This window comes from Streptomyces poriferorum, from assembly GCF_019399235.1.
GTDB classification, from domain to species: domain Bacteria; phylum Actinomycetota; class Actinomycetes; order Streptomycetales; family Streptomycetaceae; genus Streptomyces; species Streptomyces poriferorum.
On record NZ_JAELVH010000014.1, the window covers coordinates 1 to 57671 of the forward strand.

Annotated in this window: 47 protein-coding genes and 3 pseudogenes (1 of these 50 running past the window's edge); 22 read left to right on the forward strand and 28 right to left on the reverse strand. The window is 70.3% G+C overall.

Annotation, left to right across the window (positions count from 1 at the left end):
• Positions 1 to 51: 51 nt before the first annotated feature.
• Positions 52 to 1269, forward strand: a complete 1218-nt coding sequence (locus tag JGS39_RS04320; RefSeq protein WP_306106310.1) for an IS701 family transposase — start codon at positions 52 to 54, stop codon at positions 1267 to 1269.
• A 257-nt stretch (positions 1270 to 1526) separates the two neighbouring features.
• The gene (locus JGS39_RS04325) at positions 1527 to 1991 is read left to right on the forward strand and encodes a GNAT family N-acetyltransferase (RefSeq protein WP_219567367.1); all 465 of its coding nucleotides are present in this window, start codon (positions 1527 to 1529) and stop codon (positions 1989 to 1991) included.
• Between the two features lie 9 nt (positions 1992 to 2000).
• On the opposite strand, the pseudogene JGS39_RS42075 reads toward JGS39_RS04325, so the two are convergent.
• From JGS39_RS42075 to JGS39_RS04370, 9 genes and pseudogenes are all read right to left on the reverse strand, one after another.
• Positions 2001 to 2523, reverse strand: a pseudogene (locus JGS39_RS42075) (IS5 family transposase); the annotation flags it as partial.
• A gap of 54 nt (positions 2524 to 2577) precedes the next feature.
• A pseudogene (locus JGS39_RS42080) lies at positions 2578 to 2751 on the reverse strand (transposase domain-containing protein); the annotation flags it as partial.
• Between the two features lie 905 nt (positions 2752 to 3656).
• Entirely contained in the window at positions 3657 to 5204 is a 1548-nt protein-coding gene (locus JGS39_RS04340) for a hypothetical protein (RefSeq protein ID WP_219567368.1), read from the reverse strand.
• Positions 5201 to 5833, reverse strand: coding sequence for an ABC transporter ATP-binding protein (locus tag JGS39_RS04345; RefSeq protein WP_219567369.1), 633 nt, complete (start codon positions 5831 to 5833; stop codon positions 5201 to 5203). The genes JGS39_RS04340 and JGS39_RS04345 overlap by 4 nt, the downstream gene beginning before the upstream one ends.
• Entirely contained in the window at positions 5830 to 6567 is a 738-nt protein-coding gene (locus JGS39_RS04350; RefSeq protein WP_219567370.1) for a class I SAM-dependent methyltransferase, read from the reverse strand. Before JGS39_RS04350 ends, JGS39_RS04345 begins: the two co-directional genes overlap by 4 nt.
• Positions 6560 to 7132, reverse strand: a complete 573-nt coding sequence (locus tag JGS39_RS04355; RefSeq protein ID WP_219567371.1) for a CypD family RiPP peptide-cysteine decarboxylase — start codon at positions 7130 to 7132, stop codon at positions 6560 to 6562. The genes JGS39_RS04350 and JGS39_RS04355 overlap by 8 nt, the downstream gene beginning before the upstream one ends.
• Positions 7129 to 7695, reverse strand: coding sequence for a hypothetical protein (locus tag JGS39_RS04360; protein WP_219567372.1), 567 nt, complete (start codon positions 7693 to 7695; stop codon positions 7129 to 7131). The genes JGS39_RS04355 and JGS39_RS04360 overlap by 4 nt, the downstream gene beginning before the upstream one ends.
• The gene (locus JGS39_RS04365; protein ID WP_306072025.1) at positions 7685 to 9283 is read right to left on the reverse strand and encodes an alpha/beta fold hydrolase; all 1599 of its coding nucleotides are present in this window, start codon (positions 9281 to 9283) and stop codon (positions 7685 to 7687) included. The genes JGS39_RS04360 and JGS39_RS04365 overlap by 11 nt, the downstream gene beginning before the upstream one ends.
• A 272-nt stretch (positions 9284 to 9555) precedes the next feature.
• Positions 9556 to 9753 (reverse strand): cypemycin family RiPP, encoded by a 198-nt coding sequence (locus JGS39_RS04370; RefSeq protein ID WP_219567374.1) that lies wholly within the window; start codon positions 9751 to 9753, stop codon positions 9556 to 9558.
• A 2113-nt stretch (positions 9754 to 11866) separates the two neighbouring features.
• Between JGS39_RS04370 and JGS39_RS04375 the strand changes: the two genes are divergently transcribed.
• From JGS39_RS04375 to JGS39_RS04395, 5 genes and pseudogenes are all read left to right on the forward strand, one after another.
• Entirely contained in the window at positions 11867 to 12202 is a 336-nt protein-coding gene (locus tag JGS39_RS04375; RefSeq protein ID WP_219567375.1) for a MerR family transcriptional regulator, read from the forward strand.
• A gap of 320 nt (positions 12203 to 12522) precedes the next feature.
• Positions 12523 to 12726 carry a cold-shock protein gene (locus JGS39_RS04380; RefSeq protein WP_219567376.1) on the forward strand — a complete coding sequence of 68 codons (204 nt, stop codon included), beginning with the start codon at positions 12523 to 12525 and terminating at the stop codon, positions 12724 to 12726.
• Positions 12727 to 13156: 430 nt separating this feature from the next.
• Positions 13157 to 13955, forward strand: a pseudogene (locus JGS39_RS04385) (alpha/beta fold hydrolase).
• Positions 13955 to 15244: a PP2C family protein-serine/threonine phosphatase gene (locus JGS39_RS04390; protein WP_219567408.1), complete on the forward strand. Its 1290-nt coding sequence runs from the start codon at positions 13955 to 13957 to the stop codon at positions 15242 to 15244. Before JGS39_RS04385 ends, JGS39_RS04390 begins: the two are co-directional and overlap by 1 nt.
• Positions 15241 to 15621, forward strand: coding sequence for an STAS domain-containing protein (locus tag JGS39_RS04395; protein WP_219567377.1), 381 nt, complete (start codon positions 15241 to 15243; stop codon positions 15619 to 15621). Before JGS39_RS04390 ends, JGS39_RS04395 begins: the two co-directional genes overlap by 4 nt.
• A 119-nt stretch (positions 15622 to 15740) precedes the next feature.
• Here JGS39_RS04395 and JGS39_RS04400 read toward each other — a convergent pair whose 3' ends face one another.
• A complete protein-coding gene (locus JGS39_RS04400; protein WP_219567378.1) occupies positions 15741 to 16100 on the reverse strand; it encodes a GvpU-like protein in 360 nt (119 codons plus the stop codon).
• A gap of 530 nt (positions 16101 to 16630) precedes the next feature.
• Here JGS39_RS04400 and JGS39_RS04405 point away from each other — a divergent pair.
• Positions 16631 to 17404: a GTP pyrophosphokinase gene (locus JGS39_RS04405; protein ID WP_306072028.1), complete on the forward strand. Its 774-nt coding sequence runs from the start codon at positions 16631 to 16633 to the stop codon at positions 17402 to 17404.
• A 73-nt stretch (positions 17405 to 17477) separates the two neighbouring features.
• On the opposite strand, the gene JGS39_RS04410 is transcribed toward JGS39_RS04405, so the two are convergent.
• Positions 17478 to 19631, reverse strand: coding sequence for a DUF6351 family protein (locus tag JGS39_RS04410; protein ID WP_236062890.1), 2154 nt, complete (start codon positions 19629 to 19631; stop codon positions 17478 to 17480).
• A 61-nt stretch (positions 19632 to 19692) separates the two neighbouring features.
• Positions 19693 to 20835: a mandelate racemase/muconate lactonizing enzyme family protein gene (locus JGS39_RS04415; RefSeq protein ID WP_219567379.1), complete on the reverse strand. Its 1143-nt coding sequence runs from the start codon at positions 20833 to 20835 to the stop codon at positions 19693 to 19695.
• 204 nt (positions 20836 to 21039) lie between these two features.
• On the opposite strand from JGS39_RS04415, the gene JGS39_RS04420 reads away from it, so the two are divergent.
• From JGS39_RS04420 to JGS39_RS04455, 8 genes are all read left to right on the forward strand, one after another.
• Positions 21040 to 22041 (forward strand): LacI family DNA-binding transcriptional regulator, encoded by a 1002-nt coding sequence (locus JGS39_RS04420; protein ID WP_306072031.1) that lies wholly within the window; start codon positions 21040 to 21042, stop codon positions 22039 to 22041.
• Positions 22042 to 22095: 54 nt separating this feature from the next.
• Positions 22096 to 23475, forward strand: coding sequence for an ABC transporter substrate-binding protein (locus JGS39_RS04425; RefSeq protein WP_219567381.1), 1380 nt, complete (start codon positions 22096 to 22098; stop codon positions 23473 to 23475).
• A 7-nt stretch (positions 23476 to 23482) separates the two neighbouring features.
• The gene (locus JGS39_RS04430) at positions 23483 to 24436 is read left to right on the forward strand and encodes a carbohydrate ABC transporter permease (protein WP_219567382.1); all 954 of its coding nucleotides are present in this window, start codon (positions 23483 to 23485) and stop codon (positions 24434 to 24436) included.
• Complete coding sequence (locus JGS39_RS04435) at positions 24433 to 25314, forward strand: carbohydrate ABC transporter permease (RefSeq protein ID WP_219567383.1); 882 nt, start codon at positions 24433 to 24435, stop codon at positions 25312 to 25314. The genes JGS39_RS04430 and JGS39_RS04435 overlap by 4 nt, the downstream gene beginning before the upstream one ends.
• Before the next feature lie 36 nt (positions 25315 to 25350).
• Positions 25351 to 27663, forward strand: coding sequence for a hypothetical protein (locus tag JGS39_RS04440; RefSeq protein ID WP_219567384.1), 2313 nt, complete (start codon positions 25351 to 25353; stop codon positions 27661 to 27663).
• On the forward strand, positions 27660 to 29891 hold the full coding sequence (locus JGS39_RS04445) for an FAD-dependent oxidoreductase (protein WP_219567385.1): 2232 nt from the start codon (positions 27660 to 27662) through the stop codon (positions 29889 to 29891). Before JGS39_RS04440 ends, JGS39_RS04445 begins: the two co-directional genes overlap by 4 nt.
• 4 nt (positions 29892 to 29895) lie before the next feature.
• Positions 29896 to 30762: an NAD-dependent epimerase/dehydratase family protein gene (locus JGS39_RS04450; RefSeq protein WP_236062889.1), complete on the forward strand. Its 867-nt coding sequence runs from the start codon at positions 29896 to 29898 to the stop codon at positions 30760 to 30762.
• A gap of 228 nt (positions 30763 to 30990) precedes the next feature.
• On the forward strand, positions 30991 to 31752 hold the full coding sequence (locus tag JGS39_RS04455; RefSeq protein WP_219567386.1) for a maleylpyruvate isomerase family mycothiol-dependent enzyme: 762 nt from the start codon (positions 30991 to 30993) through the stop codon (positions 31750 to 31752).
• 216 nt (positions 31753 to 31968) lie between these two features.
• Here JGS39_RS04455 and JGS39_RS04460 read toward each other — a convergent pair whose 3' ends face one another.
• The 8 genes from JGS39_RS04460 to xynA all read right to left on the reverse strand — a co-directional run bounded on the left by JGS39_RS04460 (position 31969) and on the right by xynA (position 42229).
• Positions 31969 to 33684 (reverse strand): PP2C family protein-serine/threonine phosphatase, encoded by a 1716-nt coding sequence (locus tag JGS39_RS04460; protein WP_236062888.1) that lies wholly within the window; start codon positions 33682 to 33684, stop codon positions 31969 to 31971.
• Positions 33685 to 33783: 99 nt separating this feature from the next.
• Complete coding sequence (locus JGS39_RS41380; protein ID WP_264302718.1) at positions 33784 to 33909, reverse strand: hypothetical protein; 126 nt, start codon at positions 33907 to 33909, stop codon at positions 33784 to 33786.
• Between the two features lie 83 nt (positions 33910 to 33992).
• Positions 33993 to 34145, reverse strand: coding sequence for a hypothetical protein (locus JGS39_RS40565; protein ID WP_236062887.1), 153 nt, complete (start codon positions 34143 to 34145; stop codon positions 33993 to 33995).
• 389 nt (positions 34146 to 34534) lie between these two features.
• Positions 34535 to 35719: an MFS transporter gene (locus tag JGS39_RS04470; protein ID WP_219567388.1), complete on the reverse strand. Its 1185-nt coding sequence runs from the start codon at positions 35717 to 35719 to the stop codon at positions 34535 to 34537.
• A gap of 208 nt (positions 35720 to 35927) precedes the next feature.
• On the reverse strand, positions 35928 to 38564 hold the full coding sequence (locus JGS39_RS04475) for a DUF7824 domain-containing protein (RefSeq protein ID WP_219567389.1): 2637 nt from the start codon (positions 38562 to 38564) through the stop codon (positions 35928 to 35930).
• Positions 38561 to 39970, reverse strand: coding sequence for an SWIM zinc finger family protein (locus JGS39_RS04480; RefSeq protein ID WP_236062886.1), 1410 nt, complete (start codon positions 39968 to 39970; stop codon positions 38561 to 38563). Before JGS39_RS04480 ends, JGS39_RS04475 begins: the two co-directional genes overlap by 4 nt.
• A gap of 130 nt (positions 39971 to 40100) precedes the next feature.
• Positions 40101 to 41093 (reverse strand): polysaccharide deacetylase family protein, encoded by a 993-nt coding sequence (locus tag JGS39_RS04485; RefSeq protein WP_219567390.1) that lies wholly within the window; start codon positions 41091 to 41093, stop codon positions 40101 to 40103.
• Between the two features lie 89 nt (positions 41094 to 41182).
• On the reverse strand, positions 41183 to 42229 hold the full coding sequence (gene xynA / locus JGS39_RS04490) for an endo-1,4-beta-xylanase XynA (RefSeq protein WP_219567391.1): 1047 nt from the start codon (positions 42227 to 42229) through the stop codon (positions 41183 to 41185).
• A gap of 424 nt (positions 42230 to 42653) precedes the next feature.
• On the opposite strand from xynA, the gene JGS39_RS04495 reads away from it, so the two are divergent.
• From JGS39_RS04495 to JGS39_RS04505, 3 genes are all read left to right on the forward strand, one after another.
• Complete coding sequence (locus JGS39_RS04495; protein WP_219567392.1) at positions 42654 to 43238, forward strand: TetR/AcrR family transcriptional regulator; 585 nt, start codon at positions 42654 to 42656, stop codon at positions 43236 to 43238.
• 101 nt (positions 43239 to 43339) lie between these two features.
• Entirely contained in the window at positions 43340 to 44686 is a 1347-nt protein-coding gene (locus tag JGS39_RS04500) for an MFS transporter (protein ID WP_219567393.1), read from the forward strand.
• Between the two features lie 24 nt (positions 44687 to 44710).
• Positions 44711 to 45469 (forward strand): SDR family NAD(P)-dependent oxidoreductase, encoded by a 759-nt coding sequence (locus JGS39_RS04505; protein ID WP_219567394.1) that lies wholly within the window; start codon positions 44711 to 44713, stop codon positions 45467 to 45469.
• Between the two features lie 489 nt (positions 45470 to 45958).
• Here the strand turns inward: JGS39_RS04505 and JGS39_RS04510 are convergent, their stop codons facing one another.
• Both JGS39_RS04510 and JGS39_RS04515 read right to left on the reverse strand, forming a co-directional pair.
• A complete protein-coding gene (locus JGS39_RS04510; RefSeq protein WP_219567395.1) occupies positions 45959 to 46567 on the reverse strand; it encodes a hypothetical protein in 609 nt (202 codons plus the stop codon).
• A gap of 158 nt (positions 46568 to 46725) precedes the next feature.
• Positions 46726 to 48120 (reverse strand): hypothetical protein, encoded by a 1395-nt coding sequence (locus JGS39_RS04515; RefSeq protein ID WP_219567396.1) that lies wholly within the window; start codon positions 48118 to 48120, stop codon positions 46726 to 46728.
• A gap of 186 nt (positions 48121 to 48306) precedes the next feature.
• On the opposite strand from JGS39_RS04515, the gene JGS39_RS04520 reads away from it, so the two are divergent.
• Positions 48307 to 49617, forward strand: a complete 1311-nt coding sequence (locus JGS39_RS04520; protein WP_236062885.1) for a molybdopterin-dependent oxidoreductase — start codon at positions 48307 to 48309, stop codon at positions 49615 to 49617.
• A gap of 325 nt (positions 49618 to 49942) precedes the next feature.
• Here JGS39_RS04520 and JGS39_RS04525 read toward each other — a convergent pair whose 3' ends face one another.
• Genes JGS39_RS04525 through JGS39_RS04535 form a run of 3 tightly spaced genes read right to left on the reverse strand, consistent with a single transcriptional unit; the run spans position 49943 to position 52142 of the window.
• The gene (locus JGS39_RS04525) at positions 49943 to 50767 is read right to left on the reverse strand and encodes a class I SAM-dependent methyltransferase (RefSeq protein ID WP_219567397.1); all 825 of its coding nucleotides are present in this window, start codon (positions 50765 to 50767) and stop codon (positions 49943 to 49945) included.
• The gene (locus JGS39_RS04530) at positions 50764 to 51441 is read right to left on the reverse strand and encodes a TIGR04282 family arsenosugar biosynthesis glycosyltransferase (RefSeq protein WP_219567398.1); all 678 of its coding nucleotides are present in this window, start codon (positions 51439 to 51441) and stop codon (positions 50764 to 50766) included. The genes JGS39_RS04525 and JGS39_RS04530 overlap by 4 nt, the downstream gene beginning before the upstream one ends.
• Positions 51438 to 52142: a glycosyltransferase family 2 protein gene (locus tag JGS39_RS04535; RefSeq protein ID WP_219567399.1), complete on the reverse strand. Its 705-nt coding sequence runs from the start codon at positions 52140 to 52142 to the stop codon at positions 51438 to 51440. The genes JGS39_RS04530 and JGS39_RS04535 overlap by 4 nt, the downstream gene beginning before the upstream one ends.
• Positions 52143 to 52265: 123 nt before the next feature.
• Here JGS39_RS04535 and JGS39_RS04540 point away from each other — a divergent pair, with 123 nt between their 5' ends.
• Entirely contained in the window at positions 52266 to 53078 is an 813-nt protein-coding gene (locus tag JGS39_RS04540) for a response regulator transcription factor (RefSeq protein WP_219567400.1), read from the forward strand.
• Positions 53075 to 54181: a sensor histidine kinase gene (locus JGS39_RS04545; RefSeq protein WP_219567401.1), complete on the forward strand. Its 1107-nt coding sequence runs from the start codon at positions 53075 to 53077 to the stop codon at positions 54179 to 54181. Before JGS39_RS04540 ends, JGS39_RS04545 begins: the two co-directional genes overlap by 4 nt.
• A gap of 3 nt (positions 54182 to 54184) precedes the next feature.
• Here JGS39_RS04545 and JGS39_RS04550 read toward each other — a convergent pair whose 3' ends face one another.
• From JGS39_RS04550 to JGS39_RS04560, 3 genes are all read right to left on the reverse strand, one after another.
• On the reverse strand, positions 54185 to 55261 hold the full coding sequence (locus JGS39_RS04550; RefSeq protein WP_219567402.1) for an NAD-dependent epimerase/dehydratase family protein: 1077 nt from the start codon (positions 55259 to 55261) through the stop codon (positions 54185 to 54187).
• A 175-nt stretch (positions 55262 to 55436) separates the two neighbouring features.
• A complete protein-coding gene (locus JGS39_RS04555) occupies positions 55437 to 57095 on the reverse strand; it encodes an acyl-CoA dehydrogenase family protein (RefSeq protein ID WP_219567403.1) in 1659 nt (552 codons plus the stop codon).
• A gap of 33 nt (positions 57096 to 57128) precedes the next feature.
• On the reverse strand, positions 57129 to 57671 hold the 3' portion of the coding sequence (locus JGS39_RS04560) for a TetR/AcrR family transcriptional regulator (RefSeq protein ID WP_219567404.1). The gene runs 75 nt beyond the window's last position; only the last 543 of its 618 coding nucleotides appear in the window; the start codon falls outside the window, past its right edge — the gene reads right to left on this strand; it ends in the stop codon at positions 57129 to 57131.

The window sequence follows — 57671 nt, forward strand, 5'->3', positions numbered from 1 at the left end:
CGCCGCATGTAGTGGCAGTGGATCGAGCAGTCCGCAGGTGTGATCAATGATGTGCCCACGAGCGCCTGGGGCCATGAGCTCGAGAACCTGTTCCTCCGGGCCGGAGCCTGCTTCGCCAGGGTTGAACCCCGGCGCCGGATGCGCGACTACGTACGAGGACTGCTGGGTCCGGTAGGTCGCAAGAACGGCTGGCAACTCGCCGAGTATGCCGGCCATGCCACCCCGGACGGGCTGCAGCACCTCCTGTCTCGCAGTCGCTGGGACGCCGACCGCCTCCGCGACGACCTGCAGTCTTATGCGGCAGAACAACTCGGTTCATCAGAAGGCGTGTTGATCATCGACGACACCGGCTTCATCAAGAAAGGCACCACCTCAGCCGGGGTGCAACGGCAATACTCCGGAACGGCAGGCCGCACCGAAAACTGCCAGATCGGTGTCTTCGCCGCCTACGCCACCAACCGCGGTCACGCCCTGGTCGACCGCGAGCTCTACCTGCCCAAGTCCTGGACCGAGGACCGCGAACGCTGCCGAGCGGCCCAGGTCCCCGACCAGCGCGGCTTCGCCACCAAGAACGACCTCGCCCGCTCCATGATCCTGCGAGCCATGCGCTCCCCGCTGGTCTTTTCCTGGGTCACCGCGGACTCTGCTTACGGCCAGGACTCCCGCTTCCGCCGTTTCCTGGAGGACGCCGGCCTGTCCTACGTCATGGCGGTGCCCAAGTCGCAGCAGGTCCACGGCCCGCGCATCGACTACCTCATCGGCCATGCCCCGCCCGAAGCATGGCAACGCCTGTCCTGCGGAGACGGCGCCAAAGGACCGCGGCTTTACGACTGGGCGGCAGCCCGGCTGCCAGCCGTCTGGGAATTCGACGGCGACGAGCCCACGCGGCAACGCTGGATGCTCGCCCGCCGCAGCATCACCCGCCCCGAAGAGATCGCCTACTACCTGGCCAGTGCCCCGTTGGACGCCACCGTTGCCGACCTGGCCCGCATCGCGGGCTGCCGCTGGAAGATCGAAGAATGCTTTCAGAGCGCGAAGAACGAGTGCGGCCTGGACCAGTACGAAGTCCGCCGCTACGTCGGCTGGTACCGGCACATCACTCTCGTCATGCTTGCGCACACCTTCCTCGCGGCGATGGCCGTCCAGGCACACGAAAAGGGGGTGACAAGACCGACACACCCGACCTCGTGGACCTCACCCCGGCCGAAATCCGCCGTCTGCTGGCAGTTGAACCCCACCGCCGTCCTGCACAACGCGATCACGCAGTGAAGTGGTCGCACTGGAGACGCCGCCACCAAGCACGCGCCCGACACTGCCACTACATGCGGCGCGGTCACACGTTCGCGGGACGGTCCGCCAAGACCGCCCCGCACCCCAACCCACCCCGCTACAATCCCCACACCCAAGCCGCTGACCAGCGCTAATGGAGAACTACGGCTGGAGTACTAGGGCGTGTATCGAAAGTGGATCAAGGACGTGCGGATATCGGTGGCCTGGTCTCGGTCGGCCTGCCATACTCGCGCAGCGTGACCACTGACCAGATAGCTCGCCTGACCTTGACCACCGCAGAGCATGACCCTGAGCTGAACAACCGACTGACCGAGGAACTGATCGCCTTCAACGCGGCTCCCACTGGTGCAGCCGATCGTGGCTCTTTTTCGGTCAAGGTCACCGATGAGGCCGGCGAACTGGCTGGCGGCCTGGCTGCTTGGACCTGGGGCGGTCTGTGCGGCATCGATATGCTCTGGGTGCGTGAGGACAGCCGCAAGGATGGTTGGGGCAGCAAGATACTGCTGGCGGCAGAGGCCGAGGCTGAACAACGCGGCTGCGACCGTGTGGCCGTCTCCTCCTTCACCTTCCAGGCCGCTGGTTTCTATCAGCGGCATGGCTACGTCGAGACGGGCCGGACTCTGGGCATTCCCGGCGACCACGCGGACGTGCACATGTACAAGTCGCTTGCATCAGGGTGCACGCCCTCGGAGCAGTCGTGAACCCCTGGCTCACAGCCACTCGTTGATGGCGGCGATCGGGACGGTGGCCTCGTAGCGGACAGCGAGCTTGTCGTACCTCGTCGCCACGGACCGATGCCGTTTGAGGCGATTGATCCCACATTCAACCGCGTGGCGTTCACGGTAGTCGGCTGGGTCGAAGTGCGGCGGGCGGCCACCGCGGGAGCCAAGCTTCCTGCGGTTGCGTGCCTGATCGGCTCTGTGCGGGATGGTGCAGCGGATACCTCGTCTACGCAGGTAGGCGCGGTTCTTGCGGGAGGCGTACGCCTTGTCGGCGCGCACCCGATCCGGGCGGCTGCGCGGTCGGCCCGCACCGACGCGGGGCTCGAACTTTACCCAGCACCGCCTCGAACTGCGGTGCGTCACCACGCTGCCCGGCTGTCACCACGATCGACAGCGGCTTCTGGCCCTGCTCGACAGCCAAGTGCAACTTGGTGGTGAACCCGCCGCGCGAGCGCCCCAGTCCATGGTCACGGGGCTCCGCGAAGACACCATCAGGTGGTTCCTTTTGCAGGCATAGCCGGGCGACCTCCTCGTAGCTCTGTCCCGAGAACAGGCACATCGCCATCACGAAGTAGACCACCAGCCGGGCAGGCAGCAGCCGATTCCGCTGCTGTACCCGGCCCGTCTCCGTCAGTACCTCGTCCACAAGCTCCGCAGGAAACGCCTGCGTCAGCACCCCGACCGCGACCCGGTCTGACAGACGCTCACCAGATGACTTCAGCTGACCCGCTCTTGGCATACCACCAACAACGAACAGAATGCACCTAAGTTACCGGTATTGAGGCTAGGCGGCGCCCGTTGCGCGGCCAGCTCCTCCATGGCAGTCCACGCGACACCCCGTCGCCCGGATGGTCTCGAGCAAGTCGACGCTGGCGCTATTAGGGGGAGACACCCCACAGCGTGTTCGTGTCCAGGATGATCAAAATGGGCGGCTCTGTCCCGGGCTGCGCGCAACAGGCGGGACGAGCCTACCAGGCCCGGAGCGGCCCCGTCAGCGAATTCCGTTCACACTGCCTCTTCGACGACGGACCTCGTACGCACTCGGCCGCCAACGGCGTGAGGCTCCTAACCGTGGAGTCGCTGCGTACTACGGGGAGCCATGATGTGCCAGAGTTCCGGTGCCGAACCGACGTAGGGCCGTGACGCTCATTTGACGCTCCGGGCGCCTGGCGGCTCTCATTCGGGCCCCCAAGACCATCTCTGACCTGCTGTTTTCCTGCCTGCGTCCAGGCTGACATCTTTCCGATGACGCATCACGTGGAGTGCGTGGCGATTCTGGAGCCCGCCGCAAAGGGGCTCTGACCTGGCTGGCGCGAGCCACCCGGCCGCCCGGCGCCGCCACCGGTCACCATGCACCGCGTCCGAGGAATTGCCGACGGGGAAGCGAGCGCTGGATGCCGACGGGGCACCACTCGTTCCACGAGGTGATAGGTGGCGCCCCGTTGGCGCTCGGTGGCGTTCCCGGTCACGACCCCGCACTGGACTACCAGGGCAACTGGCCGGTACCGGCACGTCCCTCCCCGCTACCGAGCACGAGCTGCGTGACCACGTCGCCCGGGACGGGCTCTTCTCCGACGAGTACGCCCGGGCCCCGCTCGACACCCGATGACAGGGCCGGCGGACCCGCCTTGGAGCCCCTGCCTGCTACTGCACCCGGCTGAGGCGGGAGAAGAGCCCCCTGTGCGCCCAGCCCGTGCGGCGTAGTCCTGTCCAGACGCAGCCGGCCGCCATACAGACAGCGAGTGCCGTCGCACCGACCGCGGACGGTAGCGCGGCCATCAGGGCGACGCCCACCAACACGACGACGAACCCGTCGAACTGCCAGGCAACGAAACGCAGTCCGGAGAGGTCGCCGAACGGCGTGATGACGGGAAGGAGCAGTTCCAGCGGAAGATCCAGTTTCATCTCACGCAGGAACCTGGCGCCCAGCGCCATGACCACCGACCCGGTGACAAGAATGGCCGTGTCCCGCAGATGCCCGCTGTGGTGGTCCCACCGGACGACGACGGAGAAGCCGCCCCCCAGGAAAGCACCGATCGTCACCGCGACGACGGGCCAGGCCAACGTGCGGGCAAGGGTTCCACCCCACCGTTCGCCGTACAGCGGAGCCAGGGTCAGCTCATCTCGCAGTCCGCGCCACGTCTCGCCCACCCACCCCGATCCCAGGTACACACACAGCGCTCCCAGCGCCCACAGCCACGACGCCGGCCCGTCCCCCCGTCCGCCTGCCCCGTGCGTCAGCACGGAGGAGCCGATCAGAAGGAGTGCCGCGCCCGCGCCCGCGCGCCCGGGTGTCCGCAGTGCTCGGACCGCACCCTGCGGCAGATATCCGCGAAGACGCCCGTCCGGACGGATCAGGGCCGAGGTGAGACCGGACGGCTCCGGCCGGTACAGATCCAGCGCGTGATGGAGTGTCCCGGTCCAGGCGTATGTCTGGGCCTGGGAGGCGCGGGCCGACTCGCGGGCGAGCCGGGCGAGGTCGACGGTGCGGATCGCCCGGAGGGCCGCCCGCCCCAGGACCGCCGCGGTGGCCGCCAGCACTCCGGCGAGGAGCCACAGCCCCGTCCCGCTGTCCGGAGCCACTCGGCTCACCCCGCCGACCACAACCGCCGTGCCGCCGAGGGCGGAAGCCAGCAGGAGATTGTCGCGCAACGGCCGTACCTGGCCCCAGAGCCACGCGAACGCCGCGAGGGCGCTGAGCCCCACCCCGGACGTGAGGACCTGTACCGCGGAATCGAGGTGATCGAAGAGGTCGGTCGCGAGGTACGCCGCCACGCAGGCCGAGAGCAGTCCGGTCGCACCGACGTACGTCAGTCTGCGCCGGGCGATCGTGCCGAGGTAGCGCGTCGGGGAGATGTCCGTGGACATGAACACGTGCAGCAGGAACGGCTGGACCACCACCGGCCCCCAGAACCGCCCGGCGATCTGGGCCGTCCAGCACACAGCCACCGCGAGCGCGCAGACCCAGGGCGCCGCCTCCGTGAGAGACCCTACGGAGACCGATGCGGGCGAGGTGCTCCGGGCGTGGAACACCGGCACCAGGTAGAACGCGGCGAACAGGGCGACGAGGTAGAGGGTGTACGCGTGCCCACGCACCGTGCCGCGGTCACCGCGTCGGGCGTAACGCTGCCGCACGGCCCGGACGCGGGCCGCGGGGGCGGACTCGGGTGCCGCGAGAGTGTCCACCGTCATCCGAGCTCCACGCGGCCGTCACGCACCTCCACCAGGGCGGGCTCATGAGTGGCGACCAGAAAGGCCGTGCCCTCCTCGGCCCGCTCCGTGAGCAAGGCCGCCACCAGTTCGACGCGGTCGCTGTCGAGGTGTCGCTCGGGCTCGTCGAGCAGCACCACGTCAGCGGGGCGCACCAACGTCATCGCGATGCCGAAGAGTTGCAACTGGCCCGAAGAGACCTGATGGGGAAACCGCTCGCCCAGCGGGGACAGTCCCAGTCGCTCGATGATTTCTTCGGCGGCTTCGGCGGTTGTCGCGCTGTTGCCGTACCAGGAGGCGGCCACCAGGGTCACCTGCTCGCGCAGTGTCATGTCACGGGCGAACGGGATCGCGTCGACCAAGGAAGCCACGAGGCGCCGGTGCTGCGGCTTGGCCATGTCGGCGGGTTCGCCCCGCACCGAGCACGAACCGGCCGTGAGACTCCGGCTGCCCAGGAAGGCCCGCAGGAGCGTCGTCTTCCCCGACCCGTTGCCGCCGGTGAGGCACCAGACCTCGCCCGGCAGCACCGCGAACGAGGTCGGCTCCAGCAGGGTGACGTCGCCCATGGTGACCGTGGCACCCTCGGCAGCGAGGATGGGAACAGCGGTCACTTCGCCTCCAGAACCACAAGCATCTCCCGTGAGCGTGCAGTGTATGGGTCACCCGCGTACGATCCGTCGACGGCCGTCACCTCCAAGCCGGCGATCCGTGCCAGGAGCCGGATCTCCGGCAGTGACGCCCAGGTGGCCATCTCGTGGAACGAGGTGAGGGTCGAGGCGCCCTGGACCATGAAGATGCTCATGATGGCCTGGGTTGCCCGGTCGGCGTTCTGAGTGATCGTCACCATCCGGTCACGGCCCAGGGGGTAGGTGACGGTGTGGGCGGTCCCGTCCGCACGGAGGTACTCGACGGGGTCGGTGCAGTCGAGGAAGGCGGCACCTCCCGGCTTGAGGTGCCGCCCGATGGCACGGAGCAGCTCGATCTTCTCGTCGTGGCTCTGTGCCAGGAAGAACGTGTTCTTGGACATGGTGACGACGTCGAAAGCGGAATCGAGCTGAAGGTCCCGGAAATCCGCTTCGACCGTGTCGACCTTGCGCTCGCCACGCCTGCTCTCCAGCAGGTCCAGCGAGGGACGTGAGGCGTCGACGGCCACGACCTGCGCACCGGCGTCGGCGAGCGCGAAGGACGAGACACCGGTTCCGGCGCCCAGGTCCAGAACGGTCCGCCCGGCCAACGGGCGGTGCGACGACACCCATGCCGCGAGTCCGGCTCCCGGGGAGAGCATCGACGAGATCAGGTTGTAGGCGTCAATGGCCGCCGCGTCGTAAACGGTCGGTTCACTCATGGAAAGAGCCTTTCTTCACCATCTCATTGGCAACGACGATGGCGCCGGGCAGATTGAATCCCACCTCGGCAGCCGCGCGATTGCTGGCGCGCACACCGGTCACCCGTGGTGCGAATTCGACATTCGGACGGAGCCGCAGAGTCCTCAGGTTGCTCTCCACGATCTCGTTGGATCCGGGGATCGTGTCGGCGATCACGATGGGGCGGTCCGTCACCTGCAGCATCATCAGAGCGGGCGAATCCGCCCGTCCCTGGGCCAGGCGCATAAGAGTGTCCAGGGTCGCCGGGAACACGATGAAGCACTCGGCGGCGCCACTCTGCCCGGAATTGACCTCGGGCGGCAGGCTCGGATCGTCCCATGAATCCGCCCACACCTGGCCGTTGGCCAGATGCCGCAATGCCCGGACCGTCACGAACTGCGTGGCGGACCGGGATACGGAGACATTCACGACCACGTCGGGATTCATCTGACGCAGCCAGTGAATCCACCAGGGCACCAGTGCGGCACTGATGGATCCCGTCACATGAAGATGCAACTCGGCACCCTCGAACTGCTCGACGTTCATCCAGCGGTTTCCTTGTGTTCGGACGCGGAGTCGAGCGGGATCCACTCGGATGTGAGAATGGGTTTCATGCGACTTTCCGGCGGTGCGCTGGGGAAGACGTTCATGAGGAGGAACTGCAGAGCCTGCGCATCGTCCGCCGCCGATGCCCGGCTGGCCGAGAACACCAACTGGTACGGCACGCTCTGCGTGGCCCACGAGAAGCCTGCTTGGTTCATGCTCATCACGGAGAGCTGCTGCATGGCGTCGAACAGGGCCTTGGGGCCCCGGCTCGCGGGATTCCAGATGACCTGCGTCCACCCGTGCGGGACCTTCGGGGTCACGTCGCGCCAAGGGCTCGGCTGAGCGTCGCCCGCCCTGGCGTCGCGCACCAGCAGGTGGACGTTCTGCACACCCGGGTTCGGGGCGAAGAATCGCCAACCCGGGATGGGCCAGCCCCCGGTGAACTGGCGTAGATCCTGGTTGTAGGAGTCGGGGGTGTTCTGCAGAACGGTCGAGACCAGGTGCGCTGCGACCGCCCCTGCGGCCAGCACGCCCGCCGCACCACGAATCCGGTTACTCAGCATGTATGAACCTTCGGATGGCGCCTTCGACCTTCGCGGCGTGATTTCTGTAGCCGATGATCGACCTGTGTGCGGATCCTGGGACGACCTCGATGCCGGCCCCGATCTTCTTGGCGAACGTCTGCTGCTGCTCGGCGTTCTCGCCCGACGAGACCACCAGGACCGCCGGCACCGCACCCAGGCTGTCCAGGGCGCCCTCGGTGCTCACCTTCGCGTACTCGCTGATCGAGTTGACGATGTTCCGCGGCGCGAACACGAACTGCACGTGGCAGTACTGGGTGTCGGGCGTGTAGCCCGCCTGGCGCTCCACCCCGTTCGGCGCCCACACGTAGATGCCGGTCACGGCGGCGAAGAGCGAGTGAACCTGGACCTGGATGAACTTGCCGAACCTCCGCCGATCGGAGCGGTCCGCGTCGAGCAGCTCCGGGTCGGTGCCGTCGACGACGACGAGCTTGCCGATCCGGTGGGCGAAACGGGGATCCTGGACGTAGGAGGCGGCGCTCAGGGAGCCGATCGAGTGGGTCACCACCACGATCTCGCCCTTCGCCCCGACTTCTCCGAGGATGGCGTCGAGGATGTCGCCGCTGGAGGCGCGGGACTTCGTGAGGCCGTAACCAGCCCGGTGGTAACGGACGACCGTGTGGTCCTGGGCCAGGCTCTCCGCCACCCACTCCCACGATTCGAGGGACTGGCCGAGCCCGCACTCCATCACTACGACGGGCTTGTTCTGGTCCGGCCCTTCCGGTGGATGGTTCACGACGTACTCGATGGCACCGATCTCGCCGTCGAGCCGCGTGACGCCCTTGGGACCGAGCCGGCGCTGTTTGGCGACCTTCCGCTTCTCGCGGGCTATCAGCGCACTGGCGAGGGCCACGCCGCCGGCTGTCCCCAGCACGGCCTTCTCGAACGTTCGCGACTGGCCCCGGGTGTCCAGCACATGACCGACCGCTCCGTGGGAACCGAAGAATCCCCAGACGAACCGCGGCAGCTCCATGGTGGCCGCGACACCGATGTGGAACGCCTTGACCGCGGAGAGCGCGTAGGAAGCCTGCCTGCGCGGCAACAGGTAGATCAGCGGGAACGACACCTCCCACACGATCGTGCCGACGGTCATCGCTCTGCAGAACCTCGGATAGCGTCGCAGGATCTGCGCGGCCGGCCCGCGGCCGTAGGCCTCGGTCTCCAAGACCTCGGGCAGCGCGTAACCCTGGACCCAACTGCTGCCGAAAGCCTTGGAGATTCCCGAGACCGCGTAGCTGAGCGCCGCCTGGAAGTTCACCGCGCGCAGGAAGAAGTCGTCGGACACCTCCTGGTCGGGTATCAGCGCGGTGAGCGCGCGGTACTGCGTGATGACCGCCGTCATCTGGTCGGCGCCGTCCCGACCGTACGGAGTGCGGACCTCGCTCAGCCGGTTGCACGCGCCGATGACCGCTGACGCCACGATCTGGACCTTGCGGTTGCCGCGCCCCAACGCCAGCCCGGTCGACGCCGCGAGCGTCAGCCCGGCGAGCACCTTGGGCGTACGTGGGTGGTCGAGCGCGCTGCCGAGGCGGTGCCGCAGGCTACCAGGAGGATAGTTCTGAGCCGACACGCCTCGGAGATATCCGTCGTCGTCGAAAACGTGCTTGAGGCTCAGGGTCTCCGCGGAAGCGAGAATTTGCCCGATCGCGATCGGCAATAAGACGCGATCGGCAGCCCTTTGGGCAGCGGTCGCGCTCGCAGCGCGCCGCATCCCCCGTCGAAATCTCACGAAGCTCTTCAACTTTCCGTTGCGAACTCGAACGTTCCTGCGCGCAAGTTGGACGCGCGTGCCGGAGGAGCGGCCACAGGGCCGGCTCCTCCGACACACGAGTCAGCCCACTATCAGCAAATGAGGCAGATGGTGCTTCCCTGGATGACGAACTGGGCCACGACGGGGGTGGCCATCGCGGGGGTCTCGGGGTCCGAGTGGAAACCCGGAACCGCACCGACGAGAGCACTGTTGGCGAAGTCCTGGGTCGCCATCGACTCCGGCAGTGCCGCTGCGGCCTTCTCCTGCGTTGCAATCGAATCGAGTCGCATTTCGCTGTCCTTCCTCGAAACCTATGCTGAGCGAACAGGACGTGGCGATCCCAACTTGCCCATCCCCCGTCGCCAGCTCTGATTTGAACGCGCTATGCACAACGTTGGCCACCTGATTTATGCAATCCCGCAAGCTGGTGATCAACATTGCGCACCCAGCGTAAAAGGGCGGTCAAGGAACCGTCAACACCGCACCTGTCCCACGCGTATCAGGGTTACAAGCCGCAAGTCATCCCCAAAGAAGACAAGTTGCCGTCCGGATTCTCTGCGGACGGGCTCGCTGAACGACGCACCGACGACCTGCGCACCGCCGCAACCGGAACGGGAAGCGGAACCATAAGCGGAACCGGCACCGGGCACCCCCTCCCGCGCCGACACTGCCAAGGGAAGCGCTCACTTCTTTTCGGCAACTCCATCGGCGTGAGGCTCCGTACCGGTGGGGGACGTACCCCCGGGGAGCCATGACGTGCGAGAGTTTCAATGCCGAACCGACGTAGGGCCGTGACGCCCTGGGCACCCGGCGGCACTCATCCTGCACCTCAAAGCGCCTCTGAGCTGCTGCTTTCCTGCCTGCGTCCAGGCGCACATCTTTCCGATGGCGCACCATGCGGAGTGCGTGGCTATTCTTGAGCCTGCCACAAAGGGCCTCTGACCTGCTGTTTTTCTGATTCCCCAGGCTGCGGGCGGGACATTCCGACATTTTTCCGCAGGTCCATCTGGTGAAGCAGGGCGCACGCTCCCGCTGCCTGTCCGACCTGTGACTTCGTATAACGGAATGCAGGTTGACTCGACATCTGCGGGCCGGGCACGGAAACGTCTTGACGCTCGTTCAACGCTGGTTCTGACGGCGCGTTATGCATCGTCCCGGGTCAGACGGCGCGGCTCAATCGGTGTGTCGGGCAGCAGCGCGCTTCCAGCGATGCACACCGTGCGGGCGGCGGCCGCTCAAGTGCGGCGGGATCGTGCACGCCAAGCTGTGCCGGCACCAGGAGCATCCGAGGGGCGGTCCTGGGAACGCGGCATCCCTGCCAAGTTCTCCATCAGGTGCAGCACAGGCGTCCCTTCCGGACTGCGGGCGGCGACGGCCGCCCCGGCGTCGCCGCCCGCAATCTGTCACCTGCCCGTTCCGCTCCTGAGGCCACCGCCGCTCCCTGTACCAATGGCGACGGCGAAGCGCTGCGACTCCGGCTGCGGAGCACCGGAGTCCTGATCGGGACTTTGCAGGCGGCCGCACCCGGCTGGATGCCCGCCGGCGCGGTGACAGCACATGCTCTTCGGCAGGTTCGCGGTGCCGGCGTCGGCAAAGCGTGGCAGCCCGGCCTGGGGCGGCGGGGGGCGTGTGCCCTCATCGGCGGTAGAGGTCGACTATCTCGCTGGCCGGTGCAGGAAAATCTATGATGTCCGGAGTAGACATTGGGTTGCGGCGTGGCTATGGTTTCTCTCGTAGCCGAGATCGAGCAAGGCCCGGCAGAGATGAACTGCCAGGCAGTAGGACCGCAGTTGCAGTGCGTAGGACGGTGCGGTGGTGGAGTTCCGAAGCCAGGGTTGTTGCAGGACGGCGACGGGGCTGACGGCCGGACCGGGTGGCCCGCAGTGGTCAGGGGCTGCCATGAGCTGGACCGCTGTAGCAGTTCGGAAGATGCAGTTCGCAGTACCCAGCAGTGCGGTATCGGTAGTTCCTCGGTAAAGGCGTCGACTGCGGACGCGCGTATCGGGAGGTTCGGTAGTGGGGTTCCAAGCCGGCGCAGATGCAGGACGGGCGACGGGGCTGGCTGCCGGAGCGTGGTGCTGTTTCGAGGCCACGAGCAGTTCGTAGGACCAGGAGCACGTAGTTCCTGCTCGGCAAGCAGTTGATCAAGAGGGAAGAACGGAGGAGTGCGCCATCGGGATCGCCCGGGTGGAATGACTGGGCCCGGGTACCGCAGGACATCGATAGTGAGGTGGTCTCCGGTCGAGCAACCGCGATCCCCGCACCCCGACTGCATCACGTCGGGACATGCGGAAATATGAGCCGGCGCAGCACTCCAGGCCGGCAGATGGTGTAGCAGTTCCTTCGGGGCCCTGGTGCCATGTGGCACCAGGGCCCCTCCACGCGTTCCACAGAGAGGTGCAAATGACAGCAGACGACTCGTTCGGCCGTCTCGATGACGACGACTACCCCGCTTACACCATGGGCCGGGCCGCTGAAATGCTCGGCACTACGCAGGGCTTCCTCCGCGCCATCGGCGAAGCTCGCCTGATCACCCCGCTCCGCTCCGCGGGCGGACATCGCCGCTACTCCCGCTATCAACTGCGTATCGCCGCGCGCGCCCGGGAACTCGTCGACCAGGGCACCCCCATCGAGGCCGCCTGCCGCATCGTCATCCTCGAGGACCAGCTCGAAGAGGCCCAGCGCATCAACGCCGAATACCGCCGGGCCGCCGGCCCGTCCGGTCTGCCCGAGTCCTGAGGCAGTGCGACCGCTCCTGCTGAAACATTGTGCTCCGGGTGGATTGATAACTACGGCCGCGAAGTGAGGGTTTGACGCATCGCGCCCCCAGTGTTTTTACGTCAATGAGCCGAATTGAATTGCGACTAACGCCGGTTACTAAGGCATGGTACTGTCGGCCTCCGTTGCAGTCTTGGTTCCCGAGCTTCAGGCGCCTCCAACGACCATTTTGGGCGTTGGAAGCGCTTCTGTATTTCCGGTCATTCCGGGAGGGGCATCATCTCGGCGACCCGGCATCCGTGCATTGCGGGTCCTGCGTACTGCCTCAGAGGAGATATGACATGGCGTCCGGCACTGTGAAGTGGTTCAACGCGGCAAAGGGATTCGGGTTCATCGAACAGGATGGTGGCGGTGCGGACGTGTTCGCCCACTTCTCGAACATCGCTGCCGAGGGATTCCGCGAGTTGCTCGAAGGTCAGAAGGTCACCTTCGACATCGCGCCGAGTCAGAAGGGCCCGACGGCCGAGAACATCGTTCCCGTCTGACTTCGGCGCGCGTTCCGCAGCGCCGGGACTCCAAGGGTGTCCGGACTCGCCTTGTGGGGTGTTCCCGTAGTGGATTCACGCGTGAGGAATCATCGCCGACAGGAATTGTCAAGCGGTGTTGGCTCTCCCGAGTGGCGTCTGGATCGAGCTATTTCTATTTCACGCTTTCATTCGTACCAGATTCACTGCGAGTCGGACATGCTCATGCATTTCATTCGACTCGTTCATGCGATCCCGGCACGACTCTTGCGCGATGGAATTGCTGAACGTGCCATATCGAGGAAGGTTCTGGATGAACCCCCTGCCCATGGATGATCACTCCTCCAGCAGTCGGCCCGACGGCCCCGCTTTCGGCTCGGGCGCCGATTCGGGGCGGGGTAGCGGCTTCGGCACGCTCGCCCCGAGGAGCGGGAATCCAGCAGGCACGGATATCCGCCGCAGGAACAACGTCACCGTCACCGGCCGAGAGGACGGGCCAGTACTCCTGCTGGTGCACGGGTTCGGCTGTGACCAGAACATGTGGCGTCTGGTGGCCCCCATGCTGGCTGAGAACTTCCGGGTGGTGCTCTTCGATTACGTGGGATCCGGCCGCTCGGACCTCTCCGCCTGGAGTGAGCAGCGCTACAGCTCACTGGACGGCTACGCCTTGGACGTGCTGGAGGTCTGCGAGGAGCTCGACCTGCGGGAAGTGACCTTCGTGGGGCATTCGGTCAGTGCCGTGGTCGGGGTTCTCGCAGCGGCCCGGGCGCCCCAGCGGTTCTCCCGGTTGGTGATGGTGGCCCCGTCGCCCCGCTACATTGACGAGGACGGGTACCGGGGCGGGTTCAGCGCGGACGACATCGACGAACTGCTGGAGTCGCTGGAGTCGAATTACCTGGGCTGGTCGGCGGCGATGGCCCCAGTGATCATGGGGAACGAGGACCGGCCGGAACTCGGCCAGGAGCTGGCTGCATCCTTCTGCGCGACCGACCCCGACATGGCCCGGGTCTTCGCCCGTACGACCTTCTTGTCGGACAGTCGTGAAGACCTGAAGACGGTGGCGGTGCCGACGCTGGTGCTGGAATGCACGCAGGACGTGATCGCCCCCCCGCGAGGTGGGTGCCTACGTCCACGCCGCGATTCCCGGCAGCCGGCTGGTCACGCTGGAGGCGACAGGGCACTGTCCCCAACTGAGTGCTCCGCAGGCCACAGCCGGGGCGATCACCGACTTCATAGAACCGACCCGATGATGTGCCGCACCGACCAGGACCAGGACCCGGAACGGGAGCAGGACAAGGGCACGGAGGCCACGGGGGTGGCCTTCACCGATCTGCTGGAGGACAGCGCGGAGGAGCTGTACGAGCAGGCTCCGTGCGGTTACCTGTCGACTCTGATGGACGGCACCATCGCGAAGATCAACACCACTCTGCTGGAGTGGCTGGGCCTGACCCGGCGCGAGGTGGCAGGCCGGATGCGGTTCACCGATCTGCTCACCGTGGGCGGCAGGCTTTACCACGAGACGCACTTCGCGCCGTTGTTGCAGATGAACGGCGAGGTCGGCGGCATCGCCCTGGATATCAAGACCGCCGACGGGCAACGGATGCCGGTGCTCGTCACCTCGAAGGTGAAGACCAGTCACGACGGCGAACCGATGCTCGTCCGCACCACGGTCTTCGACGCCCGCGACCGCCGCGCCTACGAGACCGAGCTGCTGCGCGCACGGCAGGCAGCCGAGGAAGCCCGCCGGCAGGCGGAGGCCGACCGAGAGCGGCTCCAGGAAGCTCTCGCGGTCCTCCAGCAGAGCCTGCTTCCCGCCGAACTGCCCACAGTGGCGGGCCTAGAGGCCGACGCCTACTACCACACCGCCTCTCCGGATCTACTCGGCGGGGACTTCTACGACCTGTTCCCCCTCGGCGCGAACCGATGGGCGTTCTTCCTCGGAGACGTGTGCGGCAAAGGGCCCCAGGCCGCCGCGGTCACTTCCCTGACCCGCTACACGCTCCGGGCGGCCGCTCTGCACGACCCGGACCCCGTGGCCGTGCTGACCACCCTGAACACCGTGCTGCACGAGCGGTACCGGAGCGGCGACACCCGTTACTGCACCGCCGTCTTCGGCGTCCTCCACCCAGGCACCGGCCACGTCAGCGTCCATCTGGCGTCCGGTGGCCATCCCTCCGCGCTGGTTCAACGCGCCGACAACACCGCGCACTACCTGCCCACCCCCGGCGGCATGCTCATCGGCGTCCTGCCCCAGGCGGAGTTCACACCCACCCACACCCGACTGTTCCCCGGCGACACCCTGTTGCTCTACACCGACGGCCTGACCGAAGCCCGTACCGGACCCGAGCGTGAGCTCTACGGTGACGAAGCCCTCCGCGCCTTCACCACCGCACAGCCGGCTGCGGGACCGAAGGCCCTGATCAGCGCCCTCTCCGGCCTGCTCGCCGGCTTCGGTGAGGGACTCGACGACGACACGGCGTTGCTCGCCCTCGGCGTACCCGCCCCGCGTAGCACTCCCGTGAGTCAAGACCTGACATGAGCCGACTGACGATCACTGCCCGAGACTCAGCAACCGGTCCCGTGCTGGAGATCGTTGGTGACCTCGACCACGCGACGGCACCCGAACTCCGCCGAGTCGTGGACAGTCTCCCCGGGATACGGGGCCGATTGCTGGTCCTGGAGCTGGCCGGCCTGGAATTCTGCGACTCCAGCGGTATCACCGCGCTGCTGGCTGCACGCAACCTGGCTACGGAAAAGAGCGGCGACATAGCGCTGGCCGCCGTCCCTGCGAACACCGCCCGGATCCTGCGCATCATCGGCCTGGACCGGGTCTTCACCCTCCACCCCGACCTGTCGACAGCCACCGCCCCGACTCCACAGGGCGCTGATCACCGGAATCGCGTCACCAGGGACTGAATCCTGCCTGGAAGGAGGGGGATCCTCTCCGCTCGGCTCGTCCAGCGCGGCGGGACCCGGCGCCTGCGGATCCCTTGCCTCGGAGTCGTCCTGCGACGGGTCCCCGCCGCGGTGGCTGCTCAGTGGTCGGAATAGCTGAAGTCGCCCACGGTCCAGGCGCTGACGTCCTCGATCGCGACACGGTACATCCCGCCCGTCTCCGGGATCCCCACCGTGCCCTGCAGGATCCGGGCGACATGGAAGTGCAGATGTGTAGGCGCCCCGTCGTTCTTCGCGGGGGTCTTGAAGGCGGCGGAGAAATCGCTCAAGCGGTCCGAATCCTTGAGCACCTCCGACACCCTCAGTCTCCACACGGCTTCGGGAGCCAGCCGACCGGTGATGACAGCACCACCGGTGACCACGGTCAGGGACATCTGATTGCTCTGCCCGGATTCCACCAGGGCGGCGAGATCTACGAGCAACTCGTCAGGCTTCGACATGCCACAGATCATATTCACTGGCAGTCCAACCGCGTGAGCGGCCGGCACCGTCGGGGAAGACGGGCGCTCGCGGTCCCCGGGTTTCGGCGGCCTCGATGACGAGGCCGCCGCAACCCTCGTGGCCTCGCTGGACGGCGAGCGCGGCCCGTAGTCGTCTGCACGCCACGTGCCGGATGCGTCGGCCTCGGGCGGAGGAGCCGAGCGCATCACGTCAAGTGCGTGGCGATCCTGGAGCCGGTGAAGAAGGACGCCTGACCTGCGGGTTCGCGAGGCTGGTCGGTCGCTCGACCTGTTTCGCCAAGTGGAACGGGTCGAGCGGTGAGTCTGTCCCTCGGCCCCGGGGCGCTCCGGCAGCCGGCCGGCCGGGGAAGGCCTGATCGCGCGCCCCGGGCGTGCGCGGTTCTCCCGCAGGTCGCCGGGCCCTGTCGCCGGTGCGAGCATGGGACCGGGCGTCCGTGATCACTTGCGCGCCCGGCGGCGCCGGTTCACGCCTCCTGACCGGCCCCCTGACCGGGAGAGGAGCAGCCCCCGTGGCCGACCATCCGACGCAGAGGCCGGGCGGGGGGCCGGGCACGTCCGAGGACGTGGCGTTCGCGCGCCGGATGCGCAAGGACTTCCAGCGCATCGAGATGGAGTACGAGTTCGCCGTCGACGAGGTGCTGACCAAGGTGTCGATCCTGCGCAGGGAATTCCTCCACCTGCACCGGTACAACCCGATCGAGCACGTCGGCTCCCGGGTCAAGTCCACCGGGAGCATCCTGCGGAAAGTGGCACGCCTCAACATCGCCCCCACGCCTGAGGCGATCCGGGCCGGCATCCAGGACATCGCCGGAGTGCGCATCACGTGCAGCTTCATCGCCGACACCTACCAGGTCCTGGAGGCGCTCATCTCGCAGGACGATGTGCGCGTACTCCAGGTGAAGGACTACATCGCCGCCCCGAAGCCCAACGGGTACAAGAGTCTGCACGCGCTCATCGAGATTCCGGTGTTCCTCAGCACGGGCCCGGTCCCGGTGACCGTGGAGGTTCAGATCCGGACGATCGCCATGGACTTCTGGGCCAGCCTGGAGCACAAGATCTATTACAAGTACGAGGGCCAGGTGCCGCCCGGCCTCGTCGCCAGCCTGACCGAGGCCGCGCACCTCGCGGAGCAGCTCGACCACCGTATGGAGGAACTGCACACGGAGGTGCGCGGGGGCGAGCGCACGGAGGACGCCGCGCCGGACATGGAGGAGCAGTTGCTGATGCGGCTGTGGGACAGCGCCCGCTCGGGCGACGCGCCCGAGGGGCCGCAGGCGGGCTGACATCCGCCGGCGCGAAGTGTGCCTGACATCCGTTCCGTGCATGCCCCCCGGACGACTGCCCCGTCGGTTCCGGTCAGCCCGGGCCGAAGGAGAGCCAGGTCCCCATAAGCCCCTGCTGCCCCGCCCCGGGGACGGACCAGTCGCAGACGCCGTACGGGAAGATCACCTTCAGCGCGCTCAACTGCGCTTCGGTCACCGGCACTTCGTAGTCCTCGGGGGTCACGGGCCGCTTGCGGCACTTCACGATGTCGTTGGCCACATCGGCCCCGGCGACCATCCGGGGCGAGGTCCACACCGGGTAGAGCGTGTTGCACGCCGTATTGCCGATGCCCTCGACCTGCGGCTCCTCGATCTTCTGCGCGCCGATGCCACGCGTCCAGCAGGCGTCCGTGAGCCCTGTCGGCCGATTCCGGGCGATCTTGTCGATGGGGGCACCGGCCCCCGCGTCCCCCTTGATGGCGGTCAGCCACCGGTCCATGTCGGACACCATCCCGGCGAGCGTGAACCCGTGGCCGCTGGAGCGGGTCAGCATGACCTGGTTGGCGTGGGTGCCGTTGGCCTTGTCCAGCCGCGCCCGGGTGGAGAACGAGTGGAAACGCATGTGCATGTCACCGGTCGCCGCGTCGTCCACGTAGTCGCGGTAGTCGATGATCGGCACGTTCGCGAGTCCGCCACCGCCGTTGAGCAGCCGGCCCGTGCGATAGGCGAGCCGCGTCGCCACGAGATCGGCGGCGGTGCGCGAAGCGACGGGCTGGGCGTCGGCGTCGAGTCCGCCGATACGCCTGTTCAGGTCGACGAACCGGTCCATGTCGATGGTTCCGTCGTTCAGGGCCTGGAGCCCGTACTGGATCCCCGTGTTGTCCAGGGGCCGGCGAGCCTTCCCGGTCTCCGGGTCCGTGCCGTACACGTTCACGGTGTGGCTGTAGACGTCGCAGCGCGCACCGCCCGGGTTGGTCGCGGGGTCGTAACGCCGGTCCGCGGGCAGCTGGGCCGGGCAGTACACCGTCGGGTCGATCCGTCCGGCCGCCCTGGCCAGGCTGCCGATGCTCTCCCACTTCCCGAACCCGGAGACCGCCCGCTGCTGCTCCTGGGTGAAGGCGCCGGGCGCGACCTGAGTGAAGTAGTGGTTCAGGAGCTGTGCGTCGCTGAGCGTCTGGATCGTTCCGAAGCCCACGTCGGGGAAGCTGCAGCCGGAGAGGATGCCGTCGAGCAGCCCCGGGTAGTTGTCGGCGATCTGATGGGTCTGGTACGAGCCGCCGGAGCAGCCGTTGCCGATGGTGAAGGCCGGTTCGCCGTACGTCTCCACGAAGTGTTCCTTGACCATGCTCATGGTCTCGGCGGCCAGGACGTCGTTGCAGTTGTTGCCGAACACGTTGAGGGAGGACGAGGCGACGCCGTACCCCTTGCTCAGATACGCGTCGTTCATGATGCCGACGGTGTTGCGGCCCTGGACGTACCAGCCGCCCGCACAGCCCCCGCCGAAGCCGTACACCAGGCGCCCGTTCCAGCCCGGACCGCGCTGCAGCGGGTCGGGGCCGGGGGACTGCGGATCGTGCAGTACGGCCGTCTCGTAGATGGCGCGGTTGATGGTGCCGGTCTCGACGCGGACGATGTACGGGACCTTCTCGCCGGTACTCGTCGTGGCGGTCGCGAGGTCGGCGGGGCGTACGGCCGGGTCGGGCAGGGGGACGTACTTGCCGGCCGTGGTGCGGTACATGTAGTCGACGCGGGTCCCGACCGAGCAGTCCTGGTCGAGCGGCGGCCCGAGGGTCACGCCGGTGATCGTCTTGAACTCGGCGGTGTCACAGACGAACGGCTGCTCGTGCGGTCCGGAGAAGACCGGGCCGGTGACCGGGTGGTTCTTCAGGGTCAGCTGCCCGGATTCGGTGCCCGGGGCGCTCGCCGTGAGGAGGTTGTCGCCCTGGGACAGGTCCTTGACCAGGCCGGTCAGGGCGTTGTCGCCCGAGGGCCGGAAGGCCGAGGTCACATCGCGGCCGCCCGCCTCGACCCGTACCGTGCCGGCCGGTGTCGACGCGGGTACCTCGACGCGTATCAGGGCGTCGTCGCCCGTCACCGTGCCGGGCCGTGACGACAGGGCCGTCACCTGGAGCTGTCCGCCTTCCAGGCTGCTGGCCGGCGTCGCTGTCGCGCCGACCAGTACGCCCATGATCGCCAGACCGGCAAGGCCCAGCCGGGCCGGTCTCCTCGTGGCTGCGGTGAACGACATGATGGAATTCGCCCTCACTTCCTGGAGTGGGATTGCGTACTCGCTGTCCGGACACGGCTGGTCACCAGTTGGTGAACGCCCCGTCCGCCGCGCGCAGATGAGGACGCTCGGCCGCAGTCGCCTGGTAGCGGCGTGCGGCCTCCCGGTCGATGTCGACGCCGATACCCGGGAGTTCGTTCATCTCCACCCGACCCGGAACGATCGTCGGCCGTGCGATGAACAGCGCGGCGATCTCCGGATCCGGATCGGTCTGATGCTCCTGGATCGCCACGTTCGGGCACGCCAGATTGAGCTGGAGCGACGAGGCGGCGGTCACCGGCCCGAGCGGGTTGTGGGTGGCCAGCTTGATGTGATGGGCCTCCGCCATCGCCGCGATCTTCTTCGCCTCGGTCAGGCCCGCGGCCACCCCGATGTCCACCCGCGCGTAGTCGATCAGGTCGTCCTCGATCAGCGTCCTGAACTCCCATTTGGAGCCGTACTGTTCGCCTGCCGCCAGCGGAACGCCGGTGCGCGCCCGCAGCATCCGATAGCTGTCCGGGTTCTCGCAGCGCAACGGGTCCTCGACGAAGTACGGGCGTGCCGCCTCGATCTCCCGGCACAGCGTCAGCGCCTCCGGCGGATCCAGACGCGTGTGGACATCGAGGATCAGCTCCACCTCGTGGCCGACCGTGTCCCGCACCTGGTGGAAGAGTTCCACCGAGTCCCGCAGGCAACGGCGGGCATCGAGGGTGTCGTCCGCGTCGTGCGGCGCGGCGAACCGCAGATGGCGCCAGCCCTCGGCGGTCAACTCGCGGCAGCGGTCCAGGAACCACTCGCGGTCGTGGTAGCCGTCACCGACATGCACGTAGGCCGGTACGTGATCGCGTACCCGGCCGCCGAGAAGCTCATGGACCGGTACGCCGAGCGCCTTGCCGCGGATGTCCCACAGGGCTACGTCGACCGCCGCGATGGCCGCACCGAGGAAGCGGTCGGCGGGAAAGAAGCCCCGCCGGAACATCACCTGCCACAGATGCTCGATCCGCCGCGGATCCTCGCCGACGATCAGCTCCGCGAGATGCTCCAGGCCTCCCGCGACCGCCCGCTGCCGCGATCTGATGCCGACCTCGCCCAGACCGTGGATGCCCTCGTCGGTGTCGACCACCACCAGCATCATGCTGTCGCCGTGGTCGGGGAGAGTCAGCACTTCCAGGCCGGTGATCTTCATTCCACTCCTCTATGAAAACGTTCCCGCAATGTCAGCATCATTCTCAAGGACGCATCATTGGGGGCAGTCGAGCTCCAGCGCAAGACCCCTGCAGTGAGCGGGATTTCGTCGATGAACAAGTCGTGCCGCACGTCTTGACACTTCCCGGGAACGTTCGCAAACATCAACCACGTTCGCAGGATCCAGATGATGAGGGGGCCGTCCGTGGCAGTCACGATCCGGGAGGTGGCGAGTGCCGCCGGTGTCTCCGTCTCGACGGTGTCCCGTGCGTTCACCGCACCCGACCAGGTGCAGCCGGCGACCCGGCAGCGCATCCTCGACGCCGCGGCCGAACTGGGCTACTCCCCGAATCCGGCGGCGCGTTCACTGCGCGGCGGCTCCACCGGAACCCTCGGCCTGATCGTCCCGGACATCGCCAACCCGTTCTTCCCGCCGATCATCAAGGCGATGCAGGCCCGTGCCCGCCGTCAGGGCTACACGGTCCTGGTCGCCGACAGCGACGAACGCGAGGCGGACGAACTGGCCGTCATCGCGGCCGTGTCCAAGCGGGTCGACGGCCTGATCCTGTGGGCCTCCACCCTCACCGAGGAGCGCCTCCACGAACTCGCGGGCCGGATGCCGCTGGTGGTGGTGAACCGCCACGTCCCGGGCATCCCCGAGGTCCGCATCTCACTCTCCGCCGGGATCGCCCAGGCCGCCGAGCTCCTGAAGGCGTACGGTCACCGGCGCTGCGTCTTCATCAACGCCTCCCGCGCCGAACTGAGCCGCGGCAAGTCCATCCAGGAGTCCTTCGAGGCGCTCGACCTCTCCCTGCACGAACTCGGCCCGTACGAGCCGAGGTTCGAGACGGGGGTGCACGCCGCCACCCTGGTCGCCGCCCACGAGGCCACCGCGGTGATCGCCCACAACGATCTGGTCGCCCTCGGCGTGCTGCACCAGATGGCCAACCTCGGCATGAGCGTGCCCCGCGACGTGAGCGTCATCGGCATCGACGACACCCTGCTCGCCTCCGTCTCCACCCCCGGCCTCACCACGATCAGGATCGACCCCGAGGAGATCGCCACCCGTGCGGGAGATCTCCTGATCGAGACGATCGCCGGCTCGGCGGGACGTGGCACAACGGGACTTGACGCCACGTCCCCCCTCGTCGAGATCGGCTCCCGCCTGATCCCCCGGGCTTCGACGGGCCCCGCGCCCACCCACTGATCCATAGCGAATAAGCACCGCACCGAGCTCACCCCTGCCCTTCTTGGAGCCGTCATGCCCAGAAACTTCCGCTATGCAGCCATATCCGGCTCCATAGCCCTGACCGCGACCCTTGCGGGCTGTTCCTCCCTGACCCCGACCAGCGCCGAAACCTCCGGCGATCTCGTCGTCCGGGTGCAGGGGATGCCCCCGGCCACCGACAAGCCGGGCCTCGCCCTCTTCAAGAAGCAGGTCGCCGACTTCGAGAAGGCCCACCCCGGCATCAAGGTCAAGGGCTCCACCACGGTCTTCGACCCGCTGACCTTCTCCGCCAAGCTCTCCGGCGGCAACGTCGAGGACGTCATCAAGGTGCCGCTGACCGAGCCGCAGCGCCTCATCCGGCAGAAGCAGGTCCAGCCGATCACCGGGCAGCTCAAGGAATGGGAGCACTTCAAGGAGTTCAACCCGCAGGTGCTCCAGCAGCTCACCGACGACGGCGGCGAGGTCTACGGCGTACCGCAGAACCCGTACGCCCAGGGCCTGGTCTACAACCGTGAGCTGTTCGAGCAGGCCGGCCTCGACCCCGACAAGCCGCCGGCCACCTGGGAGGAGGTCCGTTCCGCCGCCCAGCGGATCAGCGAGAAGACCGGCAAGGCCGGCTTCGTCCACGAGTCCAAGGACAACCAGGGCGGCTGGCAGCTGACCATGCTCTCGTACGCCTTCGGCGGCGAGCTGCAGAAGCAGGAGAACGGCAAGTACACGGCCACGCTCACGGGGGAGCCGACGAAGAAGGCGTTGCGGCTGCTGAAGGACATGCGCTGGAAGGACGACTCGCTCGGCAGGACGCTGCTGGTCAACCAGAACGATGTGATCAAGCAGTTCGCGGCCGGACAGGTCGGCATGTTCATGGGCAGCCCGGGGACGTACAGGCTGGCGAAGATGCAGTTCGGCATGGAGAACACCGACGCCTTCGGGGCCGCCCCGATGCCGCAGTCCGGTGGCGACGCGACCCTCACCGGCGGCGACATCTACATGGTCCCGAAGTCCGCCGACAAGAAGCACGCGGCAGCGGCCGTCGAGTGGCTGACCTTCGCCTACGCCAAGCCGCAGTACAGCACGGAGATCGCCGCCGCCCAGGCCAAGGCGCTCTCGGCCGACCCGAAGTCCGCAGTGGGCGTACCGACCCTGCCGGTCTTCGGCCAGAAGCGGCAGACCGAGATCAACGCCGCGATCAAGCCGTACGTGAACGTGAAGCTGGACCACTTCAAGCCGTACATCGGCGGGCTCGCGACGCTGGAGCTGAAGCCGGAGCCGCCGTACCAGGCGCAGAAGCTGTACACCGCGCTCGACCCGGTGGTCCAGGCCGTGCTCACCAAGCGCGACGCCGACATCGACTCCCTCCTCGCCGCAGCCGAGAAGGACGTCAATGCGCAGCTTGCCGCGGACCAGAAGTAGCCGGCCGATGACTCTGCTCACTCCCTCCCGGAGCCCCGCCGCAGTGTCCAAGGGGCCCGTGCCGAAGTCGCCGCCGATGCGGCGAAGGCGAGGCACCGGCGCCCGCAAACAGCTCACGGCCTGGCTGTTCCTCGTCCCCGCACTGCTCGTCTTCGGGCTCTTCGCCTGGTGGCCGATCGTGCGCAGCCTGCTCCTCAGCTTCCAGCGCACCAACCTCGTGGAGCCGGCCGTCTGGGTGGGCCTGGAGAACTTCCGTACGCTCTTCGACGATCCGCTGCTCGCCACCGCCGTCGGCAACACCCTCTTCTTCGTGGCACTCGGCCTGCTGATCGGCTTCCCGGCTCCACTGATCCTCGCCGCCGTCATGTCGACCGTGCGACGCGGCGCCGGCGTCTACCGCTTCCTCGTCTACCTGCCGGTCGTCATCCCGCCGGTCGTGGCGATCCTGCTCTGGAAATGGTTCTACGACCCCGGCAGCGGCCTCTTCAACAGCATCCTCGGCAGGATCGGCCTGGGCCCGTACCCCTGGCTGGAGTCCTCCGACAGCGCCATGCTGTCGCTCGTCCTGGAAGCCACCTGGGCCGGAATGGGCGGCGCCGTCCTCATCTACCTCGCCGCCATGGTCTCCATCCCCGGCGAACTCTACGAGGCCGCGGAGGTCGACGGCGCCGGCATCCGGCGCCGCGTCTGGCACGTCATGCTGCCCCAACTCCGTTCCGTCATCGGCCTCTTGCTTCTGGTGCAGCTGATCGGCACGGTCCAGGTCTTCACCGAGCCGTACGTCTTCACCGGCGGCGGCCCCGACAATGCCACCCTCACGATCCTGCTGTTGATCTTCCGTTACGCCTTCCAGGACGGTGAGTACGGCCAGGCCGCCGCGCTCTCCTTCCTGATGGTGCTCGCCCTCGCCCTGCTCTCCGCGGTGTATCTGCGGGCCACCCGCAGCTGGAGCACGTCATGACCACAGCACTCACCACGTTCGTCTCGACGAACGACCGGCAACGGCCCGGCGTCCGCGCCGCCGTGCGCTCCATCCAGGGGTTCACCCTGATCCTGCTGCTGCTCATCGGCATCGGACCGCTGTACTGGATGCTCAAGGGCGCGGTCTCCCCGCCCACCGAGCTCACCACCCAGCCGCTCGCCCTCTGGCCCGACCGCGCGGCCCTCGGCAACTTCGCCACCGCGTACACCGACCTCAGCGTCGGCCGCTATCTGATGAACACCTTCCTGGTGGTCGGCGGATCGTGGTTCGTGCAGCTCTTCGTCTCGGCCACGGCGGGCTTCGCGCTCTCCGTACTCAGGCCGAAGTTCGGCAAGGTCGTCTACGGGGCGATCCTGGCCACCATGTTCGTGCCGTACACGGTGAACATGGTCAGCCTCTTCATGACGGTGATCGACGTTCCGTTCCTGCACGTCAACCTGGGTGACACGTACTGGGCGATCTGGCTGCCGGCCGGCACGAACGCCTTCACGGTGCTCCTCGCCAAGCAGTTCTTCGACGCCCTGCCCAGCGAGCTGTTCGACGCGGCTCGGGTCGATGGGGCGAGCACCCGGCAGCTGCTCACCAAGATCGTGCTGCCGATGAGCAAGCCGGTCCTCGCCGTGATCAGCCTGCTCGCGGTGATGCATTCCTGGAAGGACTTCATCTGGCCGCTGATCGCCATCACCGACCCCGAGAAGCAGCCGATCAGTGTCGCGCTGGCGCAGCTCGCCACGCAGGCCCCGCAGGACCAGCTGATCGCCGCGATGGTGCTGGCCGTGGCCCCGCCGGTCCTTGTCTTCGTCGTCTGCCAGAAGTACATCGTCGCCGGGCTCGGTTTCACCGGCGTCAAGGGCTGATCCCCACCCACACCGGACCAACAGAAGGGCACCTCCATGTCAGTCGCCCGACGCAGACTCATCCAGGGCACGGCCCTCACCGCAGGCGCCGCGTTGCTGCCGAACGTTCCCGCGTACGCAGCCGCCGACCCGGTCACCGTCGAGGCCGACGGCATCAGACTGGTCGGACGCGCCGACGGCAGCGTCCTCGTCCAGGACGGGGCGGGGACCGACCGCGTCCTCCTCAGTCACTTCATGATCAAGGACACCGCACTCGGCCAGCAGCGCACCTTCGGCGGCAGCCCCGCCCTGATCACACTCCCCGACGGACGCACCGCGATCCAGGTCACGTACACGATGGGGAGCAGCGCGCCCGGAGTCACCGTGCGCGGCACCTTCGACGTCACCGCGCGCAAGGCGCACCTGAAGTGGGAGGTCGCGGGCTCCGGCACGCTCACCCCGTCCGGCTTCCAGTTCTCCCGCACGGTGTACGGGGCGAGCGCACCGGAATCGTACGAAGCGCTGACCATGTGGGAGCGGGATGCCCGGGGCGGCATCCCGTACGAGGTGAACGCCGGCGGTACGTACGTGGAGACGTGGGAGGGGGCGCAGGGGTTCTTCTGCCTTTCCTCCACCAACCCCGCCGGCACGAACGCCACATGGATTCATGCGCCCGGTACTTCGGCCGGCGCGAGCACCGCCGTCACCGAGGCCGATCTCGTCCTCGGCGACCTGCGGCCGCGCGCGGCGGGCACGATCGCCGCCGGGCGGCCGCTCGGTGTGGAGGTGTGGACCGACCAGCCGTTCAACCTCTACAAGGCGGCCGGGCAGACGATGACGCTCCGGACGCAGGTCGTCAACGGGTCGGGAGCGGCCAGGAAGGTGACTCTGACCTGGTGGGCACGGGACTTCGGAGGCAAGAAGGTCGGCGGCGGGACCCTCTGCAAGGACCTCGCGGCGGGCGCCGCCTGGAATGCCTCCTTCCCTCTCACCTCGCCCTCGCAGAACATCGTGTTCACCGGTGTGGAGGCGGTCAGCGGCGCCGACCGGGCAATCGCCCGCACCAATCTGAGCGTGCTCCCGGAGTTCACGTACCGGGCCGGCAAGGAGTCGATGTTCGGCCTCGCCAACTACCCCTGGCTGCTCCAGCCCAGCAAGGAAGCCGTACTCGGCCTGGTCAAGACGCTCGGCATCAAGTGGATCCGGATCGCCTACGCGGGCGCCCCCGGCATCGACATCGCGACGCTGGACGCCAACGGCATCGGCCACAACGTGCAGCTCAGCGGCATCCCCGTAGGCGGCAGCCCCGAGCAGATCGCCGCCTGGGCCGACAGCAACGTCGCCAAGGCCCTCGCCGCCGACGCCGCGTACTTCGAGGTCAGCAACGAGGTCAACCAGCCCTGGATGTCCGGCCGCGGCGCCGACGCCTACGTCCGCGACGGCCTGCGCCAGGTCACCACCCGCCTCGCCGCAGCCGGCTCCGGGATGAAGGTCATGAACGCCGGCCTCGGCGGCATGGACCACGTCTGGACCAAGAACTTCCACGACGCGGGCGGCTGGGACCTCATCGACGTCTTCGCCTTCCACCCCGGCCGCGGCAACTTCACCCCCGACTTCGCGCCGCCGCCACAGGAGTGGACCCAGGGCTCGTCCGGCACGTACTGGAACTTCCTCGGCGCCCTGCGCAAGGCACGGCAGGTCATGGCGGAATACGGCGGCGACAAGGAACTCTGGATCACCGAGGCGTACGCCCCCACCCGTCCCAACGTGTGGTGGAGCGACACCTACCGGCACGCCGCCGAGAACACGTTCCTCTCGCTCGCCCTCGCGAAGTCGGAGAAGGTGCGCGCCGTCAACTGGTACCAGCTGCACGACTCGATCATCCACCACCCGCAGGAGGCCGACCCGGCCAACCCCGAGTACCACTACGGCCTGATGAACCGCGACACCAGCGCCAAGCCGTCGTTGCTCGCCTTCGCGACCGCCGCCCGGGTCCTGGACCAGGCCGAGTTCGTCCGTCATCTCGCCTTCGCGGACCAGGACATCAAGGGCCTGCTCTTCACCACCCCCGACGGCCCGCTGTCGGTCATCTGGAGCCGCAAGGACGGCTACGTCCTCAACTCCGAACACGGTGACGACCCTTGGTACGCATCGCCGGAGCCGTGGGTCGACACCTGGACGGCCAGGACCGAGGTCGTGGCCGCAGCGGCCGCCGGCACCGTGCGCGAGCTCAACTGCATCGGCCAGGAACGCGCCCTGAAAGCCTCCGGCGGCAAGATCACACTCACCGTCGACGGCGCCCCGCGCATCTACTACGGCCTCGCCGCCGATCCCGACCGCAAGCCCGGAAGCAGGGGACGTACCGCATGAGGAACGAAACCGCACGCCACGACATCACCGTCGTCGGCGGCGGCCTGGCCGGGGTCTGCGCGGCCATCGCCGCGGCCCGCCTCGGCCGGACCGTCGCACTGATCAACAACAGACCGGTACTCGGCGGGAACTCGAGCAGCGAGGTCCGCGTCTGGGTGTGCGGCGCGACCGGCCACGGCAGGAACCACCATGCCCGCGAGGGCGGCATCATGGGCGAGTTGCTCGTGGAGAACCAGTACCGCAACCCGGACGGGAACCCGTACTACTGGGACGCCGTCATCCTGGACGCGGTACGCGCCGAGCCCGGCATCACGCTCTACCTCAACACCGATGTGCGCGAGGTCGAGGCCGAGGGCCCGGACGACGAGAGGCGGATCATCTCGGCCACCGGCTGGATGATGGGCTCCGAACGCCGGATCCGTTTCGAGAGCCCCGTCTTCCTCGACTGCACCGGAGACGGCCTGATCGGCCACCTCGCGGGCGCCCACCACCGCATCGGCCGTGAGGCGCGCAGCGAGTTCGAGGAGGCGTGGGCCCCGGAGTCGGCCGACGGCATCACTCTCGGCTCCACGCTGCTCTTCTACACGAAGGACGCCGGACATCCGGTGAAGTTCGTGCCGCCGGACTTCGCCAAGGACATCAGCACCACCTCCATCCCGCAGCGGCGGATCATCAAGGCGGGGGACAACGGGTGTGCGTACTGGTGGATCGAGTTCGGCGGAGAGCTGGACACGGTGCACGACAACGAGCGGATCCGGGACGAGCTGTGGTCGGTGATCTACGGGATCTGGGATCACATCAAGAACTCGGGCGAGTTCGACGCGGCGAACATGACGCTGGAGTGGGTGGGGTCGGTCCCCGGGAAGCGGGAGTATCGGCGGTTTCTCGGTGACTACGTGCTGCACCAGGGGGACATTCTCGGCCAGACGGAGTTCGCCGACCGGGTTGCCTTCGGCGGCTGGTCGATCGATCTGCATCCGCCGCAGGGTGTGTACGCCACGGAGTCGGGGGCCCGGCAGCTCTACGCGGACGGGATCTACCACATCCCGTACCGCAGCCTGTACTCGGTGAACACCGGGAACCTGCTGTTCGCCGGGCGGAACATCTCCGCCAGCCACGTCGCGTTCGGCTCGACCCGGGTCATGGCGACCTGCGCCACGATCGGGCAGGCGGCGGGCACGGCGGCGGCGCTCTGTGCCGCCGGGGAGGTCGCGCCGCGCGAACTCTCCGTACCCGAGCTGCACCGGGTACTGCTGCGTCAGGACGCCTCGCTCATCGGACTGGCGTCGACGGACCCGGAGGACCTGGCGCTGCGGGCGACCGTCGCCGCGTCATCCGCCCTGTCCTGCCCGGCAGTCGAGGACTCCGCCGAGCTGTGGCCGCTCGCGGCGGACGCCGGACTCGTCCTTCCCGTCGACCCGGACCTCACCGGCCTTGAACTCCTGGTCGACGCCGACCGCGAGACCGAGCTCGTGATCGACCTCTACGATCCCGAACTCGGCCAGAACTACGTCCCGCGCCGTCTCGTCACCTCCACCACCCTGCCGGTCGCCGCCGGTCGCCGGCAATGGCTCAAGACGGGCCTGGACTGGTCCCCGGACACCCCGCGCAACGCCTTCCTCGTCATCCGCGCGAATGACGCGATCGCCCTGCACCGCGCCGACCGGGCGACCCCCGGCGTCCTGTGCCTCACGCGTGTCCCGCTGCGGCCGCAGGACGAATCCCCGCAGCTGCTGCGCGAGTGGACGGACGCCGGCCTGCTGCGCCGTACCTTCTGCTTCCGTGCGGGGGAGACGGCGGCGTACGCCCCGGCCAAGGCCGTCGACGGCTACGCCCGCCCGTACGCGGGACCCCACATGTGGGTCTCCGCACCCCTGACGGACGATCCCTCGCCCTGGCTCTCGCTCACCTGGCCCGAACCGGTCACCCTGGGCCGTATCGAGGTCGTCGCCGACGACGACGTCAACGAGGACCTGATCAACCTGCACCACCACCGCACCCCCTTCGACACCCTCCCCACCCTCCTGCGCGACTACCGCGTCGAGGCCCGGGACGCGGACGGCACCTGGCGCGTGATCGCCCGCACGGAGCGGAACCGCCGACGCCGCCAGTCGCACACACCGTCGGAGCCGGTCACCACGTCGGCCGTCCGGATCGTCGTCGAAGCCACCAACGGCACGGACTCGGCGCACCTCGTCGCCGTACGCGCCTACGCGGCGGGGGAGTGACACGATGGCCGCGAGAGTGCTGGTCACCGGGGCCGCCGGACGGATCGGGCGAGCGGTCCTCACCCTGCTCGCAGAGCGCGGGTCGGAAGCGAACGCCCTGGTCCTCGACGACCCCGGTGACCTCCCGGCCCGCCTGGTCGTCACCGGCGACGCGGCCGACGCGAAGGCCGTAGGGGCAGCCCTGGAGGGCGCCGACGCGGTCATCCACCTGGCCGCGATCCCCACTCCCGAACACAACACGGCAGCCGAGGTCTTCACGGCCAACAGCCTGACCACCTTCACCGTGCTGGAGGAGGCTGGACGGGCCGGGATCCGGCACGTGGCCCTGGCGAGCTCGTGGGGCGTCACCGGTCTGCCCTGGACGGCGGCCGAGAATCCGCATCCGCCGTACGTTCCGGTCGACGAGGCGATGGACTCCCAGGTCGCCGATGCCTACGGCCTGTCCAAGCAGGTCGACGAGCTGACCGCGCGGATGATGGCGCGACGGCACGGCATGAGCGTGGTGTGCCTGCGCTATCCGTACGTGGGCGGCTTCGAGGAACGGCTCCTCGCGCACGCCGCCCGCCTCACGGCCGACCCGGCCGCCGGTGCCAGGGACCTGTGGACGTACCTGGAGGTCCACGACGCGGCGAGAGCGGCACTGCTCGCGCTGGACGTGCGTGGCAGCGGCGCGCACGCGGTGCACCTCTGCGCCCCCGAGATCATCGTCCCGTACCCGACGGAGGAACTGCTGCGCCGCTACCACCCCGGCACCGTGCTGCGCGGCCCGCTGCCGGGCCGCACAGCCCCGGTCGACACCTCGGCGGCGCGCAGGCTCCTGGGGTTCACGGCCAGGAACCTCGTCGGCCGCGATGGTGCCACTTCTTGCTGAGGTGACACGTGAGGTCCGACACCTGTGGCGTGTGCCGCGAGGCCGAGCCGTTGTCCGTGACGGGCTTCTTCGTCCGGCGCCATTCACGGAGGTCCGTTCCCCCTCCCCATGACTCGTTCAACGAGGCTGCCAGGAAGGGGATATGGCTGGGACCCGTGCTCGAACCCCCGCAGCTGACGGCTGATTAATGGGGTGCGGTCGGCTGAGCTGGAGTGATAGGCAAGCGATGTGACAGAGAGCCTTGAGTATTCCGTCCTGCTGCGACTGATCGACGAGCGGTCGGCCGCGTTCCGGAGTGCGGTTGCCGCCGCGCCCAGCCTTGACGCACCGGTGCCGTCCTGCCCCGACTGGACGTTGTTCGATCTGGTGCAGCACCTGGGTACGGGCCAGCGCTGGTGGGCCGCGGTCGTTGCCGCGGGCCCGGCCGAGGCTCCGCCGGCCAAGGATGCCGCGGCGGCACCGCGCGAGATCGAGGCGCTGCTCGCCTGGTACGCCGAGTCGAACGAGCTGCTGCTGAGCGCGTTGCGCGAGGCCGGCCCGGAGCGCGAGTGCTGGACGTGGTGGCGCTCGGGCGTGTCGCCGGCGAATGCCTGGGGCGTCGCCCGGCGCCGGGTGCACGAGGTGCTGCTGCACACCTACGACGCCCAGCTCGCCGCAGGCGCCGTGCAGCCGATGCCGGCGAACGTCGCGATCGACGGCGTGGCCGAGTTTCTCGACACCTGCAACTCCACCCCGGTTGCCTGGCCGCACGAGGCCGCCACCATCCACTACCACGCCACCGAGGGCCGCTCCTGGCTCCTCGCGCTGGACGGCACCGGCGCCTGGCCGGCACCCCTGACGGACGACGCCGCGCCCGCCTCCGCTTCGGCCACGGGCACGGCCGAGCAGCTGCTCCTCTTCGTCTGGGGCCGCCTCGCGCTGAGCGACCTGAAGTCCGACGGGGACCAGCAGGTGTTCGAGCGGCTGATTGCCTGGGAGCCGGAGGAGTAGCCACTCAATACCCCGGGCGGACGGGGCCGGTGCGCCTGCGAACCCGCACACACGAGTGGTCGGGCACGGCGGACCACGTGCCCAGGTGTCCGGCCGGCCGCACGGCCCCTTGGTGTGGCCGTGGAGCGGTACGCGGTCCTGCGGGTGGCGTCACCGCGGCGGGCAGCACGAAGTGCCGCAGACAGCGGTCCGGGCCACCCAGTGCGCTGACCCGCGCTACGTGCCGATCCGGCGCAGGGCCAGGAGGGTGGCGTCGTCGGTGCAGTGGGGGCCGTCCAGGCGGGCCACGAGCCGTTCGATGAAGTCCTGCAGCCCGGCGTGGCCGGCGCCGGGGGCGGCTTCCTCGAAGCAGCGTTCCGTCGCTTCGAGGAAGCGGCGCGTGTCCTGGTCCGGGTCGCTCGGCCGGCGTTCGGTGAGTCCGTCCGAGTACATCAGGACGATGTCGCCGACCTCCAGCGGTGTGTCGGCGGCCGTGTAGTCCGTGCCGGGCAGGACACCGAGTGAGAGTCCGGGGCCGTCGTCGGGTGTGGACAGCTGGGTGGCGTGGCCGTCGCGTACCAGGACGGGGCGCGGATGCCCGGCGCAGGTCCAGCGGAGCAGCGCGCGTTCGGGGTGGTAGCGGGCGATGATCGCGGTGGCGGTGGACTCGTTGCCGTCGGCGCAGGCCACCTCGTTGAGCCACCGCGTCAGCCGCTCGACGGGCTCCCCGGTGTAGGCCAGGCCGGCCAGCGCGTACCTCAGTTTGGCCATCAGGGTGACCGCTTCCAGTCCGTGTCCGCGAGCATCGCCCAGCGCGATCAGGAGGCGGCCGTCGGGCAGCTTGCGGGCTTTGTACCAGTCCCCGCCGACGCCGGCCCCGCGGGCGTCGGGGCGGTAGACGGCCGCTGCTTCGAGGCCGTAGGGGTCCAGCTCGTCCTGGAAGTGGGGCAGCACCGCCTCGCGCAGGGCGTCGGCGATTGCCGCCACGGCGTCGGCGCGCTCGTGCTCGCGATGCGCCTCGAGTGCGGAGCGCTGTGCCGCCTCGCGCCGCCGCCGGTCCGTGGAGACGTCGATGAGGACGGCCCGCAGGGCCCACACCAGGCTGCCGGGAGCGACGCGTACGGGCTCGGCGACCATGCGGAACACGCGGTTGCCGCTGCTGCGCAGGCGCAGTTCGCACTCGGCGGTGCGCTTGCGCAGGATGACGTCGTACAGCGTCTGGTAGAGGGTGGACAGGCTGTCCGGCGTTGCCGCGGCGGCCAGGTCGAAGAGGCTGGGCAGAGGGGCGTCGTCGGCCAGACCGAGCATGTGGCGAAAGCCCCGGGAGGGCGCGATGCCGTCGTCGCTGAGATTCCACTCCGCCCAGCACGTGCGGACCAGCTGCTGGGCGGCGGCCGCCATGCGGAGCCGGTTGCCGCGTTCCCAGGTCAGCAGGAAGTGGTCACCGCAGAGGGCGACACGGACCTCGTCGTTGATCCGTACCGGACCTGAATGCGTGCGCACCAGCCACTGCACCGTTTCGGGTCCCTGCGGGGTGCCCAGGCGGAGTGCGTCGGCGAGCATGCGCGGGATCGCCGTACGGACGAGGCCGGGGAAGCGTTCGAACAGCAGGGCCGGCGCGGCCCATGGGGGCACGGAGTCCTGGGGGAACCGGGAGGCCGCGTCGGCGCGGGCCAAGGGGTTGTGGCTCAGGTAGCGGGCGTCCTCGAGTGTGCCGTCCTCGCCGAGGACGGGGCTCAGCAACAGGGCCGGTACGGGGAGCGCGTCGAGTACTTCCTGGGAGGAGGGCGGGAGCGAGACGGGCGAGGCGGGCAGGTGTGTGACGCTGGGCGACCCGGTCCGGTGGAGGTCGGCATAGGCCGTGACCCGGCGCCGCTGGGACTCCAACAGCTCCTGGATCGCTTGTAGTTCCAGGCGGGAGCGCAGGCTGCCCGCCGGAATGGGGTCGTCCATCCGCAAAGGGGCCCTTCTCGGAACGGGGATACCGACGGTGCCGGGAACAGCATCGAGCCCGCCGGCGGGGTCCGCCAGCCGGCGTGGGCCGGGTGGCGGTCACGCCCGGGCCGCGGTGCCGGGCAGCCGGTCGCCGACGTGGGTCCGGGAGAGCAGCACGGCGAGCGGGGCGCCGGGGGTGCCCGGGCCGGCGTCCTTCTGTCGCCGTCCGGTTCCCCGACGCATCAGCTGAACCGTGGCTCCAGCACCGCCTCGCCGGCCAGGATCCGCCAAGCCGGAAACCGGACCGTCCCGGCCACCGGTCCGGCCTACGCTCCGGAACCGCCGGACGGGAGTCCGGTCAGCAGGTCGGCCCGTGCGTGCGTCAGCCGCAGATGCCGGGCCCGATCCTGGTCGTGGAGGGGCCCAGGATCGATGAGTACCGCGGTGTTCCTGCCGTCCGCCGTGAACAGCAGGTCCACGGTGTGCCCACCGACGACAGCCGCACGCCTTTGTTGCCGCCGGATACGTGCTGAGCCCCGCCGACTGCCCACGGGGCGTCGAGACGGAACCGGTAACGGCGCTCTCGTTCGACGACCTGGCTGACGAGCGCCCCTTCTGTGTCCGGAGTCCGGACGGGAGGAGCATCGTTGGTGCGGCTGGTCGAGACCGTTCCGGATGAGGGATCCGTCACCGTAGTCGTCAGCCGCCACCGCAGGAGCGGCTGACGCAGGCCCGCTCGGCGACCGGCACACGTCTGCTTCGGTGGCGTGAGGTGCTTGTTCCCTACGCCGGTGAAGAAGGACGCCGGGCCTGCGGGGTTCGGCGCAGGTGCGGGCGACACCCCTGCCTGCCCGGTTCCGGGAAGGGATCAGGGTTTCCCGTTCGAGTGTCTGCCGAACGCCCGCATGGCGAGGGCTCCCGCCAGCGGGCCCGGGGCCAGGAGCAGGAAGGCGTGGCGCCAGCCGACGGCCTCGGCCAGCAGCGGCGTGAGCTGGATGGTGATGACCGTCAGAGCGAAGCCGATTGCGGTCTGGGCGGTGAGGGCCGTTCCGATGTAGCGGTGGTCGGCGACCTCGCTCAGCGAGGTCGAGAACACCCCCGAGTCCGCGATCACGGCCGCGCCCCACAGCAGGCAGAAGGCGAACAGAAGCAGCGAGGAGGAGGGGAAGAGGAAGGGGGAGAGCAGGCAGCACAGACCACTGAGGAGAAGAGCTGCCATGGCGGCGGGCGGGCGGCCGAAGCGGTCCGCGCCCCAGCCGCCGAGCAGGCAGCCGGCGACCCCGCCGAGGCCCATGGTGAGGAACACGGTGATCTCCACCGAACCCGGGAGGTTCTTCGCGGCAGGCGTCGCCAGCAGGAAGGACGGGATCCACGTCCACAGCGCGTAGAGCTCCCACATGTGCCCGAAGTAGCCGAGGTTGGCCAGCCGTGGCCCGCGCTCGGTGAACATGGTCAGCGCGTACCTGGGATTGCGGGCAGGAGCGGACTTCGCCGCGTAGGGACCGGGCCGGACAAGGAGCAGCGCGATGACGGAACCCGCGAACCCGGCCGCTGCGGCGGCGAGCAGAACGTCGCGCCAGCGCAGTGATCCCACCCCGGCGATCAGATGAGGAAGCGCGGAGCCAAGGGTGAGGGCGCCGATGAGGATGCCCATCGTCCTGCCCCGTCCGGAGCTTCCGGACCAGGAGACCATCAGCTTCATTCCGGTGGGGTAGACCCCGGCCAGGAACATTCCCGTCATGAAACGCAGCGGGATGGCGACGGCCAAGCTGTCGGCGACGAGGGCCAGCACCACGGTGCACACGGCGGCCGCCGCAGCGCCGGCCGCGAGCAGACGCTGCGACGGGATGCGGTCGGCCAGGTTCAGAGTGGCCGAGGCCACCGCCCCGACGACGAAACCGATCTGTACCGAGGCCGTCAGCCATACCGCGCCCCCCGCCGTGAGTCCCCAGTCGGTCCGGAGGCTGGGAACCACCGCCGACATGGAGAACCACACGGCGAGGCCGAGCACCTGCACCGCGGCGATCGCACCGCGTTGCACGATGATGTTCACGAATACCTCTCCTGGGCCGAGCCCTTGCTCCGCCGGACCTGCGCGCGGTGGCCGAAGTCCGACCCTAATGGGCCCCGGCCGCGTGCGGACTCCGGCGCAGCCCGGCGCGCGGCAACGCGATGCCCCATCCAGGCACCCGTGGCCGCCGCGTGCGGGACGGAGCCTGCGCTGCGCCGCGAGGGTGCCTTCCGTGAGGGGGCGTTCAGCTTCAGGCAGCCGACTCCGACTTCTTCTCATTCCGGCGGAGGGCGTCGCGCAGCCGCGCTGCCTGGATCACCAGGCGGGACTTGCCGCCGCGGCTCGCTGTCGCGGCGAGCCCGGCCGGTTCCGGTGAATCGGCTCCGCACTGCTCCACGCACTCGGCAGCCGTCGCCAGGAGATCTCCGGCGCCGCGCGGATCGACCGTGCCCGTGAGGAGTGCCGGCAGCACGGCTGCGAGCACGGCCCAGGTCGTCGCGCAGGCGCCCGTCGCCGCAGCGGTGCGCAGCGAGTCGGCGAGCCGGCCGGGCTTGACCGTGCCCAGGCCGATCAGCTCGGCCAGGTCGCCGCCGAGGCGCAGGGCGTTCAGGTCGTCCCGGGCGGCCAGGGTGAGAAGCGCGTCCACGGCCCGCAGCCGGTCCTCGGGGTACCGGGCACCGAGTCCGGTGGCGACCGCGAGGTGCAGGGCCGGGCCGGCGGGTCCACCGGCCGCTGCCAGCAGAGGGAGCGCGGTGGCCCCCTCGCGCGCTTGGTGGACGGCGGCGGCCGTGACGTGCGGCAGCCACCAGGCGGCCAGGGTTTCGCGGTCCCCGGGCAGGACCGCGATCAGCGAGGCGTCCTCGCCTCCGTCCCAGCAGAGGCCCGCCGACTCGCGGGCGCCCGCCAGTTCGCGGAACGCGTGCGGGAAACCGCGCAGTACAGCGGTGCGTTCGCCGGTGTCCATCACGAGCCGCGCGGGGGCCCCGCCACCGTAGGCGTACCGCTCGGCTCCAGCCGTACGCCGGGTGACGGGCACCGGCTGCCCGGCGGCGCCGAGCCAGGAGGCCAACCGGTCACCTGCGGGCGTACCGAGGGCAGCAGCCAGGGGAAGGACGGCGGCGTCGCGCCGGACCCGGAGCAGAGCCTGGGCGAAGTCCGCCGGGGCCGGGTCCTCGCCCAGGCGGTCGTACTCGACCAGGCGTGCGATCAGCACGCGGGGGTCCAGAGCGCCGCATTCCGTGGTGGGCGTGGCGAGCAGGAACGGCAGCGGACGGGAGGTGATGCGCAGCGCGGCCTCCTTCACACGCGCGTGGGTGACGGCGTGCAGTGCGGTGTGGGAGCAGTCGGAGCGCCACGTCACCAGGGCCGGTGGCGGTTCGGCGCTCGGCGGCATGTCCAGCACGGCAGCGGCGACGTGTTCCAGGCCGGGCAGCTCATGGGTGTAGTGGTGGGCTTGCGCAGGATCGAGCCACCAGCGGCCCGCGAGAGCGGGCCGCAGTGCCTCGGCGAGGGCGGCACGGTCCTGGTGGGCGTGCCGGACCAGCCCGTCCAGGGCGCGTTCGAACTCCTCGACGGTGGAGGTGCGGGCGTGGACGACTGCCGCGACGAGCTCGACGGCCTCCGCGACCGTTTCCGGAGCCGGGGCGAGCAGGACCGGGACCGGGGGCGGCGGGAGGACCTCCCGGTAGGGGCCGGTCTCCTCGTCGGGAGCGGCGTCGGGCCCGAAGACCTCCACCGCCCGGGCCCGGTGGGCCGGGCTGAGCAGCCTGGCGCGGTCTGCGAGTCCGGCGCGCAGCGCGGGATCGTCGGTGAGGTGCGCGGCAGCCAGCTTCAGCGCCCGCTCCTGGATATCGGTGTCGGCGTGCCCGAAGGCCTCGGCGAGCTCCGGCAGTATCTCGGGGGCGGCGGCGGGACGTCGGGCGAGTTCCTTGCCGAGCAGGACGAGCTGCGCGCGGACCAGCTTCTTCTCGGGGCGGAAGAGGACGGCGCCCGACATCTCGGCGAGCATGCGGGGGGTCAGGAGGCCCGATGCCGCAAGCCGGGCAAGGATTTGCTGGGCGCTCCCGGCCACGGCGGACGGGGCGTCGGCGGCCAGCGCGATCCAGTCGGCGGCCCGCTCCCGCTCTTCCTCACCGGTCGGGCGAAGCGCCTCCAGGATCGCCTGATACGGCCGCAGTTGAGCAGCCCGGCCGCCCCGCAGCAGCCTGGCGACGCACCCGTCCAACAGCGTGGTGCGCGCTACGTGCCCCTCGTCGGCCAGGGTGGCCAGCGCGGTCGGCCAGTGGTGGGAGTGCCCCGGCTCCAGGGTCCAGGAGGTGAAGGAACGGACGGGTTCGGCGGTCGTGAAGAGACACGGGACGAGCGTGGCGACGTGCGGGTCCTCGCGCAGGGCGAACACGAGCGGGGCACGGGCCGAAGCCATGGCCATCGACCAGCCCTCGACGCAGCCGTCGGTGGTGGGCATCGGGCAGCCTGCGAGCCGCACCAGTTCACGGATCAGCGGGTAGTCCTCCTCGGCGGTGGCGGATCGGGCGGCCAGCCGGTGAGCGAGGTCGCCCAGCCACTTCGGGTCCCGGCCGGCCAGTACGTCGAGCAGCGTCGCGGCCGGCGGCAGCTGCGTCCAGCGGCGCAGATCAGTGGCTCCGATCCAGGCCGCCGCCGCTGCGGCGCCGGAGTTGCACCCGGCTCCGGCTACCACCAGGGCCGGGTTCATCAGGTTCCGGTCCTGCCACTGCTCCGAGCGGGAGGAACGCAGCGTGCGGCGAAGTTCCTTCAGGCCGGTGAGCAGGACCCGGCGCTGCGCGGGGTCCAGTGGTTCCAGGAGTCCGGGCAGTTGGGCGGTGCGGCCCGCCCGTACGGCTTCGAGGACGTCGTCGACGGCGTTCAACGTGTGGCTCCGGAGGTGGTGGTGGCAGTGCTGGTGGACGTGCCGGCTGCTCTGGTGGCCATCCGGGTGGCGAGCGCGTGCTTGCAGGGGCCGCGGCGGCCCCGGTAGTCCGCCCACCACTGGCAGGTGCAGCTCAGCGCGCCGCCTGATCCGCGTACCTGGTAGCGGCGTTCACCGGAGACGACGACGGCGGTGCCGGGGTGCTCCAGGGTGACCGCGCCCGCCTCCAGCAGGGTGCGGGCGGCGACCAGCCGGGGGTTGTGCCGCTCCGCCTGCCGGGCGTCGTAGGGGAGTTCACGGTGGAAGTAGGCGGCCTCGGCGATGTCGTAGCCGACTCGGCCGGCCGTACCGAGGCGGACGAGAGCGGCCCGTACACGGTCCACGGTGAGCCCGGACTGCTCGGCGAGGTCGGCGGGATCGATGCGTGGCTCCCAGGCGAGCAGGACGGAGACCAGATCGGCGTCCTGGGCCGTCTCGTCGCCGGCGAGGGCCTCCAGCACACCGCCTTCACCGGAGAACCCGCGGTCGGGCTCCGGGGAGAGGGTGAGCGTGAGCCGCATTCCCGGCAGCCCGACCTCCCACGCGGAGGCGGTGGGGTGGGCGCCGTCCGGCGCGGGGCCGTACACGCGCAGGCCGGTGGCGTGCCGCAGCACCCGCTGGAGTGCGGCGAGACGTTCGGGGCCGGGCAGACAGACCGCGCCGGGTACCGGGCGGGTGGTGGGGCGCAGCGTGCGACCTGCGGCAACCACCCACAGGGGGCCGGTCACGGCGCCGGCACCCGTCGCGGTGCGCGGGAGGGAACGGAGGAAGCGCGCCGTCTCGGCGGCGGTCAGCTCACCCCGCAGATCGAAGCCGGCGGTGACGGCCTGGGACTCGGCGAAACCGCGCAGCCAGCGCTCCGGCAGCGGCACCTTCTTCTCGACGACCGGCCCGTCGAGGGTGGTCACCGCCATCTCGTCGGGGCCGACCCGCAGGTGCAGTGGATCGTCTCCGCCCATCCGGGACAACGCCTCGCGCAGCGGGTTGTTGACATCGACGTTGGTGGTGCCGTGGCCGGTGTCGGCGCCGCACAGCCCGTCGGGGAGCACATCAAGCCGGGCGTACACGCCGCAGCACCCGGAGAAGGACTCGAAACGGAGCCGGTCGCCGTTGCCCGTCACCACCGGATCGAGCGATGCGCGCAGGGAGCGCCGGTGGTAACGGGCCGCGGCCACGTCCGCGACGGCGAGAAGTGCTCGCGCGGCCGCCTGGGGCGCGCTCAGGAACCCGGCGAAGAACTGCGGGTGGGCATCGGCCCCGGCCGGGGTGAGTCCTCCCGCCGTCTCCAGACCGAGCACCTGACCCGTCTCGGCGACGGTCAGCGAGGAGGCGCGCGCATAGGCGAAGGTGTGTGCACTTCTTGTCATGCCGGAGACGCTAGACGGGGGCACTGACAACGTGATCGACGGAAGCCGCTGCCCCCGGACATCGCGAGCGGACGCCTGAACCGGTGCCCCCCCGACCGTGGAAGGCACTCGGCCGTGGCGCGACAGGTCGTCAGCCTGTGGCGCACGAGACCGTCGGCCAGGTCCAGGATCCGTTGGTCTGGATCGTCACCCCCCAGTTGTTCCCACTGCCGTTGGGCTTCGCGGTCAGGACCTGGGCGCCGGGGTAGGCGGTGCTGACGTTCCAGGTGGAGAGGATCTTCTCGGGGGCCGGTACGTTCATGGTGACGGTCCAGTTGCCGGCGCCGGTGACGGAGACGTTGAGGTTGTAGCGGTCGCTCCACTGCTGTCCGGCGGAGAGCGTCGCGGTGCAGCCGCCGGTGCCCCCGCCGGTCCCGCCTCCACCCGCGCTGCCGTCGGGCGCGACGGCCCGTCCGGTCTGCGGCGAGATCATGCCCGGGCAGAGGCCGCGGGACGCGAGCGACTGAGCGATGCGCGGGATCGCGGCGAGCGTGTTGGCCGGCCACTCGTGCATCAGGATGACCTGACCGCTGGTGAGCCGTCCGACGGCCTGCACGATCGCGTCGCTGCTCGCACCGTTCCAGTCCTGCGAGTCGACGTCCCAGATCACCTCCGTCAGGCCGTACTTGGCTTCGACGGCCTTGAGCGTGGAGTTGGTCTCGCCGTACGGCGGCCGGAACAGCTTCGGTGTGCCTCCGCCCGCGTTGGCGATGGCCTGCTGGGTCCGGGAGACCTCCGAGTCGATCTCGGCCTGGCTCATCTGGATGAGATGCGGGTGTGTGTAGCTGTGGTTGCCGACCCACATGCCGGCGTTGATCTGGGCCTGCACCTGGCCCGGGGCGGAGGCGGCGTACTGCCCCTCGTTGAACATGGTGGCCCGCAGGCCGTTCTGCTTGAGGGCGTTGAGCAGGGCGGGGGTGTGGTCGTTGGACGGGCCGTCGTCGAAGGTCAGGCCCACGTAGCCGTTGCAGGTGACGGCCTGTGCGGGAGCGGTGGCCGTGGCGGTCAGGCCCAGGGAGGCCGTCGCGGCGAGGGCGAGTCCGGCGGCCAGGGCGGCCGGGCGACGGCGGGGAAGGAGATGCATGGGGGTCCTCCTGGTGGCGGAGGTCCGGCCACGCCGGAAGCGCGGCCGGACGCGTGGTGAAGGTGAGGGTCACTGCGGACCCGGTGGGATCAGCCGGCGCTGCAGGTGACCGTGGGCCACGTCCAGGAGCCGTTGGTCTGGATGGTCGCCCCCCAGTTGCTGCCGCTGCCGTTGGACTTGGCCACGAGGGTCTGGCTGTCCGGGTAGGTGGTGCTCACGTTCCAGGTGGACAGCACCTTCTCGGGCGAGGGGACCTTCATCGTGACGGTCCAGTTGCCGGCGCCGGAGACGGAGACGTTCAGGTTGTAGCGGTCGCTCCACTTGTCTCCCGCGGAAAGCGTCGCGGTGCAGCCACCGGAGCCGCCGCCGCCCGTGCCGCCGCCCGTGCCACCGCCCGTGCCACCGCCCGTGCCACCGCCCGTGCCACCGCCGGAACTGCCCTCGCTGACGGTGATGTTGGAGCTGCCGCTGCTCTGGTAGCCCTCGGTCGCCATGATCATGTAGTTGAAGGAACCCATGCTCATGCCGTGGCTCGACCAGGCGTCGAAGTGGTTGCCCGTGGTGATGGTGCCCCCCGTCCGCTTCGACTGGCGGACGCTCCAGTACTGCTTGAAGGTCTTGGTGCCCTCGATCGAGGGCTGGTTCACCCGGGTCGTCTCATAGATGTCGTAGGTGCCTCCGTCGCTGGTGACCGTGCCCTTGAAGGTGCCGGTGGGGCGGTACGTGCCGAAGTTCTCGACGACGTAGTACTCGACCAACGGGTTGGTGGTCCAGCCGTAGAGCGCGAGGTAGGCGTTGCCCGACGGGTTGAAACTGCCGGAGTAGTTCACGGACTTGCGTCCGCCGGTGCTCCACCCCTTGCCGCCGACGAAGTTGCCGACGTTGCTCCACTGGTAGCCGTAGTTGCCGCCCGAGCCCAGCGTCATCGACACCGAGCCGCCGCCATCGCTCCAGTGCGAGTAGTAGTAACCATTGTTGGTGCCGGTCTGGTTCGAGTTGACGACGGTGTCGGCGCTGGCGGCGTTGGGCAGCAGCAGCACGGCGACCGCGGCCAGGGCGATCGCCCAGGAGCTTCTCAGCAGGGTCATGAAGCGGCCGGGTCTGCGTCTGCGGGGAGATGGCTCGGGTGCGCTCATATCGGTGTCCTCCAGGGGTTGTTACGTAGGAGTGCTGCCGGACGGGTCCTGTCGCGTCCGCCCAACACAGCTGTTCTGACGCATGGTTGGGCTCGCATGGCAGTCGGCTGTGGTGGTCCGGCCCGATCACGGAGTCTTGATCTGCCCCTAGCGACTGTCAATAGTTTCGGCAGGAGTTGCGAAACCTTCGGACTCGCTGAAAGGGCAACATTGATGTTGTTTCCACAGTTCAAGGCGCGATTCGAATGCATGGAAACTGTCGGCGGTCGATCGTGGTGAAGTGCGTGATCCATTCTGAATCATGGATCGCTTCGAAACTTTCGGTACTTCTCGAATTCGATGCGCCCCAATGCGTGGATCCGTGAACCAGGCTGCGGTGCAGGTTATTTGACCGTTCGTTCCAGATGGGGCTAGGGTCTTCGATGTGGCCAGGACCAAGGAATTCGATCCGGACGCCGCGCTGCAGTCGGCTCTTGAGCTGTTCTGGCGGCGCGGCTACGAAGCGACATCGGTGGCGGACCTCGTCGAGCACCTCGGTATCGGTCGCGCCAGTCTCTACGCGACCTTCGGCGGCAAGAACGAGCTGTACCTGAAGGCCATGGACCGGTACGCCGAGCTGCGTGACCCGCTCCTCCTGGCCGAGCTGTCGCAGCCCGGCCCCGCCCTTCCCGCGGTGCGGGCGGTGGTACGCCGCTTCGCCGCGGAGGCGGCCTCCCCGAGCGGGCGGCTGAACGGCTGCTTCGTCACCAACACCGCGGCCGAACTGGCCCCGCACGACCCCGCGGCGGCCCGCCGCGTCGAGATCAGCTGGGAGCGTCTGGAGGCCCCGCTGCACTCCGCGCTCGTGCGGGCCCAGGCTCAGGGCGAGCTTCCCGGGGGCCGTGATCCGCGCGCGCTGGCCCGCATGCTGCTCGTCCTGCTGCAGGGCATCCGCGTCGTCGGCAAGGCGTCGGACGATCCGGCCCGGGTGCGGGACGCGGCCGAGCAGGCGCTGACCCTGCTGGGCTGATTCGCGGTCGACGGAGCCGGCTGGGCGCGCCACCGGGGGCCTCTTGTGGTGCCCTTGCGCGCCCGAATAATGGAACGTTCGGTCAAGTATCAGGGGGAGATATGACCGCCACAGGCGCCGCCCGCGTCGTCGGCATGCGCTACCGATACGCCTTCGTGCTTCTCGGCATAGTCCAGAGCACGCTGATCTTCACGCTCGCCGCGATCGCCGTCCCCCTGCCCCGCATCGGGCGCGAACTGGACCTGGAACGCGCCGACCTGATCCTCCTCAGCGCCGCCTACGGGCTGACCTTCGCCGGACTGGTGCTCTTCGGCGGACGCCTGGCCGACCGCTACGGCGGGCGGCGCACCCTCACCGCGGGGCTGGTGCTCTTCGCGGTCGCCTCGGCCGCCGCCCCGCTCGCCCCCGGCATCGGGGCCCTGCTCGCGGCGCGCTTCGCCCAGGGCGCGGGCGCGGCCCTCGTCGCACCGGCCGCCATGGCCGTGCTGCGCGCCGTCTTCCCCTCCCCGCCCGAGTACGGCAGGGCGATGGCCACCTGGGGCGGGCTCTCCGTGCTCGGCGCCACCGCCGGCAATCTGCTCTCCGGCGTCATCTCGGCGCTGTCCTCCTGGCGTTGGACCTTCGCCTTACCGATCGCGGTGGCGCTCGCCGCCCTCGCCCTCGCGCGCCGGCTGCTGCCGGACACCGCGCCGAACCCGGGCAGGAGTCTCGACCTGCCGGGCGCCCTGCTCGCCACCGCCGGGATCACCCTGGCCAGCTACGGGCTCGTCGTGACCGACGCCCGGCCCTGGTCATCGGCCGGCGTGCTCGTACCTCTGCTCGGGGGAACCGCACTGCTGGCCGCGTTCCGGTACGCCGAGCGCCGGGCCCGCGACCCGCTGCTGCCTCCCCGGTTCCTGCTCGACCGGCGGCGGTCCCTCGCCCTTGCGGCCGTCGCGCTGAGCGCCTGCGGGACGGCCATGACCTTCGTGGTCCTCTCGCTCCACCTCCAGCAGGTGCGCGACTGGTCACAGGTGCGCACCTCGGCCGCCTTCGTACCGTTCGCCGTAGCCCTGATGGCCTCGGGCCGGGCGGCGGGACCGCTCATCGGGCGGTACGGGCCCCGGGCTGTCGCGGCCGCCGGAATGGGCACGGGCGCGGCCGGGCTCATGCTCCTCGCGGTCACCGGGCTCGACGCGCACACCGGCTACGCGTACGGGCTGCTGCCGGGCCTCGTGCTGCTGCCGGCCGGCACCGCGGCCTCCTTCGCCGGTGCCTCCGTCCTCGCCACCGAACGCGTACCGCCGGGGCAGACCGGGCTCGCGGGCGGCGTGCTGAACACCGCGATGGAATGCGGCCCGACCCTCCTCCTCGCCGTCCTGCTCACGCTCGGCAGCGACGCCGCCGCCCTGGCCGCGACAGGGGCCGCCCTCCTCGTCGTGGCCTTCCTGAACCACCGCACCCAGTAATCCATCACTCAGGGAGTCACCGAAATGAACCGCTTCACCGGCAGGACCGCCCTCGTCACGGGCGCGGGCTCCGGCCTCGGCCGCGCCATCGCGCTCGCCTTCGCCGCCGAAGGCGCGTCCGTGGTCGCCGCGGGACGCACCGCGGCCTCCCTGGACGAGACGGTCGGCCTCATCGGGGCGGCCGGCGGCACGGCTGCCGCTGTGACCGTCGACGTCACCGACTCCGGCCTGCTCCAGAACCTCGTACGCGAGACCGTCACCCGCTTCGGCGCACTGGACATCGCGGTCAACAACGCCGGCATACTCCGCGGCGCCGTACCCGTCGGCGAGGTGAGCGAGGAGGACTGGAACGCGGTGCTGCGGACCAATGTCACCGGCGTCTGGCTGGCCATGAAGCACGAGATCGCCCATATGAAGGAGAACGGCGGCGGCACCATCGTCAACATCTCCTCCAATCTGGGCGCACACCTGAGGATCCCCAACGCCGCCGCGTACATCACCTCGAAGGCGGCGGTCTCCGCGCTGACCCGCGCCGCCGCTCTCGACCACATCCACCAGGGCATCCGCATCAACGCCGTCAGCCCCGGCGCCTCCGCCGCCCCCATGTCGCTGCGTCCCGGCGAGACCGAGGCGGACCGGGCCGAGCGGGTGAAGACGGAGAACCCGCTCGGCCGGCTCGCGGAGGCCGGGGAAGTGGCGGCAGCGGTGCTCTACCTCGCCTCGCCCGCGGCCGGTTCGGTGGTCGGCACCGACCTGGTCGTCGACAGCGGGTCCTCGGCCTGACGGGCAGGCCACCGGCGGGGGATCGCCGCCCACCTGCGAGATCCGGTCCGGTCGCCCCTGTGCGCGGCGCACGCCCTGCCCCCATCAGGGGTGTGCGCCGCGCACGTGTGCCGAGGGCCGCCGCTGTCGCCGCGGGACGCATTCACCCGGGACCTCGCCGGGCTCTTCCCGTCCGACAACCACCCGGGCGCCCCGCTCGGGGGCCGCTCGTCAGCCGTCGTACCCGGCTCTCTCCAGCCGGCGCGCACTTGGATTCTCTGCGTCCTGAGTCCGCCCACCTGCTGTTGCCCCCGGCGGAGCGTTCCCGCTGACCCGATTCGGGTCCGACGCCTGCCGCGATGGCCCGGGCGCCCTCGTGGGCAAGGGCAGCGGCCGCGCGCCGCGTCGGTGACGGCGACCTTGCCCTTCCGCGTCATCGGGTGCGCGCCCGCCCGGCCGCGACCGGACGGCCGGGCGGGAACGTCGCCGGGTGCGGTCCTGACAGTCGGATCAGGCCGCCTGGAGCACCTCACAGGAGCAGTGGCGGAACTCCAGACCGAGCTCCTGGTCCACGGCCGCGCTCGAACGCGTGGCGGCTTCGGCGACCTTCTCCCAGGAGCCGTACTTCATGTAGAGCTGGTCCGCCGTCGGGCCGAGCGGGTTGCCGTACTTCTTCTGGTTGCGTGCCTCCAGCTCCGCGACCTGTTCCGGGGTCATGCCGGCGCGGATGACGTCCTTGGCATCGTTGCGCATCTGGACCAGAGCGCGCGCGATGTCCTCCTCCGAGCGGCCTTCGGCCCGCATGGCGCACTCCGTGCGCTCCATGTCCACCAGGAGCTGGTGATAGCGCATCCGCTGGTCGCGGGCGATCTCGCGCTCCTGCGGCGTCTCGCTCCGGATCAGGCACACGACCGGTTCCGGGCTGGTGCAGTCACCGTGGTCCGGGGCGGCCTGGGAGACAGGGGCGACGATCACCGAACCGCAGGCGGCGGCCGACCGGCACGGCTGGACCGCCCGCTCGGCGGCTGAGGCGGGCTGAAGGGGAAGGAGGACGACTTGGGCGACCAGCAGGGTGGGAACCACGCGGCGGGCCAGCGAGCGCAGAGTGTTCAGTGACATGCGCTCATCGTTCGGCAGACCACCACGGGAACCTGAGCGTGGCGAGGCCGGAACAACCCCTGTGGGCTGCGGACTCCACTCCGCCGAGTGAAGCGAGGACGTCGGCGGCGCGCCCGTGGCCGGGTGCCGGACGCGGACGGTGTCGTACGCTCCACCCGCTACCAGCCGGTCCAGAGCAGGTGGTTGACCGCCAGTGCCACGACGGCCTGCGCGGCCAGCCAGCCGCGCCGGCCCCGGGTGGGCAGGAGGGCGGCCGCGGGGAGCAGCCAGAGCATGAACGGCTGCCAGATCCGTTCCGTCTCCGCCTTGCTCATCCCGGACAGGTCGGCCGCGAGCAGTGCCAGGAGCGCCGCCGAGACGAGCAGGACCAGCCGCTGCGACGGAGCCGCCGCCCCGGAGCGCAGGGTGCGTACCGCACCGGGAGCACCCGCCGTACTGCGGCGCAGGCCCGCGAGCGTCGCCGGTCCGACGGCGACCGCCGTGCACGCGAGGTTGGCCCAGACCCAGTACCAGTAGGGGCGGGTACCTCCGGCTCCCTGGTAGTAGCGCTCGACGAGCAGGTGGTACGCCTCCCACCAGTTGAAGCCCGCGAGGGTGAAGGCCACCGGCACCACGAGAGCCCCCAGGACGAAGTGGGGGAGCGGCCGGGCGGTGCGGGTGAGGACGAGGACGGCGAGGAGCGGGAGCGCGATGAGCGTCAGACCGTAACTCAGGTAGCAGGTCAGTCCGTAGAGGAGACCGGCGCCGAGCGCGGCGGCTGCGGGGCCGCGGACCGTGCGGGTCGCGGCCAGGGCCAGCAGCGCGACGGTCCAGGCCGCGACCGCGGCGAAGTAGCCGTCCGCGGAGGTGCCCGCCCAGATCGCGACCGGTGCGAGGACGACGAACGGAGCGGCGCGACGGGCGGTGCGCTCGTCCGCCAGGACGCGTACCGCGATCAGGACGGCCACCGCGGCGGAGGCGCCGGTCGCGATGCACCAGACCCCGGCCCAGGCGCCGCCGCCGAGCCCGATGCGGTCCAGCAGGACGAAGGTGAGCGTGGCGCCCGGCGGGTGTCCGGCGACATGGGCGGGCCAGTTGCCCGGCGCGCCGCTCAGAATGTGTCCGTTGAATCCGTGCAGCGCGGCGCCGATGTCGTCGAAGCGGCCGATGACCCGCAGGTACTCGTGCTTCGTGGTGAGCCGTTCGGCGATCCCGCGGCCCCAGCCGTCGATCATGGCCAGTGAGAGGACCCAGGCGAGCGAGGCGGCGTAGCAGCTGAGCAGCAGCCCCCGCCAGCGCAGCCGGTCGGCGAGGACGGGACCGTACGCGATGACGGCTGCGGCGACGACGGACGCGATCCAGGTGCCGGGCCCGAGGTGCGGATACCAGGTGGCGAGCAGGGGCGGCCAGTGGACGACGAGGGTGCGGGCGGGGTCGTCGAAGGCGCGGCCGACGAGTACGGCCGCGGCGACGAGTACGACGCCCGCCGCGGCGGCGGCCAGGTCGCGGCGGTGCCCGGAGCGCTGTGCGGGGAGCGGTTCGATGGCGGGTTCGGTGCGGTCCTCGGTCTTCACGCAGGCACCGTACGCACGACAGCGCGGTACACAGGCGTGGTGACCGGGCGCGTCACGGAACCGTCAGATTCCGGAGTGTCCGCGCAGGGGCGTGCGCCGAGTGGTCGTGCGTCCCAGGGGTGACGTCACCGTTTCGTCAGGAGTCGCAACCGCCTCACCCCTCCCACCCCGGCATAGCGTCGGGGCATGGGCGACAGCCGTCGGCAGAGTCCGACCCCACCCGCGTTCCTCTCCCGTCTCCTCGGCGGACGGACGACGACGATCATCGAACACCTGCCCTCCGCACCAGCGTTCTGGCGCAGCCCGGTGCGGGGCGTGCGGTTCACCGCGGTCCTCGGCCTCGTCCTGCTCGTCGGGATCACCGTGCTGTTCGTGACCGGTCTGCTGTCGTACGCCGCCTACAACCCGGACCTGAACCCGGTCAACGACAAGACGCCCGACAAGGGGCTGCTCGGCTTCTACCTCTTCGCCTGGCCGACCGGTCCGCACTGGCTGTACCGGCTGACGCAGGGGGTCCACGTCACCCTCGGCATCGTGCTCGTGCCGGTTCTGCTGGCGAAGCTCTGGTCCGTGGTTCCGCGGCTCTTCGCGCTGCCGCCGGCCCGTTCCCTCGGGCACGCCCTGGAGCGGATCTCGCTGCTCCTGCTGGTGGGCGGGGCACTGTTCGAGTTCGTCACCGGGCTGCTCAACATCCAGCTGGAGTACCTGTTCCCGGGCTCCTTCTACCCGCTGCACTTCTACGGGGCGTGGGTGTTCTTCGCCGCCTTCCTCGCCCATGCCGGGCTCCGGGCGCCGCAGGCCGTACGGGTGCTGAGGTCGGGCGGGCTCAGCGGGAAGGTGCCGGATGATCCGCTGGAGTCACCCGCTCCTGCTCCGCCGACGCTGTCCCGCCGCGGGGCGCTGGCCATGGTCGGTGCCGGTTCACTGGTCCTGCTGATCACCTCCGCCGGGCGGAGCTTCGACGGGCCGCTGCGGCGTCTCGCAGCGCTGACTCCGCACGGCGCCGCCGAACCGGGCTCCGGGCCCAACGGTTTCCAGATCAACAAGACGGCCGCCGCGGTCGGCGTCACCTCTGCCGATACGGGGGAGGGCTGGTGGCTCACCGTCAGCGGCCCGGCCGGGGACCTCCGGTTCACCCGGGAACAGCTCCTGGCCATGGACCAGTACAGCGCGGCGCTCCCGATCGCGTGCGTGGAGGGCTGGTCCACCTCGGACCAGTGGTGGCGCGGCGTACGGCTGAGGGATCTGGCCGCGCTCGCCGGCTACCCGGACGATGTGCCGGGGGTGCTCGTGGAGTCCGTGCAGCGCAGCGGGCCGTTCCGCCGGGCCGCCCTGCGCGACAACCAGGTGCGCGACCCGCGCTCCCTTTTGGCCCTTCAGGTCAACGGCGAGGACCTGACACCCGATCACGGCTACCCGGCGCGGATCATCGTCCCGGCCGCTCCCGGCGTACTCAACACCAAATGGGTGTCCCGGCTGACCTTTGGAGAGCTGTGAACCGAGTGAACCCGGGCGCCGTGGTGCGGCGATGGTACGGGGAAGGGCCGCTGCATCTCCTGCTGATGGCCGCCTCCTTCGCCCTGGCCGGCTATGCGGGCGTACGGCTGCTGGCGGGCGACACCTGGGGCGTGATCGTGTGGTTCGTCGGTGCCGCCCTCGTGCACGACCTGGTGCTGGTCCCGCTGTACGCGGGCGCGGACCGGCTGCTGTGCCGGGCGGCCGGCCGGCGCCCGGACCTGGTGAACTTCGTCCGGGTGCCGGTCCTCCTCTCCGGGCTGCTGCTGCTCGTGTGGTTCCCGCTGATCACCCGGCAGGCGGAGCGCTACGAGCCGGCGAGCGGGCTGTCCCCCGATGTGTTCCTGGGGAACTGGCTGCTGATCACGGCCGCGCTGTTCTCCGTGTCGGCGGTCTGGCTGGTGGTCCGGACGGTCCGGCTGCGTCGTACGGAGACGAAGGAGCGGCCGTCCGCGTCCCACTGATCGACGCGTTGCAGGCCGTGGCGGCGGGCGTATCCCAGCAGTGCGGGCGTGCCGATCCGGGCCCACGGGAACGGGGCGGCCGGTGCCGGTCCGGCCGCGGAGGCGCCTCCGTCATCCAGTTGCACCCGGACCCGCTCGTCGATGTCGTGGGGTGCGGTCTCGGCGATGAGGAGTCCGCCCGGGGCCAGCAGGTCCGCCGTGCGACGCAGCAGGTGGGGCGGGTCGCCGCCGATTCCGACGTTGCCGTCGAGGAGCAGCACGGTGCCCCAGCGGCCCTCGCCCGGGAGCGGTTCGAAGACGGAGCGGCGCAGCGCGGAGCCGCCCAGCCGCAGGGTGCGGTCGACCGCGGCCTCGCTGACGTCGATGCCGAGTGCGCGGTGGCCGCGGGCCGCCAGCGCGGCGACCAGCCTTCCCGGCCCGCAGCCGATGTCCAGGACGGGCCCCTCGCAACGGCGCAGTGCCGACAGGTCGGCGGTGTCCGCGCCGGCGCACCAGCGCTCCACGTCCAGCGGCAGCAGCCAGCCGTCGGTACGGCGGAGGAACAGCGGACCGTGTCCGTTGCGCAGGGCGTTGGCGTAGGGGTCGGTGCCCCATGAGCCGGTGTCCCACGCGGTGACGTCCTCGTGCGGTGGGTTCAGCACGCCTTGATCGCGGCCTGTGCGGTTCATCGGACCGCCGCCCGGGTCAGCCGGGCGAGTTCGGCGGCGAACCGTCCGTGCGGTGCGAGTGCGGCGACGTGCGCGGCGTCGGCCGCGGTGTCCACGTCCCGCAGGAGAGGAAGGTCGCGTACGGAAAGTCCGGCGTCGACCAGTCGGCGCCGCTGCACCGCGCCGGTCTCGGGTACGGACATCGGTACGCCACGTAGGAGTCCGGGGTCCGGTTCGGCCAGGCCCAGTGCCCAGAACCCACCGTCCTCGGCGGGGCCGAACCAGGCGCCGCAGCCGTCCCAGGCGGTGGGGGAGAGGGCGGGGGCCAGATCGGCCGCCGTGATCTGCGGAGTGTCCATGCCGATCAGGAGGGTCGGCCCGGTGCAGGCGGCGAACGCGGCGGCCAGCCGTTCGTCGAGACCTCCCGGGCCCTGCGCCACCACCTCGATGCCGGGCGGCAGCCACGGGCCGGGCCTTCCGTCGAGGACGACCACCCGCCGCGCGGCGGGCAGCGCACGGACGGTCCACAGCGTGTCGGCGAGCGCCGCCTCGGCCAGGCGTGCGGCCTCGGTGGGGGAGAAGGGCGGGGTGAGCCGGGTCTTCACCCGGCCGGGCAGCGGCTCCTTCGCGATGACGAGGAGGGTCGCCACCCCGGCCGGGGCCGGGCGGGCCGTACCGGACTCGGGTGCGTTCATCGCAGGGCCCCCGCCCGGACCGGTGGCTCCGCCAGCACGGCGCGCATGTCACGCACCGCGTGCCAGGTACCCCGCCAGGTGCCGGTGACCTTCGACTTCCCAGTCCGGGCGAGGTAGGGGACGTCCGTCTCGGTGACGCGCAGTCCCGCGTCGGCCGCGCGGACCACCATCTGGAGGGGGTATCCGCTGCGACGGTCGGTGAGACCGAGTTCCAGCAGATCGGCCCGGCGCGCGGCCCGCATCGGCCCGAGGTCGTGCAGCCGCAGCCCGGTGCGACGGCGCAGCATCCGGGCCAGTGCCGCATTGCCCGCCCGTGCGTGCAGCGGCCAGGCGCCCGGTCCCTCGGGGCGGCGACGGCCGAGCAGCAGGTCGCTCTCACCGTCGGCGACCCGGCGGACGAAGCCCGTCAGCAGCCCGGGATCCAGTGAGCCGTCGCAGTCGCAGAAGCAGACGAACTCCGCCTCGGAGGCGAGCAGCCCGGCGTGACAGGCGGCGCCGAAGCCCCGCTGCGGTTCATGCACCACCGTCGCGCCGAGGGACCGGGCCAGCTCCGCCGAGCCGTCGGTCGAACCGTTGTCCACGACGATCGCCCGCCAGCCGGGAGGGACCGAGGCCAGCACCGCGGGCAGGGCGGCGGCCTCGTCCAGGCACGGCAGGACGAGGTCGGCGCGGGGGCCGGAAGTATCGGAGGAAGGAATCACGCGGCTCACCCTACGGAGGAGAAACCGACAAATCGGGTTCCGGATTCTTACGAAATATGGACGTCGGCAGGTGCCGGCCAAGGAGGGTCCGCACTCCCTCTCCGCAGGTGCCAAGGTGGTGGCATGCAGCCGACCCCGGACTCCTCACCGAGCCGCCCCGCCGCCCGCGGCCACGTACTCGTCGTGGACGACGACCCCACGGTCGCGGAGGTGGTCACCGGCTACCTGACCGGGGCCGGCTACGAGGTGGCCCGGGCGTCGAACGGCCCGGCCGCGCTCGAACAGTACGCAGCCCGGCGCCCGGACCTGGCCGTCCTGGACCTGATGCTGCCGGGCATGGACGGATTCGAGGTCTGCCGCCGCATGCGGGCTCAGGGACCCGTGCCGGTCATCATGCTCACCGCGCGCGGCGACGAGGACGACCGCATCCTCGGGCTGGAGACGGGGGCGGACGACTACGTCACCAAGCCGTTCAGCCCCCGCGAGCTCGTCCTGCGCGTCGACTCCGTGCTGCGCCGCGCCCGGGCGGCCGCGACGCCTCCCGGCCGCCCGGCACTGCTCGAAGGCGCGGGCCTCGTCCTGGACCCGGCGGCCCGGAGCGCGACGTTCGCGGGCCGGACACTGGCACTCACCCTGCGGGAGTTCGACCTGCTCGCCTTCCTCCTGCGCCATCCGGGCCGGGTCTTCACCCGGGAGGAGCTGATGCACGGGGTCTGGGGCTGGGACTTCGGGGACCTGTCGACCGTGACCGTCCACGTCCGCCGTCTGCGCGGGAAGGTCGAGACCGACCCGGCCCGTCCGGAGCTGATCCGTACGGTCTGGGGCGTCGGCTACCGACTGGACCTGCCTCCGGACCGGCCGGCTGATCCGACGGCGCCCACCGCCCACACCCCTCCTGCCGCGGCCACGGATTCCGGCTCCGGAGCGCCGGCATGACCGACATCCTCCTCATCGCGCTCTTCGCCTTCCTCGGCGCCGCCGCTGCCGGCCTGCTCGGCGCCGTCGTGCTGCGGATCTCCCGGCACCGTTCGTTCGTCGTCTCGCTGACCGTCGTCGCCGCCGTGGCCGTCACCGCGATGCTCGCCGGCACCCTGACCGTCGCCTGGGCGATGTTCCTGTCGCCGCACGACCTCACCGTGGTCACCACCGTCGTCGCCATGGCCGCCGTCGTCTCGCTCGTCACCGCGATGCTGCTGGGCCGCTGGGTGGCGGCGAGGAGCCGCGATCTGACACTCGCCGCCCGCTCCTTCGGTGACGGCGGGACCTTCGCGGCCCCCGAGGCCCCGGCCACCGCCGAACTCGCCGCACTCACCCGCGAACTGGCCGCCACCAGCGCCAAGCTCGACAGTTCGCGCGAGCGGGAGCGGGCCCTGGAGACCTCGCGACGGGAACTCGTCGCCTGGATCTCGCACGACCTGCGTACCCCGCTCGCCGGTCTGCGCGCCATGTCCGAGGCGCTGGAGGACGGCATGGCCGTCGACTCACGGCGCTATCTGCGGCAGATACGCACCGAGGTGGAGCGCATGAACGACATGGTCGGCGACCTCTTCGAACTCTCCCGCATCCACGCCGGTTCGCTCACCCTGACCCCCACCCGGATCTCCGTCTACGACCTGGTGGGCGACGCGCTGGCCGGGGCCGATCCGCTGGCCCGCGAGCACGGGGTGCGGCTGGTCGGCAACCGGATCGAGGCGGTGCCCGTCGAGGTCGACGGCAAGGAGATGAGCCGGGTCCTGGGCAACCTCCTGATCAACGCCATCCGACGCACCCCCGCCGACGGCACCGTCGCGGTGGCCGCGCACCGCTCGGGCGGCGGCGTGGTGCTGTCGGTGACCGACGGCTGCGGCGGCATTCCGGAGGAGGATCTGCCCAGGGTCTTCGACACCGGCTGGCGCGGCACCCATGCCCGTACACCTCCGGCCGGGGCGGGACTCGGACTCGCCATCGTGCGCGGAATCGTCGAGGCGCACGCCGGCCGGGCGGACGTCCGCAACGTCACCGGTGGCTGCTGCTTCGAGGTGACGCTGCCGGCGGCCTGAACGTCACCCCGCTCCCACCCCGGCCGCCTCCCGCAGCGGCGCCGCCGCGAACCGCGCCATCCCCTCGGCGAACCCCACCGCCGGCTTCCAGCCCAGTTCGTCGCGCAGCCGCCGTGAGTCCGCCGTGACATGGCGTACGTCCCCGAGCCGGTACTCACCGGTGACCACCGGGGCCGGGCCCCCGTGGGCCGAGGCCAGGGCAGCGGCCATCTCGCCGATGGTGTGCGGCTGCCCGCTCCCGGTGTTGTACGCGGTGAAGGTGCCGGGCCCGCGTCCCACGACCGCCTCCAGCGCGACCGCGTTCGCGGCGGCCACGTCCCGCACATGGACGAAGTCCCGGCGCTGGCCGCCGTCCTCGAAGACGCGTGGCGCCTCGCCCCGGGCCAGGGCCGAACGGAAGAAGGAGGCGACACCGGCGTACGGGGTGTCGCGCGGCATACCCGGCCCGTACACGTTGTGGTAGCGCAGCGACACCGCGCTGCCGCCCGTCGCCCGCGCCCAGGACGAGGCGAGGTGTTCCTGGGCGAGCTTGGTCGTGGCGTACACGTTGCGCGGGTCCACCGGCGCGTCCTCACCGACGAGCCCGGGGGCCAGTTCCGTGCCGCAGGAAGGGCAGCGGGGCTCGAAGCGGCCCTCGGCCAGGTCGGCCTCCGCGCGGGGGCCCGGCCGGACCGGGCCGTGGAGCGGGCAGTCGTACCGGCCCTCCCCGTAGACCACCATCGATCCGGCGAGGACCAGGTTCCGCACCCCCGCGCCCGCCATCGCGGCGAGCAGCACGGCCGTTCCCAGGTCGTTGCACCCCACGTAGTCCGGCGCGTCCGCGAAGTCCTTGCCGAGGCCGACCATCGCCGCCTGGTGGCAGACCGCGTCGATGCCGCACAGCGCACGGTCCACGGCCTCGCGGTCGCGCACGTCCGCCACGACGAACCCGCTGCCGGCGCCGGGCGGCACGGCGGCGCCGGCACCGTGCGCCGAGGGGAGCAGGGCGTCGAGCACCACCGCCTCGTGCCCGGCCGACACGAGGGTCCGCACGATCTCCGAACCGATGAACCCGGCGCCGCCGGTGACCAGTACACGCATGCCGCCCACCGTAGGCCGCGCAGGACGAGCCGGGCGCCGACGACTCGGTACGTCACGGGAACGTAAGAGAAACGAGCCGGGCGCCGCCGACTCGCCTCGTCACGGGAACGCAGGAGAAAGGGGTGCACGGCGGGCCGCGGCCGGCTCGTGACGGGAGCCGGCCGCGGATGACCGGTCAGACGGGCAGACGGGTGAGCAGCCCCGTGAAGTCCGTCCCGGCCGGCAGGGTTCCGAAGGCCAGTCCGCGGTCGCCGGCCAGCCGGGTCGCGCAGAAGGCGTCGGCGACGGCGGCCGGGGCGTGGCGTACGAGCAGGGAGCCCTGGAGTACGAGCGCCGCGCGCTCGATGACCCGGCGGGCACGGACCGGGGCGTCCTCGGTGAGGGTGAGCTCGCCCTGGAGCTCCTGCCAGGCGGAGTCCAGACGGCGGTCGCCCCCGGCGGCGGCCTCGATCTCCGTGCGCAGGGCCTGGAGAGACTCCGGCTCACGGGCCAGGGCGCGCAGCATGTCCAGGGCGTTGACGTTGCCGGAGCCTTCCCAGATGCCGTTGAGCGGGGCCTCGCGGTAGAGGCGGGGCATGCCGGACTCCTCGTCGTACCCGTTGCCGCCCAGGCATTCGAGGGCCTCGGCGACCGCGGCCGGCTGGCGCTTGCACACCCAGTACTTGCCGACCGCGGTGGCGAGCCGCAGGAAGGCGCGCTCCTGGGTGTCGCCCTGCTGCGCGCGGTCCGCCGCCCCGGCCAGCCGCAGGGCCAGCGTGGTCGCCGCCTCGGACTCCAGCGCCAGATCGCCGATGACGTTGCGCATCAGGGGCTGGTCGATGAGCTTCGCCCCGAACACGGACCGGTGACGCACGTGGTGCGTCGCCTGGGCGAGCGCCGCACGGGTGCCGGCGGCGGAACCGAGGACGCAGTCCAGGCGCGTCATGGTCACCATGCCGATGATGGTGCGCACGCCCCGGCCCTCGTCGCCGACGAGCCAGGCCACCGTGTCGTCGAACTCCGGCTCGCTGCTGGCGTTGGAGCGGTTGCCGAGCTTGTCCTTGAGGCGCTGGATACGGAACGTGTTGCGGCTGCCGTCCGGCAGGACCCGGGGGACCAGGAAGCAGGACAGACCCGCCGGGGCCTGGGCGAGGACGAGGAAGAGGTCGTTCATCGGGGCGCTCGTGAACCACTTGTGGCCGCGCAACCGCCAGGTGCCGTCCGCCTGTTGTACGGCGGCGGTCGTGTTGGCGCGCACATCCGTGCCGCCCTGCTTCTCCGTCATGCCCATGCCCGCGAGCAGCCCGGGCTTCTCGGCGGGGGTGCGCAGGCCGGACTCGTACACGCGGCTGGTCAGCAGGGGTTCGTACGTCTTGGCGAGGTCGGGGGCGTGACGCAGGGCGGGGACCGCCGCGTACGTCATCGAGACGGGGCAGCCGTGGCCCGCTTCCGCGCTGCTCCACACCATGAAGCCCGCCGCGCGTGCCACGTGCGCGCCGCGCCGCTCGTCCGCCCAGGCGGCGCCGCCGAGGCCCTCGCTGATCGCCACGTCCATGAGGGCGTGGTACGAGGGGTGGAACTCGACCTCGTCGATGCGGTTGCCGTAGCGGTCGTGGGTGCGCAGCCTCGGCTCCTGGCGGTTCGCCTCGTCCGCCCAGCGCTGCACCTCCTCGCTGCCGGCGCGGCGGCCCAGCCGGTGCAGGTCGTCCAGGTACCACTCGGCGCCCTCGCGGCGGACGCCCTCGATCAGCACCGGGTCGTCGGCGACGTCGTGGCCGGTCAGCGGCGGCGGCTGGTTCGTGACCTCGTGGGTGGTGGCGGTGGGACGGCTGTGGGGTGCGGGCGACGCAGGCATGAGGAGCCCTCCTGGGCAGGGACGGATGACGGATCAGGGGCGCGCGGACGAGGGGGCCGCGCCCGCGCAGCGCAGCGCCATGGCGGTCAGTTCGGCGAGGATGTCCTGGTCGTCGTCCTCCGGTGAGCCGAGCGGCGCCACGAGTACCTCGCCGATCGCGCCGGTGAGCGCGGCGGCGGTGACCTCCCCGTTCTGGGGCGGCAGCAGTCCCTGCGCCATCCCCTCGCGGATCACTTCGGCGAACAGCGCGCGGTAGCGGCGACGGAAGACGAGCCGCTCCGCGCCGACCGCCGCGTCGGCCGGCGCGGCGAGCAGGGCATAGGCGAGGCCACGGCTTTCGAGGGCGCGGCGGGCGAAGACCCGGACGCCGTCGGCGAGCCGCTCGACCGGGGTCCCGGAACCGTTCAGCACGGATTCCAGGACGTCCACCTCGTGCCCCGTCGCCCGCCGGAAGACCTCCACCGCGAGGGCGGCCTTCGACGCGAAGTGCTGGTACACCGAGCCCGCCGCGATGCCCGCGGCATCGGCGACCGCGGTCACGGACGCTCCTGACCAGCCCACTTCGGCGACCACATC

What these genes read in the sequence shown, in the direction of transcription:
- JGS39_RS04340 (WP_219567368.1), bottom strand. Translation starts at nt 5,204, where the DNA reads ATGACGGTGGACACTCTCGCGGCACCCGAGTCCGCCCCCGCGGCCCGC.
- JGS39_RS04350 (WP_219567370.1), bottom strand. Translation starts at nt 6,567, where the DNA reads ATGAGTGAACCGACCGTTTACGACGCGGCGGCCATTGACGCCTACAAC.
- JGS39_RS04355 (WP_219567371.1), bottom strand. Translation starts at nt 7,132, where the DNA reads ATGAACGTCGAGCAGTTCGAGGGTGCCGAGTTGCATCTTCATGTGACG.
- JGS39_RS04360 (WP_219567372.1), bottom strand. Translation starts at nt 7,695, where the DNA reads ATGCTGAGTAACCGGATTCGTGGTGCGGCGGGCGTGCTGGCCGCAGGG.
- JGS39_RS04370 (WP_219567374.1), bottom strand. Translation starts at nt 9,753, where the DNA reads ATGCGACTCGATTCGATTGCAACGCAGGAGAAGGCCGCAGCGGCACTG.
- JGS39_RS04375 (WP_219567375.1), top strand. Translation starts at nt 11,867, where the DNA reads ATGACAGCAGACGACTCGTTCGGCCGTCTCGATGACGACGACTACCCC.
- JGS39_RS04380 (WP_219567376.1), top strand. Translation starts at nt 12,523, where the DNA reads ATGGCGTCCGGCACTGTGAAGTGGTTCAACGCGGCAAAGGGATTCGGG.
- JGS39_RS04390 (WP_219567408.1), top strand. Translation starts at nt 13,955, where the DNA reads ATGTGCCGCACCGACCAGGACCAGGACCCGGAACGGGAGCAGGACAAG.
- JGS39_RS04395 (WP_219567377.1), top strand. Translation starts at nt 15,241, where the DNA reads ATGAGCCGACTGACGATCACTGCCCGAGACTCAGCAACCGGTCCCGTG.
- JGS39_RS04400 (WP_219567378.1), bottom strand. Translation starts at nt 16,100, where the DNA reads ATGTCGAAGCCTGACGAGTTGCTCGTAGATCTCGCCGCCCTGGTGGAA.
- JGS39_RS04410 (WP_236062890.1), bottom strand. Translation starts at nt 19,631, where the DNA reads ATGTCGTTCACCGCAGCCACGAGGAGACCGGCCCGGCTGGGCCTTGCC.
- JGS39_RS04415 (WP_219567379.1), bottom strand. Translation starts at nt 20,835, where the DNA reads ATGAAGATCACCGGCCTGGAAGTGCTGACTCTCCCCGACCACGGCGAC.
- JGS39_RS04425 (WP_219567381.1), top strand. Translation starts at nt 22,096, where the DNA reads ATGCCCAGAAACTTCCGCTATGCAGCCATATCCGGCTCCATAGCCCTG.
- JGS39_RS04430 (WP_219567382.1), top strand. Translation starts at nt 23,483, where the DNA reads ATGACTCTGCTCACTCCCTCCCGGAGCCCCGCCGCAGTGTCCAAGGGG.
- JGS39_RS04435 (WP_219567383.1), top strand. Translation starts at nt 24,433, where the DNA reads ATGACCACAGCACTCACCACGTTCGTCTCGACGAACGACCGGCAACGG.
- JGS39_RS04440 (WP_219567384.1), top strand. Translation starts at nt 25,351, where the DNA reads ATGTCAGTCGCCCGACGCAGACTCATCCAGGGCACGGCCCTCACCGCA.
- JGS39_RS04445 (WP_219567385.1), top strand. Translation starts at nt 27,660, where the DNA reads ATGAGGAACGAAACCGCACGCCACGACATCACCGTCGTCGGCGGCGGC.
- JGS39_RS04450 (WP_236062889.1), top strand. Translation starts at nt 29,896, where the DNA reads ATGGCCGCGAGAGTGCTGGTCACCGGGGCCGCCGGACGGATCGGGCGA.
- JGS39_RS04460 (WP_236062888.1), bottom strand. Translation starts at nt 33,684, where the DNA reads ATGGACGACCCCATTCCGGCGGGCAGCCTGCGCTCCCGCCTGGAACTA.
- JGS39_RS41380 (WP_264302718.1), bottom strand. Translation starts at nt 33,909, where the DNA reads ATGCGTCGGGGAACCGGACGGCGACAGAAGGACGCCGGCCCGGGCACC.
- JGS39_RS04480 (WP_236062886.1), bottom strand. Translation starts at nt 39,970, where the DNA reads ATGACAAGAAGTGCACACACCTTCGCCTATGCGCGCGCCTCCTCGCTG.
- JGS39_RS04485 (WP_219567390.1), bottom strand. Translation starts at nt 41,093, where the DNA reads ATGCATCTCCTTCCCCGCCGTCGCCCGGCCGCCCTGGCCGCCGGACTC.
- xynA (WP_219567391.1), bottom strand. Translation starts at nt 42,229, where the DNA reads ATGAGCGCACCCGAGCCATCTCCCCGCAGACGCAGACCCGGCCGCTTC.
- JGS39_RS04500 (WP_219567393.1), top strand. Translation starts at nt 43,340, where the DNA reads ATGACCGCCACAGGCGCCGCCCGCGTCGTCGGCATGCGCTACCGATAC.
- JGS39_RS04505 (WP_219567394.1), top strand. Translation starts at nt 44,711, where the DNA reads ATGAACCGCTTCACCGGCAGGACCGCCCTCGTCACGGGCGCGGGCTCC.
- JGS39_RS04510 (WP_219567395.1), bottom strand. Translation starts at nt 46,567, where the DNA reads ATGTCACTGAACACTCTGCGCTCGCTGGCCCGCCGCGTGGTTCCCACC.
- JGS39_RS04520 (WP_236062885.1), top strand. Translation starts at nt 48,307, where the DNA reads ATGGGCGACAGCCGTCGGCAGAGTCCGACCCCACCCGCGTTCCTCTCC.
- JGS39_RS04525 (WP_219567397.1), bottom strand. Translation starts at nt 50,767, where the DNA reads ATGAACCGCACAGGCCGCGATCAAGGCGTGCTGAACCCACCGCACGAG.
- JGS39_RS04530 (WP_219567398.1), bottom strand. Translation starts at nt 51,441, where the DNA reads ATGAACGCACCCGAGTCCGGTACGGCCCGCCCGGCCCCGGCCGGGGTG.
- JGS39_RS04540 (WP_219567400.1), top strand. Translation starts at nt 52,266, where the DNA reads ATGCAGCCGACCCCGGACTCCTCACCGAGCCGCCCCGCCGCCCGCGGC.
- JGS39_RS04545 (WP_219567401.1), top strand. Translation starts at nt 53,075, where the DNA reads ATGACCGACATCCTCCTCATCGCGCTCTTCGCCTTCCTCGGCGCCGCC.
- JGS39_RS04550 (WP_219567402.1), bottom strand. Translation starts at nt 55,261, where the DNA reads ATGCGTGTACTGGTCACCGGCGGCGCCGGGTTCATCGGTTCGGAGATC.
- JGS39_RS04555 (WP_219567403.1), bottom strand. Translation starts at nt 57,095, where the DNA reads ATGCCTGCGTCGCCCGCACCCCACAGCCGTCCCACCGCCACCACCCAC.